The organism is Streptomyces sp. NPDC031225 (genome assembly GCF_055570355.1).
Genome location: NZ_JBVIHJ010000020.1, coordinates 113,377 through 169,072, shown reverse-complemented (window position 1 = coordinate 169,072; position 55,696 = coordinate 113,377). Strand labels below are relative to the sequence as shown.

General features: G+C 71.2%; 55 protein-coding genes (2 of these 55 running past the window's edge). 33 read left to right on the top strand and 22 right to left on the bottom strand.

What is annotated here, in order from left to right; all coding sequences use genetic code 11:
* Positions 1 to 656: the 3' portion of an ABC transporter ATP-binding protein gene (locus tag ACZ48Z_RS30795; protein WP_468739149.1), read on the top strand. Its footprint begins 382 nt before the window's first position; the window shows 656 of its 1,038 coding nt (coding positions 383–1,038); its start codon lies off the left edge, out of view; the stop codon is at positions 654 to 656.
* Between the two features lie 122 nt (positions 657 to 778).
* Here ACZ48Z_RS30795 and ACZ48Z_RS30790 read toward each other — a convergent pair whose 3' ends face one another.
* Positions 779 to 2,899 (bottom strand): S9 family peptidase, encoded by a 2,121-nt coding sequence (locus ACZ48Z_RS30790; protein ID WP_468739148.1) that lies wholly within the window; start codon positions 2,897 to 2,899, stop codon positions 779 to 781.
* A gap of 179 nt (positions 2,900 to 3,078) precedes the next feature.
* Between ACZ48Z_RS30790 and ACZ48Z_RS30785 the strand changes: the two genes are divergently transcribed.
* The 8 genes from ACZ48Z_RS30785 (at position 3,079) to ACZ48Z_RS30750 (ending at position 10,868) form a co-directional block, all read left to right on the top strand.
* Complete coding sequence (locus tag ACZ48Z_RS30785; protein WP_007384493.1) at positions 3,079 to 3,273, top strand: hypothetical protein; 195 nt, start codon at positions 3,079 to 3,081, stop codon at positions 3,271 to 3,273.
* A 65-nt stretch (positions 3,274 to 3,338) separates the two neighbouring features.
* Complete coding sequence (mshB, locus tag ACZ48Z_RS30780; RefSeq protein ID WP_468739147.1) at positions 3,339 to 4,196, top strand: N-acetyl-1-D-myo-inositol-2-amino-2-deoxy-alpha-D-glucopyranoside deacetylase; 858 nt, start codon at positions 3,339 to 3,341, stop codon at positions 4,194 to 4,196.
* The gene (locus ACZ48Z_RS30775) at positions 4,193 to 4,603 is read left to right on the top strand and encodes a DUF6113 family protein (RefSeq protein ID WP_468739146.1); all 411 of its coding nucleotides are present in this window, start codon (positions 4,193 to 4,195) and stop codon (positions 4,601 to 4,603) included. Before mshB ends, ACZ48Z_RS30775 begins: the two co-directional genes overlap by 4 nt.
* A 196-nt stretch (positions 4,604 to 4,799) precedes the next feature.
* A complete protein-coding gene (locus ACZ48Z_RS30770) occupies positions 4,800 to 7,313 on the top strand; it encodes a peptidoglycan binding domain-containing protein (protein WP_468739145.1) in 2,514 nt (837 codons plus the stop codon).
* Between the two features lie 90 nt (positions 7,314 to 7,403).
* The gene (locus tag ACZ48Z_RS30765) at positions 7,404 to 8,315 is read left to right on the top strand and encodes an ABC transporter ATP-binding protein (RefSeq protein WP_468739144.1); all 912 of its coding nucleotides are present in this window, start codon (positions 7,404 to 7,406) and stop codon (positions 8,313 to 8,315) included.
* A complete protein-coding gene (locus ACZ48Z_RS30760; protein ID WP_468739143.1) occupies positions 8,312 to 9,052 on the top strand; it encodes an ABC transporter permease in 741 nt (246 codons plus the stop codon). Before ACZ48Z_RS30765 ends, ACZ48Z_RS30760 begins: the two co-directional genes overlap by 4 nt.
* A complete protein-coding gene (locus ACZ48Z_RS30755) occupies positions 9,049 to 10,254 on the top strand; it encodes a sensor histidine kinase (protein WP_468739142.1) in 1,206 nt (401 codons plus the stop codon). Before ACZ48Z_RS30760 ends, ACZ48Z_RS30755 begins: the two co-directional genes overlap by 4 nt.
* Positions 10,251 to 10,868: a response regulator gene (locus ACZ48Z_RS30750; RefSeq protein WP_468739141.1), complete on the top strand. Its 618-nt coding sequence runs from the start codon at positions 10,251 to 10,253 to the stop codon at positions 10,866 to 10,868. Before ACZ48Z_RS30755 ends, ACZ48Z_RS30750 begins: the two co-directional genes overlap by 4 nt.
* Positions 10,869 to 10,957: 89 nt before the next feature.
* Here ACZ48Z_RS30750 and ACZ48Z_RS30745 read toward each other — a convergent pair whose 3' ends face one another.
* On the bottom strand, positions 10,958 to 11,809 hold the full coding sequence (locus tag ACZ48Z_RS30745) for a transglutaminase-like and tetratricopeptide repeat-containing protein (protein WP_468739140.1): 852 nt from the start codon (positions 11,807 to 11,809) through the stop codon (positions 10,958 to 10,960).
* Positions 11,810 to 11,841: 32 nt separating this feature from the next.
* Entirely contained in the window at positions 11,842 to 12,846 is a 1,005-nt protein-coding gene (locus tag ACZ48Z_RS30740) for a GNAT family N-acetyltransferase (protein ID WP_468739139.1), read from the bottom strand.
* Positions 12,847 to 12,986: 140 nt separating this feature from the next.
* On the opposite strand from ACZ48Z_RS30740, the gene fdxA reads away from it, so the two are divergent.
* Together fdxA and ACZ48Z_RS30730 are read left to right on the top strand one after the other, a co-directional pair.
* The gene (gene fdxA, locus ACZ48Z_RS30735) at positions 12,987 to 13,304 is read left to right on the top strand and encodes a ferredoxin (RefSeq protein WP_007384503.1); all 318 of its coding nucleotides are present in this window, start codon (positions 12,987 to 12,989) and stop codon (positions 13,302 to 13,304) included.
* A 128-nt stretch (positions 13,305 to 13,432) separates the two neighbouring features.
* Entirely contained in the window at positions 13,433 to 14,527 is a 1,095-nt protein-coding gene (locus ACZ48Z_RS30730; RefSeq protein WP_468739138.1) for a bifunctional succinyldiaminopimelate transaminase/glutamate-prephenate aminotransferase, read from the top strand.
* A 66-nt stretch (positions 14,528 to 14,593) separates the two neighbouring features.
* Here ACZ48Z_RS30730 and ACZ48Z_RS30725 read toward each other — a convergent pair whose 3' ends face one another.
* Together ACZ48Z_RS30725 and ACZ48Z_RS30720 are read right to left on the bottom strand one after the other, a co-directional pair.
* Positions 14,594 to 15,049, bottom strand: coding sequence for an ATP-binding protein (locus ACZ48Z_RS30725; RefSeq protein WP_468739137.1), 456 nt, complete (start codon positions 15,047 to 15,049; stop codon positions 14,594 to 14,596).
* A gap of 272 nt (positions 15,050 to 15,321) precedes the next feature.
* Positions 15,322 to 16,284 (bottom strand): heavy metal transporter, encoded by a 963-nt coding sequence (locus ACZ48Z_RS30720; RefSeq protein WP_468739136.1) that lies wholly within the window; start codon positions 16,282 to 16,284, stop codon positions 15,322 to 15,324.
* A gap of 85 nt (positions 16,285 to 16,369) precedes the next feature.
* Here ACZ48Z_RS30720 and dapE point away from each other — a divergent pair, with 85 nt between their 5' ends.
* Positions 16,370 to 17,449: a succinyl-diaminopimelate desuccinylase gene (dapE, locus tag ACZ48Z_RS30715; protein WP_468739135.1), complete on the top strand. Its 1,080-nt coding sequence runs from the start codon at positions 16,370 to 16,372 to the stop codon at positions 17,447 to 17,449.
* A 110-nt stretch (positions 17,450 to 17,559) separates the two neighbouring features.
* Positions 17,560 to 18,318: an LOG family protein gene (locus ACZ48Z_RS30710; RefSeq protein ID WP_468739134.1), complete on the top strand. Its 759-nt coding sequence runs from the start codon at positions 17,560 to 17,562 to the stop codon at positions 18,316 to 18,318.
* A gap of 104 nt (positions 18,319 to 18,422) precedes the next feature.
* Here ACZ48Z_RS30710 and folP read toward each other — a convergent pair whose 3' ends face one another.
* On the bottom strand, positions 18,423 to 19,283 hold the full coding sequence (gene folP / locus ACZ48Z_RS30705) for a dihydropteroate synthase (RefSeq protein ID WP_468739133.1): 861 nt from the start codon (positions 19,281 to 19,283) through the stop codon (positions 18,423 to 18,425).
* Between the two features lie 146 nt (positions 19,284 to 19,429).
* Here folP and ACZ48Z_RS30700 point away from each other — a divergent pair, with 146 nt between their 5' ends.
* Positions 19,430 to 19,843 (top strand): DivIVA domain-containing protein, encoded by a 414-nt coding sequence (locus ACZ48Z_RS30700; RefSeq protein ID WP_468739132.1) that lies wholly within the window; start codon positions 19,430 to 19,432, stop codon positions 19,841 to 19,843.
* Positions 19,840 to 20,418 (top strand): DNA-3-methyladenine glycosylase I, encoded by a 579-nt coding sequence (locus tag ACZ48Z_RS30695; RefSeq protein WP_468739131.1) that lies wholly within the window; start codon positions 19,840 to 19,842, stop codon positions 20,416 to 20,418. The genes ACZ48Z_RS30700 and ACZ48Z_RS30695 overlap by 4 nt, the downstream gene beginning before the upstream one ends.
* Positions 20,419 to 20,458: 40 nt before the next feature.
* Here the strand turns inward: ACZ48Z_RS30695 and chcB are convergent, their stop codons facing one another.
* Entirely contained in the window at positions 20,459 to 21,250 is a 792-nt protein-coding gene (gene chcB / locus ACZ48Z_RS30690; RefSeq protein ID WP_468739130.1) for a 2-cyclohexenylcarbonyl CoA isomerase, read from the bottom strand.
* Between the two features lie 359 nt (positions 21,251 to 21,609).
* On the opposite strand from chcB, the gene ACZ48Z_RS30685 reads away from it, so the two are divergent.
* Positions 21,610 to 21,777 (top strand): DUF3117 domain-containing protein, encoded by a 168-nt coding sequence (locus tag ACZ48Z_RS30685; RefSeq protein WP_003966491.1) that lies wholly within the window; start codon positions 21,610 to 21,612, stop codon positions 21,775 to 21,777.
* A 206-nt stretch (positions 21,778 to 21,983) separates the two neighbouring features.
* Here ACZ48Z_RS30685 and ACZ48Z_RS30680 read toward each other — a convergent pair whose 3' ends face one another.
* Entirely contained in the window at positions 21,984 to 22,682 is a 699-nt protein-coding gene (locus ACZ48Z_RS30680; RefSeq protein ID WP_468739177.1) for an O-methyltransferase, read from the bottom strand.
* Positions 22,683 to 22,917: 235 nt separating this feature from the next.
* Here ACZ48Z_RS30680 and sigE point away from each other — a divergent pair, with 235 nt between their 5' ends.
* The 5 genes from sigE to ACZ48Z_RS30655 all read left to right on the top strand — a co-directional run bounded on the left by sigE (position 22,918) and on the right by ACZ48Z_RS30655 (position 28,565).
* A complete protein-coding gene (sigE, locus tag ACZ48Z_RS30675) occupies positions 22,918 to 23,616 on the top strand; it encodes an RNA polymerase sigma factor SigE (protein ID WP_468739129.1) in 699 nt (232 codons plus the stop codon).
* Positions 23,613 to 24,590: an anti-sigma factor family protein gene (locus ACZ48Z_RS30670; RefSeq protein WP_468739128.1), complete on the top strand. Its 978-nt coding sequence runs from the start codon at positions 23,613 to 23,615 to the stop codon at positions 24,588 to 24,590. Before sigE ends, ACZ48Z_RS30670 begins: the two co-directional genes overlap by 4 nt.
* A 91-nt stretch (positions 24,591 to 24,681) precedes the next feature.
* Complete coding sequence (locus ACZ48Z_RS30665) at positions 24,682 to 26,922, top strand: S1C family serine protease (RefSeq protein WP_468739127.1); 2,241 nt, start codon at positions 24,682 to 24,684, stop codon at positions 26,920 to 26,922.
* A gap of 235 nt (positions 26,923 to 27,157) precedes the next feature.
* Complete coding sequence (locus ACZ48Z_RS30660) at positions 27,158 to 27,595, top strand: sec-independent translocase (RefSeq protein ID WP_468739126.1); 438 nt, start codon at positions 27,158 to 27,160, stop codon at positions 27,593 to 27,595.
* Between the two features lie 304 nt (positions 27,596 to 27,899).
* Positions 27,900 to 28,565 (top strand): hypothetical protein, encoded by a 666-nt coding sequence (locus ACZ48Z_RS30655; RefSeq protein WP_468739125.1) that lies wholly within the window; start codon positions 27,900 to 27,902, stop codon positions 28,563 to 28,565.
* Positions 28,566 to 28,615: 50 nt separating this feature from the next.
* On the opposite strand, the gene ACZ48Z_RS30650 is transcribed toward ACZ48Z_RS30655, so the two are convergent.
* The 4 genes from ACZ48Z_RS30650 to ACZ48Z_RS30635 all read right to left on the bottom strand — a co-directional run bounded on the left by ACZ48Z_RS30650 (position 28,616) and on the right by ACZ48Z_RS30635 (position 33,653).
* On the bottom strand, positions 28,616 to 30,547 hold the full coding sequence (locus ACZ48Z_RS30650; RefSeq protein ID WP_468739124.1) for a glycosyltransferase family 2 protein: 1,932 nt from the start codon (positions 30,545 to 30,547) through the stop codon (positions 28,616 to 28,618).
* Positions 30,548 to 30,609: 62 nt separating this feature from the next.
* The gene (locus ACZ48Z_RS30645) at positions 30,610 to 31,743 is read right to left on the bottom strand and encodes an Mrp/NBP35 family ATP-binding protein (RefSeq protein ID WP_468739123.1); all 1,134 of its coding nucleotides are present in this window, start codon (positions 31,741 to 31,743) and stop codon (positions 30,610 to 30,612) included.
* Between the two features lie 43 nt (positions 31,744 to 31,786).
* On the bottom strand, positions 31,787 to 32,386 hold the full coding sequence (locus tag ACZ48Z_RS30640; RefSeq protein ID WP_468739122.1) for a DUF1003 domain-containing protein: 600 nt from the start codon (positions 32,384 to 32,386) through the stop codon (positions 31,787 to 31,789).
* Positions 32,376 to 33,653 carry a magnesium transporter MgtE N-terminal domain-containing protein gene (locus ACZ48Z_RS30635; protein ID WP_468739121.1) on the bottom strand — a complete coding sequence of 426 codons (1,278 nt, stop codon included), beginning with the start codon at positions 33,651 to 33,653 and terminating at the stop codon, positions 32,376 to 32,378. The genes ACZ48Z_RS30640 and ACZ48Z_RS30635 overlap by 11 nt, the downstream gene beginning before the upstream one ends.
* A gap of 202 nt (positions 33,654 to 33,855) precedes the next feature.
* Here ACZ48Z_RS30635 and ACZ48Z_RS30630 point away from each other — a divergent pair, with 202 nt between their 5' ends.
* Positions 33,856 to 34,608 (top strand): hypothetical protein, encoded by a 753-nt coding sequence (locus ACZ48Z_RS30630; protein ID WP_468739120.1) that lies wholly within the window; start codon positions 33,856 to 33,858, stop codon positions 34,606 to 34,608.
* On the opposite strand, the gene ACZ48Z_RS30625 is transcribed toward ACZ48Z_RS30630, so the two are convergent.
* A complete protein-coding gene (locus ACZ48Z_RS30625; protein ID WP_468739119.1) occupies positions 34,605 to 35,117 on the bottom strand; it encodes a hypothetical protein in 513 nt (170 codons plus the stop codon). The genes ACZ48Z_RS30630 and ACZ48Z_RS30625 overlap by 4 nt on opposite strands.
* 10 nt (positions 35,118 to 35,127) lie before the next feature.
* The gene (locus ACZ48Z_RS30620; protein ID WP_468739118.1) at positions 35,128 to 36,246 is read right to left on the bottom strand and encodes a magnesium and cobalt transport protein CorA; all 1,119 of its coding nucleotides are present in this window, start codon (positions 36,244 to 36,246) and stop codon (positions 35,128 to 35,130) included.
* Positions 36,247 to 36,747: 501 nt separating this feature from the next.
* Here ACZ48Z_RS30620 and ACZ48Z_RS30615 point away from each other — a divergent pair.
* Positions 36,748 to 37,332 (top strand): suppressor of fused domain protein, encoded by a 585-nt coding sequence (locus tag ACZ48Z_RS30615; protein WP_468739117.1) that lies wholly within the window; start codon positions 36,748 to 36,750, stop codon positions 37,330 to 37,332.
* A 41-nt stretch (positions 37,333 to 37,373) separates the two neighbouring features.
* On the opposite strand, the gene ACZ48Z_RS30610 is transcribed toward ACZ48Z_RS30615, so the two are convergent.
* Positions 37,374 to 38,597, bottom strand: a complete 1,224-nt coding sequence (locus tag ACZ48Z_RS30610; protein ID WP_468739116.1) for an MFS transporter — start codon at positions 38,595 to 38,597, stop codon at positions 37,374 to 37,376.
* A 183-nt stretch (positions 38,598 to 38,780) separates the two neighbouring features.
* On the opposite strand from ACZ48Z_RS30610, the gene ACZ48Z_RS30605 reads away from it, so the two are divergent.
* The 3 genes from ACZ48Z_RS30605 (at position 38,781) to ACZ48Z_RS30595 (ending at position 41,169) form a co-directional block, all read left to right on the top strand.
* Positions 38,781 to 39,422 (top strand): DUF6758 family protein, encoded by a 642-nt coding sequence (locus tag ACZ48Z_RS30605; RefSeq protein ID WP_468739115.1) that lies wholly within the window; start codon positions 38,781 to 38,783, stop codon positions 39,420 to 39,422.
* A gap of 232 nt (positions 39,423 to 39,654) precedes the next feature.
* Positions 39,655 to 40,512 carry a PHP domain-containing protein gene (locus ACZ48Z_RS30600; protein WP_468739114.1) on the top strand — a complete coding sequence of 286 codons (858 nt, stop codon included), beginning with the start codon at positions 39,655 to 39,657 and terminating at the stop codon, positions 40,510 to 40,512.
* 51 nt (positions 40,513 to 40,563) lie between these two features.
* The gene (locus tag ACZ48Z_RS30595) at positions 40,564 to 41,169 is read left to right on the top strand and encodes a MarC family protein (protein WP_389095586.1); all 606 of its coding nucleotides are present in this window, start codon (positions 40,564 to 40,566) and stop codon (positions 41,167 to 41,169) included.
* Positions 41,170 to 41,269: 100 nt separating this feature from the next.
* Here ACZ48Z_RS30595 and ACZ48Z_RS30590 read toward each other — a convergent pair whose 3' ends face one another.
* Entirely contained in the window at positions 41,270 to 41,422 is a 153-nt protein-coding gene (locus ACZ48Z_RS30590) for a hypothetical protein (RefSeq protein WP_020136747.1), read from the bottom strand.
* 195 nt (positions 41,423 to 41,617) lie between these two features.
* On the opposite strand from ACZ48Z_RS30590, the gene ACZ48Z_RS30585 reads away from it, so the two are divergent.
* A complete protein-coding gene (locus tag ACZ48Z_RS30585) occupies positions 41,618 to 42,508 on the top strand; it encodes an NYN domain-containing protein (RefSeq protein WP_468739113.1) in 891 nt (296 codons plus the stop codon).
* 51 nt (positions 42,509 to 42,559) lie between these two features.
* Here ACZ48Z_RS30585 and ACZ48Z_RS30580 read toward each other — a convergent pair whose 3' ends face one another.
* Positions 42,560 to 43,447, bottom strand: coding sequence for an alpha/beta fold hydrolase (locus ACZ48Z_RS30580; RefSeq protein ID WP_468739112.1), 888 nt, complete (start codon positions 43,445 to 43,447; stop codon positions 42,560 to 42,562).
* 138 nt (positions 43,448 to 43,585) lie between these two features.
* Complete coding sequence (locus ACZ48Z_RS30575; protein ID WP_468739111.1) at positions 43,586 to 46,252, bottom strand: DEAD/DEAH box helicase; 2,667 nt, start codon at positions 46,250 to 46,252, stop codon at positions 43,586 to 43,588.
* 495 nt (positions 46,253 to 46,747) lie between these two features.
* Between ACZ48Z_RS30575 and ACZ48Z_RS30570 the strand changes: the two genes are divergently transcribed.
* Complete coding sequence (locus tag ACZ48Z_RS30570) at positions 46,748 to 47,494, top strand: ferritin-like fold-containing protein (protein ID WP_468739110.1); 747 nt, start codon at positions 46,748 to 46,750, stop codon at positions 47,492 to 47,494.
* Positions 47,495 to 47,597: 103 nt separating this feature from the next.
* Here ACZ48Z_RS30570 and ACZ48Z_RS30565 read toward each other — a convergent pair whose 3' ends face one another.
* From ACZ48Z_RS30565 to ACZ48Z_RS30550, 4 genes are all read right to left on the bottom strand, one after another.
* Entirely contained in the window at positions 47,598 to 47,870 is a 273-nt protein-coding gene (locus ACZ48Z_RS30565) for a hypothetical protein (RefSeq protein ID WP_468739109.1), read from the bottom strand.
* Positions 47,871 to 48,052: 182 nt separating this feature from the next.
* Positions 48,053 to 48,280: a DUF3107 domain-containing protein gene (locus ACZ48Z_RS30560; RefSeq protein WP_019980336.1), complete on the bottom strand. Its 228-nt coding sequence runs from the start codon at positions 48,278 to 48,280 to the stop codon at positions 48,053 to 48,055.
* A 200-nt stretch (positions 48,281 to 48,480) separates the two neighbouring features.
* Complete coding sequence (locus tag ACZ48Z_RS30555; protein ID WP_468739108.1) at positions 48,481 to 49,122, bottom strand: TetR/AcrR family transcriptional regulator; 642 nt, start codon at positions 49,120 to 49,122, stop codon at positions 48,481 to 48,483.
* A gap of 253 nt (positions 49,123 to 49,375) precedes the next feature.
* Entirely contained in the window at positions 49,376 to 49,594 is a 219-nt protein-coding gene (locus tag ACZ48Z_RS30550) for a hypothetical protein (RefSeq protein WP_468739107.1), read from the bottom strand.
* A gap of 189 nt (positions 49,595 to 49,783) precedes the next feature.
* On the opposite strand from ACZ48Z_RS30550, the gene ACZ48Z_RS30545 reads away from it, so the two are divergent.
* The 5 genes from ACZ48Z_RS30545 to ACZ48Z_RS30525 all read left to right on the top strand — a co-directional run.
* On the top strand, positions 49,784 to 50,938 hold the full coding sequence (locus ACZ48Z_RS30545) for an alpha/beta fold hydrolase (protein ID WP_468739106.1): 1,155 nt from the start codon (positions 49,784 to 49,786) through the stop codon (positions 50,936 to 50,938).
* 8 nt (positions 50,939 to 50,946) lie between these two features.
* Complete coding sequence (locus ACZ48Z_RS30540) at positions 50,947 to 52,647, top strand: DUF3152 domain-containing protein (RefSeq protein WP_468739105.1); 1,701 nt, start codon at positions 50,947 to 50,949, stop codon at positions 52,645 to 52,647.
* Between the two features lie 57 nt (positions 52,648 to 52,704).
* Entirely contained in the window at positions 52,705 to 52,800 is a 96-nt protein-coding gene (locus ACZ48Z_RS30535; RefSeq protein WP_328750345.1) for an Ms4533A family Cys-rich leader peptide, read from the top strand.
* A gap of 151 nt (positions 52,801 to 52,951) precedes the next feature.
* A complete protein-coding gene (locus ACZ48Z_RS30530) occupies positions 52,952 to 54,670 on the top strand; it encodes an ABC transporter substrate-binding protein (protein ID WP_468739104.1) in 1,719 nt (572 codons plus the stop codon).
* Positions 54,671 to 54,674: 4 nt separating this feature from the next.
* On the top strand, positions 54,675 to 55,696 hold the 5' portion of the coding sequence (locus tag ACZ48Z_RS30525) for an ABC transporter permease (RefSeq protein WP_468739103.1). Its footprint extends 22 nt past the window's final position; only the first 1,022 of its 1,044 coding nucleotides appear in the window; its start codon is at positions 54,675 to 54,677; its stop codon lies off the right edge, out of view.

The window sequence follows — 55,696 nt, the reverse complement described above, 5'->3', positions numbered from 1 at the left end:
CCCCCAAGAGCGACCGCCGCAGGAGAGTCCAGGACCTCCTGGACGTCGTCGGGCTCAACCCCGAGTACATCAACCGCTATCCGCACCAGTTCTCCGGCGGCCAGCGCCAGCGCATCGGCATCGCCCGCGGCCTGGCACTGCGCCCGGAGGTCATCGTCGCCGACGAACCGGTCTCCGCCCTCGACGTCTCCGTCCAGGCCCAGGTGATCAACCTCCTCGACCGCCTGCAGAGCGAGTTCGAGCTGGCGTACCTCTTCATCGCGCACGACCTGTCGATCGTCCGGCACATCTCGGACCGGGTCGGGGTGATGTACCTCGGGCGGATCGTCGAGATCGGCAGCGACGCCGAGATCTACGACCATCCGACGCACCCCTACACCCAGGCGCTGCTGTCCGCCGTGCCGGTGCCCGACCCGGAGGCCAGGGAGCACCGGGAGCGGATCATCCTCACGGGCGACGTCCCGTCGCCGACGAACATCCCGTCCGGGTGCCGCTTCCGCACCCGCTGCTGGAAGGCCGAGGAGCGCTGTGCGCTGGAGATCCCGCTGCTGGCGGTACCGGCGGAGTTCCGGTCGGTGAGCGGGCCCGCCGCGCACGACTCGGCCTGTCACTTCGCCGAAGAGAAGCAGGTCGTCCCGGCCGAGGGCCCGGAGTAACACGGAGGCAACTTCGCCGACCCGTTTCCGATATACGGACGCGTCAGGCTGAGGAACGTACGGCCGTGCGGGTGCCGTAAACGGGCCGGAGCGCGCCATGTCGCTCCGGCCCGTTGCCGTGCCTACGCCATCCCCAACGACCGCTTCAGGAAGTCCAGCTGGAGCCGCAGCAGGTTCTCGGCGACCGTCTCCTGCGGGGTCATGTGGGTCACCCCGGACAGCGGGAGCACCTCGTGCGGCCGGCCGGCGGCCAGCAGGGCCGAGGACAGGCGCAGGGAGTGGGCGACGACCACGTTGTCGTCCGCCAGCCCGTGGATGATCATCATCGGGCGGTGCGGCTCGGCCGCGTCGACCAGGCCCTCGTCGCCGACCAGCGAGTTGCGGCGGTAGACCGCCGGCTGCTCCTGCGGGTGGCCGAGGTAGCGCTCCTGGTAGTGGGTGTCGTACAGGCGCAGGTCACTGACCGGGGCGCCGACCACGGCCGCGTGGAACACGTCGGGCCGGCGCAGCACGGCGAGCGCCGCCAGGTAGCCGCCGAAGGACCAGCCGCGGATCGCGACCCGGGAGAGGTCCAGCGGGAAGTCCCCGGCGAGCGCCTTGAGGGCGTCCACCTGGTCCTGGAGGACCACCGCCGCGAGGTCGTCCCGGACCGCCTTCTCCCAGGCGGGGGAGCGCCCCGGAGTGCCCCGGCCGTCGGCCACGACCACCGCGAAACCCTGGTCGGCGAACCACTGCGAGGTCAGGTGCGGGTTGTGTGCGGCGACCACCCGCTGACCGTGCGGACCCCCGTACGGGTCCAGCAAAACCGGAAGCGGGGTGTCTCCGGCGTAGTCCTGCGGCAAAAGCACGGCGCACGGGATCTTCCGTGCGCCCCCCTCCGTGAGGGTCACGCGCGGGGTCAAACCGGGATTTTCCGCATACGACGTGACAGTCGCCGTCTCCTTGCCGCCGCGCAGCACTCGCGCGCGGGTGCCAGGCCGGTCCGGCGTCGCGGACACCAGCACGGTCACGCCCCCCGCGCGCACCGCCGAGTGCACGCCGGGCTCCTGCGACACACGCTCCATTCCGAGCTCGTTCACCCGGTAGACGTGCACCTCGCCCGTCTCCGGGGCTGCGGCCTCCGCGCCGGCCGACGCCGAGACCAGCACGTCGTCCCGGCCCACGTCCAGAACCGCGCGGATGTGCAACTGCGGCCCGGTCAGCAGGCGTTCACCGACCGCGAGCACCCGCGCGCCGCCCTCGTCGGCGATCCGCACGAGCTGCCCGGAGGGGCTCCAGCAGGGCACCCCAGGGAAAAGATCCAGCCAAGTTGGATCTTCGTCCGCGTGCACCATCCGGGTCGCGCCGGTCTCCGGGGCGACCGCGAGAAACAGCTGGCTGCGCTGGTCGCGCGCCTGTACGAGCAGCAGCGGAGCACCCGCCGCTGACCAGTGCACACGAGCCAGATACGGATAGCGCCCGCGGTCCCAGATGACCTCCGTGCGCGTCCCGTCGAGCGCGATCACGAACAGCCGTACGTCCGCGTTGGCGGTGCCCGCCGCCGGGTACGGGACATGATGTGGATCACGCTCAGGGTGGGCCGGATCGGAGATCCACCAGCGCTGCACGGGCGTCTCGTCCACCCGCGCGACCAGCAGCCGGTCCGACTCCGGCGACCACCAGAACCCCCGTGAGCGGCCCATCTCCTCGGCCGCGACGAACTCGGCGAGGCCCCACGTGACCTGGTCCCCGTCCGGTTCGGCGAGGGCCCGGTCGTCCTCGCCCCCGGCGCCCACGACCCTCAGGGCGCCCTTCGCGACGTAGGCGATGTGCCGTCCGTCGGGGGCCGGGCGCGGGTCGATCACCGGCCCGGGGACGGGCAGTTCACGTGTCGTGCCGGCTCGGAGCTCCGCTGCGAAAAGCCGCCCTGACAACGTGAAAGAGGCCAACTCGACGGCGGCGTCGGTGGCATGGCCGACGATGCCGGCGCCGCCCTCGCGGCTGCGCTCGCGCCGGGCCCGCTCCTCGGGCGAGAGCCGCTCCGCCGCGCCGCCCAGGAGGGCGCTCGGGTCGGCCACCACGCGCTCCCCGCCGCCCGCCGTGTCGAGCAGCCACAGCGAACCGGCCTGCTCCGTGCCGGAGTTCGAGCGCAGGAACACGACCCGCGAACCGTCGGGCGCCACGGTGAACGCGCGCGGCGCGCCGAGCGTGAAGCGCTGGGTACGGGCGTGCCGTCGGGGAAAGGAGTCAGGCTCGGTCGTCATGCCCCGACCATATTGGCCATGCGCCCCCTTGTGCGGCCGTGCGCCGACGGATGCGCAGGCCCGGATAGTTATGATCACTACCGCATAGTGGGTATGAACCTGCTGGCTGACGTATGGATTTATCTGCCCCCCTGGTCCGACCCCCCCCGCGTCCCTGGGATCTTTGGAGGTGAACCGCCGTGGCACTCTCGATTTCGGCGGTGGTGCTGCTGGCGATCATCGTCTTCTTGTTGGTCAAGAAGTCGGGACTGAAGGGCGGGCATGCCGTCGTGTGCATCCTGCTCGGCTTCTATCTCGCCGCCTCTTCGATCGCACCGACGATCAGTGAGCTGACGACCAACATCGCGGGCATGATCGGCAGCATCAAGTTCTGACCCGGCCACTCACTGCGGCGACCCGGCTGCGCTGGACTGTCGGTGGCTCCTCGTAGGCTGGGGCCATGACGGAACAGCCCGCCCGGCGTCTTCTCCTGGTGCACGCGCACCCGGACGACGAGTCGATCAACAACGGCGCGACCATGGCCAGGTACGCGGCCGAGGGTGCCCGGGTGACCCTGGTCACCTGCACCCTCGGCGAACTCGGCGAGGTCATCCCGCCCGGGCTGCGGCACCTGACCGGCGCCGCCCTGGGCGAGCACCGGCGGGGCGAGCTCACCGCGGCCCTGCGTGCGCTCGGCGTCGAGGACTTCCGGCTGCTCGGCGGCGCAGGGCGCTACCAGGACTCCGGAATGATGGGTCTCCCGGAGAACGACGACCCGGCCTGCTTCTGGCAGGCCGACGTCGACCGGGCCGCCGCACATCTCGCCGAGGTGATCCTGGAGGTCCGCCCCCAGGTCCTCGTCACCTACGACGACAACGGCGGATACGGCCACCCCGACCACATCCAGGCCCACCGCGTCGCCATGCGCGCGGTCGATCTCGCCGCCGACGGGGGCTGGCGGATCGAGAAGGTCTACTGGAACCGCGTCCCGCGCACGGTCGGCGAGCAGGCCTTCAGCCGGCTCCACACCGACCTGCCCGGCCTTCCCTTCACCAAGGCCGGCGTCCTCGACGACGTACCGGGTGTGGTGGACGACGAGCGGATCACCACGGAGATCGACGGCACGGCGTACGCCGCCGCCAAGAGCGCCGCGATGACCGCGCACGCGACCCAGATCGATGTGTCGGGGGCGTACTTCGCGCTCTCCAACGAACTCGCGCAACCCCTCTTCACCACCGAGTACTACGAATTGGTAAGAGGGGAAGGCGGGAGCATGAGGGAGACCGACCTGTTCTCCGGGATCGAGGGCGCGTCATGAGCGACCGTACGTCGATGCTGGCCCAGCCCCTGCAGCGCCCGTCCGCGGGAAGAGCCGCCGCCTACCTCGGCCTCTTCGTGCTCGGCGCGGTCGTGGGGCTCGCCGGATCGCTGATGCAGGGCAGTTGGTTCCCGGGCGGACTGCTGCTCGCGCTGCTGGGAGAGGCCGGGCTCCTGCTCGGCGGAGCACGCGCCGCCGACAGCCGGGCCGGGGCCGTCGCGCCGGCCGGCGGCTGGATGGTCGCCGTCATCTTCCTCACCGCCAGCCGTCCGGAGGGCGACTTCGTCTTCGCCGCAGGAAGCGGCTCCTATCTCTTCCTGCTCGGCGGCATGGCTGTTGCTGTGATCTGCGCCACCCTTGGACAAGGGCGGCAACCGGACGGCGACGCCGTCCGACTTGGCAAGTGACGTACCACTTCTCCGCATCGCGGGCGTGCGAGTCCCGTGTGGGTTTCCACGGCGGTCGTGGGATACGGGCCAGAAGTGGCCAGTATGGTGGTGCGCGCCGCCGAGCATCCTCCAGCCCCGAAACCAACAGGGCCGGGGGACCCCCACTCGCAGTGAAGGTCGAAACGGGCGGTGGAGCCAACCGGGAGAACCTGCCTTGAGTCGTGAAACTGACAGTCCGTCCTCCGGGCCCAACGGGCGCGGCGGAGCCGCCTACCCCTCGGGTACGCCGCCCTACGGGACGCCCATGGCTTCCGACGGCGGTCCGGACGCGGGCCGTTCGGCCGCGCAGCCGGAGGAGCGCAAGACCGAGACGACGCTGACGACCCGGATCCGGATCAACATCCCCGGATCGCGGCCCATTCCGCCGGTCGTCGTGCGCCAGCCGGTCGCCGAGGCGCCGAACTCCGGTGACAGCGCCCCCGTCGCCGAGGCGGTGGAGAGCCCCTCCTCGACCACGGGCACCGTCGCGCTGCCCGCCGAACCGGGCGGGCCAGGCGCCGACGAGAAGACGAGCGACTGGTTCGCGCCCCGCAAGTCCGGCCCCGCCAAGGGCGGTCCGGGCGCGGATGCCACCAACGGGGCCGGTCTGCCGGGCGGTTCGGGCGCGGGTGCGCCGGGTGGTGCGGGTCCGGGTGCCGGTGCATCCGGTCCCCGTCACGGTGCGCGTCCCGCCACCGGCCGGCCCGGTGGAGTGGTCGGTTCGATGAGCGTGCCGGGCGGCTCTCGCACGAACGGCGCCGGCGGTACGAACGGTGCCGGCATGGCGGGTGCCACCGGCGGCCCCGTGGCCCCCGGGCACGGCGGCGGCACGGGCTCCTTCGACGTCACCGAGGCCCTGAACGCCGGCCCGCGCGGTGCGGAACCGCGCCGCGACGACCTCCCGTACTTCGCGGAGGACGGCACCGTCCCCGGCGGCCCGGCCGAAGAGAACGGCCAGGGCGGCTTCGGGGGCCGGAGCGGCCCCGGCGGCGACAGCCGGAACGGGCAGAGCGGCTTCGGCGCGCAGGGCACGCAGGGCGGCCCCGGGGCCCCCGGCGGACAGAACGGCCAGATCGACTACGGCGGCCAGGGCGGCCGGGTCGACTACGGCGGCGGCTTCGGCGGACCGCAGGGGCCCACGGGCCCGACCGGCGGCCCGGTCACGGGCGACGGCCAGATCGCCCTGCCCCCGGGAGCGGACCCCTTCGCCAGGGCCGAGGCCTTCGGCGGCGAGTCCTTCAACGGTTCCGACGGCTTCGGCACCCAGGGCGGTCAGGGCGGCCCCGGCGCCGGCCCGGGCGGTCGCCCTCGCGGCAACCGCGGCCAGGCCGGCCCCGGCGGCGTCTCCGGCGCCCCTGGCGCCTTCGGCGGCCAGGCCGCTCCCGGAGGCCCCGGCGCCCTCGGTCGCCCGGGAGGCCCCGGCGCACCCACGCCCGGCGGTGTCCCCGGTACCGGTCTCGGCCCCGGCGGCGGTCTGAGCGACGACACCGCGATCCTCACCCCGCAGAAGCCGGCCCCCGGTCCCGGAGGCCCCGGTCCCGGAGGCCCCGGTCCCGGAGGCCCCGGTCCCGGAGCCCCCGGCTACGGCGCCCAGGACAACGTCTCCGGGCACACCGTCACCAGCGGCATCCCCGTCGTGCCCCCCGGCGCGCAGGGACACGTCACCGACGGCCCGCACACGGCACCGAAGCTGCCCGACACCAAGTCCCAGGACGCGCCGGCCGCTTCGTCGAAGAAGAAAAAGAAGAAGGGCCGCAGCAAGCTGGCGCTGGTCGGCGGCACCGTGGTCCTCCTCGGCGTCTGTGCCTACGGCGCGGGCCTGTTGATGAACCGGTCCGACGTCCCCAAGGGCACCACCGTGCTCGGCGTCGACATCGGCGGCGGCACCCGTGACGACGCCGTCAAGAAGCTCGACGACGCCTTCGGCGACCGGGTCAGCGAGGCGCTGAAGCTGTCGGTCGGCGGCGCCACCGTCCCGCTCAAGCCTGACCAGGCGGGACTCCAGCTCGACGACCAGGCCACGGTCGCCGCGGCCGCGAAGAGCGACTACAACCCGGTCTCGGTCATCGGCTCCCTGTTCGGCAACCACCGGATCGTCGACCCGGTCATGCCGGTCGACGAGGAGAAGCTCCAGGCGGCCCTGAAGGACGTCTCCGGCGTCTCCGGCTCGGCCACCGACGGCACGATCAAGTTCCAGAACGGCAAGGCCGTCGCCGTGTACGGCAAGGCGGGCAAGGGCATCGACGTCGCCCGGTCGACCACCGCGGTCGAGGAGGCGTACCGCACCCAGGTGGAGACCGGCACCGCCGGCTCGGTGACGCTGCCGACGACCACCAAGCAGCCGACGATCTCCAACGCCGAGGTCGACCGGATGATGAAGGAGTTCGCGCAGCCCGCGATGTCCGAGCGCGTCACGATCCGGACCGACGCGGCGCACAGCATCGACTTCGGCTCGCTGTCCCTGCCGAAGATCCTCGGCTTCAAGGCGGTCGACGGCAAGCTCGTGGAGACGTACGACCTCGAAGCGCTCAAGGAGGCCTACGGCACGACCTTCGACGGCGTGAAGGTCAACGGCGCGAGCGGCAAGCGCGACGTGCTGCCGCAGGACGTGGCGTCCGCACTGGGCAAGGCGCTGCGCGGCAAGACGGCGGCGGCCCGCATCGTGGTCATCGACACCGACCCGAGCTGATCCGCGCGGAGTGCCGTATGACATCTGTCATGCGGCACTCCGGACGGCCGACACTGCCCGCGGCCACACCCGCGAAGCCATCATGGCCGTATGACAACGACAGCCCCGGTGGTCGCGTTCGACCAGGTGAGCAAGGCATACGGCGACGTACGCGCCGTGGACGGACTGGCCCTGACCCTGCGCCCGGGGGAGACCGTGGCGCTGCTCGGCCCCAACGGCGCCGGCAAGTCGACCACCCTCGACCTGCTGCTCGGCCTCAAGCAGCCCGACAGCGGCACGGTCCGCCTCTTCGGCACCACCCCGCGTGAGGCGATCGTCGCCGGGCACGTGGGCGCGATGCTCCAGAGCGGCGGCCTGATGGACGAGGTCACCGTCGCCGAACTGGTGAAGCTCGCCTGCGCCCTGCACCCGAAGCCGTACCCCGTGAGCGATGTACTCGCCCGGGCCGGAGTCGCCCAGATCGCCGACCGCAAGGTCAACAAGCTCTCCGGCGGCCAGGCCCAGCGCGTCCGCTTCGCCCTCGCCACGGCCGGCGACAGCGACCTGATCGTCCTGGACGAGCCGACGACCGGCATGGACGTCACCACCCGCCAGGCCTTCTGGGCCACCATGCGCGAACAGGCCGACCAGGGCCGTACGGTCCTCTTCGCCACCCACTACCTCGAAGAGGCCGACGCCATCGCCGACCGGGTGCTGGTGCTGCACCGGGGCCGCCTCCTGGCCGACGGCACCGCCGCCGAGATCAAGGCCAAGGCGGGCGCCCGCAGGATCGCCTTCGACCTGGAGGGCGCGATCGACGAGGGGCCCCTGCGCGAGCTCCCGTTCCTCACCTCCATGGACATCTCCGGCCAGACCGTCCGCATCCAGTCCACCGACGCCGACGCGACCGTCCACGCCCTGTACGGCCTCGGCGTCTACCCCCGCAACCTCGAAGTCGCCGGGCTCGGCCTGGAGCAGGCCTTCGTCGCCATCACCGAGGCCGAGGAGGCCAAGCAGTCATGAACAGCCTGATCAAGCTGGAACTCACCCGCGCCCTGCGCAACCGCAAGTTCCTGTTCTTCTCGGTGATGTACCCGTCGCTGCTGTTCCTGATCATCGCGGGCAACTCCGGGACCACCGACAAGGTCGACGGCACCGGCCTGACGGTCGCGACCTACATGATGGTCTCGATGGCCTCCTTCGGCGCCCTGACCGCCGTTCTGATGGGCAACAGCGAGCGCATCGCGAAGGAGCGGGAGGGCGGCTGGGTACGGCAGTTGAGACTGACCACGCTCCCGGGGCGCGGCTATGTCCTCGCCAAGACGGCGAGCGCCGCCGTGGTGAGCCTGCCCTCGATCGTGGTCGTGTTCGTCGTCGCCGCGGTCGTGAAGGACGTACGCCTGGACGCCTGGCAGTGGCTCGCCCTCACCGGCGCGATCTGGGCCGGGAGCCTGGTCTTCGCCGCGCTCGGCGTGGCCATCGGCTACCTCGCGACCGGGGACGCGGTCCGCCCGATCACGATGATCACGTACTTCGGCCTGTCGATACTGGGCGGCCTGTGGATGCCCACGACGACCTTCCCGCAGTGGCTCCAGGACATCGCCAAGTGGCTGCCCACGCACGCGTACGCTGCCCTCGGGCGGGCCATCGAACAGAGCAGCGCCCCGCACGCACAGGACATCGCCATTCTGGCCGTCTACTTCGTCCTGTTCGCGGGCGGCGCGGCCTGGCTGTACCGGAAGGACACGTTGAAGGCGTGAGCGCGATGACGGACGAGCTGGGCGGGGACGAGGAAGCGCGTGCGGGGCGGCTGGTGCGCATCGGCCGGCCGCCCCGCAACCGGGCCGAGGTCATACGCAAACTGGTGTGGATCGTGCCGTGGCTGGTCTTCCTCAGCTCACCGGTGCGCGACCTGGCCTCCGGCCACCACACCGACTCGGCCACCGTGGCGGGCTGGACGGGCCTGACGGTCTTCACCGGCACCTATCTGGCGCTGGTCTTCCGGAACATGGGCCGGGCGTTCCCCGGCCGGACGGTCTGCGCCCTGGTCGGCGTGCTCTGGCTGCTCGCGATCGTCCTGACCCTGAGCCTCGGCGGCTCCTGGCTCGGACTGTTCGTGTACGTCTCCGTGGCCTGCGGTGTCACCTTCCCCCTCCGGGCCGCGTACTGGGCGATCCCGGTGAACACCCTCTCGCTGGTGCTGGTGGGCCTGCGCACCGACCCGGACTCGGCCTGGGGACTGTTCCTCGTCGTGCTGCTCGTCGGCTACTCCATGACCGGCGTCCGCCAACTCGTGCGCACGACGGTGGAGTTGCGCAAGGCCCGCGCGACCGTCGCCCAACTGGCCGCGAACGAGGAGCGGCTGCGCCTCGCCCGTGACCTGCACGACCTCCTCGGCCACTCGCTGTCCCTCATCACCCTGAAGAGCGAACTGGCGGGCCGGATGCTCCCCGCCCACCCCGACAAGGCGGCCCAGCAGGTCGCCGACATCGAACAGGTCAGCCGCCAGGCCCTGGTGGACGTCCGGGAGGCCGTCACCGGCTACCGGCGCGCCCGCCTGGCCTCGGAACTCGCGGGCGCGCAGGTCGCGTTGACGGCCGCCGGAGTCACCGCGTCCCTCCCCTCCGAACCGGATCTCACCGGCGTCCCCGAGGAGAGCGAGTCGGCCCTCGCCTGGGCCCTGCGCGAGGCCGTCACCAACGTCGTGCGGCACAGCGGCGCCCGCGCCTGCACGGTGCAGCTGCTCCGCTGCCAGACCCTCGACGGGGCCCGGCTCGAACTCCGCGTCGAGGACGACGGTTCCGGCGGCTCGGGCGATGGCCCCGGCAACGGCCTCACCGGCCTCACCGAACGCCTGGAGAAGGCCGGCGGCACCCTGGAGGCCACCGGCAACCGCAACGGCTTCCGCCTGGTCGCCCGCGTGCCCGCCGGTTCCGCGGCCGACGTAGGATCCGCCTCATGACGAGCCGCACGATCAAGGTCCTGCTCGCCGAGGACCAGTCGATGGTCCGCGAGGCCCTGGCCGCCCTGCTCGGCCTGGAGGACGACATCGAGGTCGTCGCCCAAGTGGCCCGCGGCGACGAGGTCCTGGCGGCGGCCCGCGCCCACGACATCGACGTGGCCCTCATGGACATCGAGATGCCGGGCGCGACGGGCATAGAGGCCGCGGCCCAGCTCCACAGGGAACTCCCGTCGGTGAAGCTCGTGATCCTCACGACCTTCGGCCGCCCCGGCTACCTGCGCAGCGCGATGGAAGCGGGTGCCGACGCCTTCCTGGTCAAGGACGCCCCGGCGGCCCAACTGGCGGCAGCGGTACGCAAGGTACTGGCGGGGGAGCGGGTCATCGACCCCACCCTGGCGGCAGCGGCCCTCGCCGAGGGCGCGAACCCGCTCACGGACCGGGAGCGGGAGATCCTGCGAGCGGCGGCCGACGGCTCCACGAATGCCGAACTGGCCAGGGCACTTCACCTCTCCCAGGGCACGGTCCGCAACTACCTCTCCACAGCGATCCAGAAACTGGCGGTACGGAACAGGGCGGAGGCAGTCCGCATCGCAAGGGAAAAAGGCTGGCTGTGACCCACTTAGGGGCGCGGGGCTGTATCGATATGCGGCTCCGCCGCGCGGGCGCGACCAGCCACAGCGGACCTGCAGACGCTACGACGGCCTTAGTTCAACCGCGCTCGCGCGGCCCGCGCCTGCTGTCGCAGACGATCCGCCGCCGCCTCGTCCACCGCGGCCACCACCCCCGCGTACGCCTCCAACTCCCCGGCCCCCTCGACGAAGTCACCCCGCTGCACGAGCAACTGCGCCCGCTCGTACCGCAGTCGCGCCGGATGTGAGGGCAGCAACAGGGCCAGCTCCACGGCCCACAGCCCCACATCCGACCGCTCCGGCCGAGCCGCGGCCCACGCGCGGACGTTGTTCAGAATCCGCTGCACCACGTCCAGCGGGTCTGCCGGACCCAGCATCGACGCATCCAGCGAACCCCCCGTCGCCCCGGCGACCAGCAACTCCGCGTCGCCCCCGCTCAAGACCCGCCCCCCGTCGAACGGATCGGCAAGCACCTGCTCCTGCGGCGGCCCGAACCCCACGACGAAATGCCCCGGCAGCGCGACCCCGTACACATGAGCTCCCGCCCGCCGGGCCACCTCCATCCACACCACCGACAACAGGATCGGCAACCCACGCCGCCGCGCCAGCACCTCGTGCAGCAGCGAGGACTCCAGCCGCTGATAGTCCACGGGCGCCCCGTGGAACCCGCACCCGTCCCCGAGCAGCTCCCGCAGGGACACCGCCCACGACCGCGGCCCACCCGGCCGGAACGGCAACTGCCCGGCCAGCCGGTCCAGTTCGACCTGCGCCGCGTCGATGCCGGTCTCGTCGAGCGCCGCGTCCGCCTGCGCCCCCACCAGCAGACACAGTGCGGACAGATCGGGCCGCTCGGACCGCGCCTCTTCGGCGAACCGCCTCCGCAGCGCGGCGGACCGTTCGGGCGGGGGCGGATTCGGGGGACGCATAGCTGGCTCGTGCCCTTTCGCGGAGATCGCTATTACCGCGAGCCGCCGGAGACGTCCGGCTCGCGGTAGTGGTGGTAGGCGTGATGCGCGGCGAACCCCATCCGCTCGTACAGCGCCCGCGCACCGGCGTTGTCGGCCTCGACGTGGAGCCACGCGGCCGACGCCCCCTCGTCCAGCGCCCGCTGGGCCAGCGCGGCCATCACGGTCGAGGCCAGCCCCCGTCGCCGTAGCGAGGGATCCACCTCGACCGCGGCGAACCCGGCCCACCGCCCGTCGACGACGCACCGCCCGATCGCGGCCGGCGCGTCCGCACCGGGGACGGTGGCGAACCACACCGAGGGACCGGCGCCCAGCACCCGCAGCGCCACCTCGCTCACCCCCTTGCGCTGATAGCGCGCCAGCCAGTCCGCGTCGGCCTCCCGGGACAGGACCACGCCGTCACCGGACCGGTCGGCGACCGGCGCCAGCGCCCCGGTCCACAACTCCGCCGTCACCTCCCGCGTCCAGCCCCGCGCCTCCAGTTCCGCGCACAGCACCTCCTGGGTGCCGGCGGCGCCGGTCGCGGTCTGTATGTACGCGGGCAGCCCGCGGTCGCCGTACCAGCGTCGTACGGCGGTCAGGGCCCCGTCGAGCGGCATGCCGGGGTCGCCGACCGGGAGGACGGAGTTGGCGCGGCGGGTGAACCCCGAGGCGGCACGCAGCTCCCACTCGCCGAGCAGCTCGCTCTCCACCGGCTGCCAGCCCCGTGCGGCGATCCGGGCCAGTTCCGGGTACGAGGCGGCAGGTCCCCGGCGACGGGCCGGCTCCGCGGGCACGACCTTGCCCGCCACCAGCGCGGATTCCGGAATGCGGACGCCTCGGCCGTCGCGGCGCGTGATCATCAGCACACCGTCGTCCCATGATGTGAGAACACCCACCGTGTCGGTGAACTTCTCCTGGGTGACGCCGGTTTCGTCCAGACACCGCACGGACACTCGTTTGCCCACGTCAGCTGGGGAGATGCGGACGACGAGACGTCCGCCGGCAGAGATTTCCACAGGTCAGTTCACCCCTCCTGTTCGGATCATGCCCAGGAACGGAGATACTAGGGGCGGGCATCGACGACGCCGCGCTCCCGCGCGCCAGGCGGCGGAGCCTGAGGAGGCCCGCCAGCGCCCTATGGAGGAGGAACGACAGCGTGACCTACGTCATCGCGCAGCCTTGTGTCGACGTGAAGGACAAGGCGTGCATCGAAGAGTGCCCGGTCGACTGCATCTACGAGGGCTCCCGGTCCTTGTACATCCACCCGGACGAATGCGTCGACTGCGGTGCCTGTGAGCCGGTCTGCCCGGTCGAGGCGATCTTCTACGAGGACGACACTCCGGACGAGTGGAAGGACTACTACAAGGCGAACGTCGAGTTCTTCGACGAGCTCGGTTCGCCCGGCGGCGCCAGCAAGCTGGGCCTGATCGAGCGGGACCACCCGTTCATCGCCGCGCTGCCGCCGCAGGCCTGATCAGCCGGCACCTTTCCGTGCCGCCTCGGTCCCGTACGGCCTGATCGTCTCCCCGATCGTGGCCTGCGGGACCGAAGTGTTTCCGTGCGACGGTGTCCTCCGTACGACCCGAAAGCGAGCCGAACGCCGTGTCCGCAGTCTCCGACCGCCTTCCCGCCTTCCCCTGGGACAAGCTGGAGCCGTACAAGAAGACGGCCGCCGCGCACCCCGGAGGCATCGTCGACCTGTCGGTCGGCACCCCCGTCGACCCGGTCCCCGACCTCGTCCAGAAGGCCCTGATCGACGCGGCCGACTCCCCGGGCTACCCGACGGTCTGGGGGACCCCTGCCCTGCGTGACGCGATCACCGGCTGGGTCGAGCGCCGCCTGGGCGCCCGCGGGATCACCCACCGCCACGTCCTGCCGATCGTCGGCTCCAAGGAACTCGTCGCCTGGCTCCCCACCCAGCTGGGCCTCGGCCCCGGCGACCGGGTCGCGTACCCGCGCCTGGCCTACCCGACGTACGAGGTCGGCGCGCGCCTGGCCCGCGCCGAGTACGAGGTGTACGACGACCCGACCGAGCTGGACCCGGCGGGCCTGAAGCTCCTGTGGCTCAACTCCCCGTCCAACCCGACCGGCAAGGTCCTGTCCAAGGACGAGCTCACCCGGATCGTGGCCTGGGCGCGGTCCCACGGCATCCTGATCTTCTCCGACGAGTGCTACCTGGAGCTGGGCTGGGAGGCCGACCCGGTCTCCGTCCTGCACCCGGACGTCAACGGCGGCTCCTACGACGGCCTCGTGGCCGTGCACTCCCTGTCGAAGCGGTCGAACCTCGCGGGCTACCGCGCGGCCTTCCTGGCGGGCGACCCGGCCGTCCTCGCGCCCCTCCTGGAGATCCGCAAGCACGGCGGCATGATGACGCCGGCGCCGACCCAGGCCGCGGTGGTGGCGGCCCTGGGCGACGACACCCACGTCCGTGAGCAGCGGGAGCGGTACACGGCCCGCCGGGCGCTGCTGCGCGAGGCGCTGGTGAAGCACGGCTTCCGCATCGAGCACAGCGAGGCCAGCCTCTACCTGTGGGCCACACGGGACGAGACCTGCTGGTCGACCGTCGCCGACCTGGCCGACCTGGGCATCCTGGTGGCGCCGGGGGACTTCTACGGCGAGGCGGGCGAGAACTTCGTACGCGTGGCCCTGACGGCGACGGACGAGCGCGTGCGTGCGGCCGTGGAGCGTCTGGCGTAGATCCTTTACGTGTATGGCGAAGGGGCCCAGGAATCTCCTGGGCCCCTTCGCCGTGTACGGCAGCTGCTAGCCGAGCGGCAGGCTCTTCACCGGCAGGGTGTCCGCCGCAGGCAGGCCACCGCCCTTGGTGAGGGAGTCGGTCGGCAGGCCGCCCTTCGTCGCGGTGGACGTCGTGTCCCCGAGGAGGCCCCCGGCGGAACCGGCGGCCTCGCCCGCCGTCTTCTGCGCGGCCGGCGCCGCCTTCTTCACGGCCTTGCCGCCGGTCTTGCCCGCGGACGGCACCGCCTTCTCGACCGTCTTTCCACCGGTCTTGCCCGCGGTCCCGGTCAGGTTCTGCGTCGCGCCGTCCACGGTGTTGCCGACGTGCGCCCCGTCCATGGCGGTCAGGCCGCCGAGGTTCGGGGCGGCGGGCAGCGTGGCGGGGGCCGCACTGGCGGAGCCGGCCGCACCGACCCCGGCTGCCGCTCCCGCAGCGACGAGCAGCGCGGCGCGGGCGATCCTGCGGGTCAGGGGGAGGGACATGTTGCTCCTTCGAGGGGAAACGTTGCTAGGACGCCGTGACTACCGCTCGAAGCCGAGGAAGGTTGCGGAGGCGCAACGCAAAGAGTTGGTAATGCGTCGCATTATCACCTGCGGATAAAAACGGGCAAAAAGCTACCGGTCTGAAAGTCCGCCGAATCCACGCAGCCCTTTGTTCGCAAGGGTTTTGGCGGATACGGGGGTGACGTGGCGAAAACCTGCGCACACCCGCTCCGACAGCAGGCGGACGTGACCCTTCCAGGTGATCTTCCGAACTACCGTGCCGTCAGTATCCGTACGGTCGCCGTGGCCGCCTCGCTGCCCGCCGGCCGCCACTGGCTGTCCGTGTTCCCGGCGGTCCACTGCCGCCCGGCGTACGAGACCCGCTCGATGCGCAGCGCGGAGGAGTTGGCGACGGCCCAGTGCGCGAGCTGCCAGCCGCGTTCGGTGAGGGTCCTTCCGGAACCCGGACCGGTGTCCTTCCGCACGGGAAGGGTCACGGTGCGCGGGTCGGTCGTGGTGGGCGTCGGGCTCGGTGCCGCCTTGCCGCCCACCTCCGCGGCGGTCGTCTCCAGCGCGTCCCGCCCGAAGTCCCGTACGAGAGCCGACCGCACCGCGTCCGGGCCGGTGGCGGCGGTCTGGGTGCCGTCCTGGCGGCCGTCACAGGTCAGGGTGGCCGCCGAGGTGCCGGTGAGGGCGGCGGCGAGCAGCCTGGCGTCCGGCTCGTGCTTCGCGTACGCCTCCGGGAAGCCGCTGCGCTGCACGCGCTGCGCGGCCTCGGTCAGCGGCATGGTCCGGTAGCCGTCCACCTTGACCAGGTGCTTGTAGAACTCGCCCGCCGCGTACGTCGGGTCGAGGATCTCCTTCGGCGTGCCCCAGCCCTGCGAGGGGCGCTGCTGGAACAGGCCGAGCGAGTCACGGTCGCCGTGCGAGATGTTGCGCAGCCCCGACTCCTGGATCGCGGTGGCCAGCGCGATGGCCACGGCCCGCTCGGGCAGCCCGCGCCCGGTGCCCACGGCGGTGATCGTCGCCGCGTTCACCGCCTGCTCCGGCGTGAAGTCGTAGGACGGCCCGTCCTCCTTGCCCGAGACGACCGTGCATCCCGGCCCGTGTGAGCCTCCCGTGACGTACTGCACCACGAGGTATCCGGCGACCGCACACAGGACCACGAGGGCCGCCCCGAAACGGAGGAGGCGGCGGCCACGGCGCTTGCGAGTAGGAGGCGACAGCTCTGGCATCCGGACAAGATACTGGAGAGTACTGAGACCTCTGCGCCCGCCGGGGCCAGTGAGCTCCGCCGCAGGGGACGTTAGGGTCGGGAGCATGGCCGACACCCCTCTTGACCTTTCGCTGGACGCAGCTCAGCTCACCGCGCAGCTCGTCGACTTCCCCTCCGAGAGCGGCACCGAGAAGCCCCTCGCGGACGCGATCGAGAGCGCCCTGCGCGCCCTGCCGCACCTGACGGTCGACCGCCACGGCAACAACGTCGTCGCCCGCACGCACCTCGGCCGCGCGGAACGCGTCATCCTCGCCGGCCACATCGACACCGTGCCCATCGCGGGCAACGTCCCCTCCCGCCTCGACGACGAGGGCTACCTCTGGGGCTGCGGCACCTGCGACATGAAGTCCGGGGTCGCGGTCCAGCTGCGCATCGCGGCCACCGTCCCCGAGCCCAACCGCGACCTCACCTTCATCTTCTACGACAACGAAGAGGTCGCTGCCCACCTCAACGGCCTGGGACATGTGGCCGAGGCCCATCCCGAGTGGCTGGAGGGCGACTTCGCGGTCCTCCTGGAGCCCACGGACAACCAGGTCGAGGGCGGCTGCCAGGGAACCCTGCGGGTGCTGCTGACGTTCAAGGGAGAGCGGGCGCACTCCGCGCGCGCGTGGATGGGCTCCAACGCGATCCACAAGGCGGCCCCGGCCCTCGCGAAGCTGGCGGCCTACGAGCCGCGCAAGCCGGTTGTGGACGGGCTGGAGTTCCACGAGGGCCTCAACGCGGTCGGCGTGAAGGGCGGCGTGGCCACGAACGTCATCCCCGACTCCTGCACCCTGACGGTCAACTTCCGTTACGCGCCCGACCGCAGCGAGGCCGAGGCGGAGGCCTTCGTCCGGGACTACTTCGCGGACTGCGGGGTCGACGAGTTCGTCGTCGACGACCACACCGGCGGTGCCCGCCCCGGCCTCACCCACCCCGTCGCGCAGGCCTTCATGACCGCGGTCGGCGGCGTGGCCCGCCCCAAGTTCGGCTGGACGGACGTGTCGCGCTTCAGCGCGCTCGGCGTGCCCGCGGTGAACTACAGCCCTGGTGAACCGCTGCTCGCGCACAAGGTGGACGAGCGGGTCAAGGTGTCGCAGATCCCTGAGGCGGAGTCGCGGCTGCGGGCCTGGCTGACGTCGTAGGACCGCGGTGCGCCGGTGGGCGGTTCATGGCGGACACGCGTACGTCCCCCCTCCGTAACCCGCGTAGATCTACGCTGAGATGGAAAGACAGGCAAGCGGAGGGAGCGCACATGGCTACCGGGAACCCCGAGGGCAAGAAGCAGCCGCCGGAGGAGCAGCGCCTGGGACCTGTCCTCCGCAGGCGGGGACAGGTCACGGCGAGCACGACCGACCAGCGTCTGCTGGACGCGGGCGGCCCCTCGGACTGGGTCCACACCGACCCCTGGCGCGTGCTGCGCATCCAGTCGGAGTTCATCGAGGGCTTCGGCACACTCGCCGAACTCCCGCCCGCCATCAGCGTGTTCGGCTCGGCCCGGACGCCCGCGGACTCCCCGGAGTACGAGGCCGGGGTGCGGCTGGGCCGAGGTCTCGTGGAGGCCGGCTTCGCCGTGATCACCGGCGGCGGCCCGGGTGCCATGGAGGCGGCCAACAAGGGCGCCTGCGAGGCGAAGGGCACCTCCGTCGGCCTCGGCATCGAGCTCCCCTTCGAGCAGGGGCTCAACACCTACGTCGACATCGGGCTCAACTTCCGCTACTTCTTCGTCCGCAAGATGATGTTCGTGAAGTACGCGCAGGGGTTCGTGGTCCTGCCCGGCGGTCTCGGCACCCTCGACGAACTCTTCGAGGCGCTGACCCTCGTCCAGACCCAGAAGGTCACCCGCTTCCCGATCGTCCTCTTCGGCAGCGAGTACTGGGGCGGACTGATCGACTGGATCAAGAACACGCTGGTCGCCCAGGGCAAGGCGTCGGAGAAGGACCTGCTCCTGTTCCACGTGACGGACGACGTGGACGAGGCGGTGGCCCTGGTGTCGAAGGAAGCGGGCCGCTGAAACTCAGCCCCTCCGGCGTTTGAGGAGCGGGGGCCCGGGGGGGGAGCCCCCGGAGGACGGGACGGGTAGGGGCGGCGGGGGCGAGAAAAACCCTACGCCGGCCCCTACGCCAGCCCCCGCCGGGCGACCGCCGGAGGCCGGTGCCCCGCGATCGACGCCACCATGTCCAGCACCTGCCGCGTCTCGGCGACCTCGTGCACCCGGTACACCTGAGCCCCCAGCCAGGCGGACACGGCAGTCGTCGCCAACGTCCCGACCACCCGCTCCTTCACCGGCCTGTCCAGGGTCTCGCCCACGAAGTCCTTGTTGGACAGCGACACCAGCACCGGCCACCCCGTCGAGACCATCTCCCCCAGCCGCCGGGTCGCCTCAAGACTGTGCCGCGTGCTCTTCCCGAAGTCGTGCCCGGGATCGATCATCACGGACTCCCTGGGTACGCCCAGCGCGACCGCCCGCTCCGCCAGCCCCACGGTCACCCGCAGGATGTCGGCCATCACGTCGTCGTACGTCACGCGATGCGGCCGGGTACGCGGCTCCGCGCCCCCGGCGTGCGTGCACACCAGCCCCACCCGGTACCGCGCGGCGACCTCCGCGAGCCCCGGATCGACCCCGCCCCACGCGTCGTTGAGCAGATCCGCGCCCGCCTCGCAGACGGCCTCACCGACAGCGGCCCGCCAGGTGTCGACGCTGATCACGACATCCGGGAAACGCCGCCGCACCTCCGCCACGAAGCCGACGGTCCGCCGGACCTCCTCCGCCGCGGAGACCTCTTCCCCCGGCCCGGCCTTGACGCCGCCGATGTCGATGATCGCGGCCCCTTCGGCCACCGCCTGCTCCACGCGCGCGAGAGCGGGCTCGTCGAGGAAGGTGGCTCCCTGGTCGTAGAAGGAGTCGGGCGTCCTGTTCACGATCGCCATGATCACCGGCTCGTGCGCGTCGAACTCGCGCCTGCCCAGCCTGAGCATCACCTGTGACCTCACTTCGTCCGTCTGTGTGTTCGGCGTCTGCGGCCGCCTGCGACCCTAACTGTCAGACTCGCATGGCACGATCGGACCCTGACACATTCGACGCCGGCGGCCGGCCGCCGGCTGGGACCATGGGGACCTCAGCGATGGTTATGTTCTTGTTCCTGGTCATCGCGCTCGCGGTCGTGGTCGCCGCGGTGACGCTCGCCGTGGTGGGCGGTGGCGAGAGCGACGGCCCGCTGTCGGACGTCGCCCCGGAGCGGCTCCAGGACCCCCTGCCGCCCGACCGTCCTGTGGACCGCGCCGACGTCGAGAACCTGCGCTTCCCGCTCACCGCCCGCGGCTACCGCATGGCCGACGTGGACGACGTGCTGGGCCGCCTCGGCGCGGAGCTCGCCGAGCGGGACGCACGGATCGCCGACCTGGAGTCCGCGCTGGCCGGCGCCCAGGCCGCCACGCACCTCTCCATGCAGAAGCCGGACCACGATCAGAGCCTCGGCCACGATCACGGCAACGGCAACGGCAACGGCCACGGGCTCGGCTTCGGGGAGCAGCAGTGACCTCCGGTGCCGCCCTGGCCGGCCCGGACGGCGCGCTGCGCTGCCCCTGGGCCCTGTCCACGCCGGACTACGTGGCCTACCACGACGAGGAGTGGGGCCGCCCGGTCCACGGCGATGACGCCCTCTTCGAACGGCTGAGCCTGGAGGCGTTCCAGTCCGGCCTGTCCTGGATCACCATCCTCCGCCGCCGCGAAGGCTTCCGCGCCGCCTTCGCGGGCTTCGAGATCGCCAAGGTGGCGACGTTCGGCGAGGCCGACCGGGACCGCCTGCTCCTGGACCCCGGCATCATCCGCAACCGCGCCAAGGTCGACGCGACCATGGCCAACGCACGCGTGCTGGCCGACTGGGCGCCGGGCGAGCTGGACGAGTTGATCTGGAGCCACGTGCCGGTTTCCCCCACGGTCCCCGAGACGCTGGGCGACGTCCAGGCGGTCACCCCGGAGTCGACGGCCCTGTCGAAGTCCCTGAAGAAACGGGGCCTGCGCTTCGTGGGCCCGACGACGGCGTACGCCCTGATGCAGGCCTGCGGCCTGGTCAACGACCACCTGCGGACCTGCGTGTCCAGAGCTTCCTAGGGGGCGGCCGGCCACCACGGACCCGCAGCCCCCACCGAGCTCACCGTCCCGAGAACTCGGGCGTCTCCTTGTTCACGAACGCCCGTACGGCGGTCGCGTGGTCCTCGGAGGCCCCGGCCCGGGACTGCAGCTCGTCCTCCTTCTCCAGCGTCTCCGACAGGGTGTGCGACAGGGCGTACGCGAGCGACTCCTTGATCGCCCCGTACGCCACCGTCGGCCCCGAGGCCAGCGCCCGCGCCACCTTCTCCGCCTCCGCGGGCAGCTCGGTCGACGGCACGAGTCGGTTCACGATCCCCAGCTCGTACGCGTCCTGGGCCGAGACGGTCCGGGGGAAGAGCAGCAGATCCGCGGCCCTTCCCGGCCCCACCACCCGCGGCAGCGTCCAGGAGATCCCGGAGTCCGCGGTCAGCGCGACTCCCGCGAACGACGTGTTGAAGGCGGCCGTGTCCGCGACCACCCGGTAGTCCGCGGCCAGCGCGAGCCCGAATCCGGCCCCGGCCGCGACGCCGTTCACCCCGGCGACCACCGGCTTCGGCATCTCCGTCAGCGCCCGAACGATCGGGTTGTAGTGCTCCTTGACCGTGCTCATGACGACGTCGGACCCCTGGAGCAGCAGCCCGATGTGCTCCTTGAGGTCCTGCCCCACGCAGAACGCCCGCTCCCCGGCCGCGGTGAGCAGCACGGCCCGTACGGCGTCGTCCGAGGCCGCCGACTCCACGGCCTCCCGCAACGCGACCTTCGTGGCGATGTCGAGCGCGTTCATCGCCCCGGGCCGGTTCAGCGTGATGGTCGCGAGTCCGTCGCTCACCTCGTAGAGCACGGTGTCGGCCATGGCGTGTCCCCTCCGGTGTGTCCGTTGCATCCGTTGTCCGAAGGACAGCATGGCGGAGATCGTCGTCCGCGGACCGGACCGGACGTGTGACCTGCGTCAAAGAATCCGGACGCGTATTCGGTCGGCCGGGATCCGTTGCGGCGGCGGAGTATCGCAGCCACATCGCCGAATTGAGTGGTTTTGCTCGCGCGCGTTGCCCAAGCGATGCCGACTGATGTTGGTCATCGGGTCCTGCCATGCGGGATAATGGCCTGGAAGCAATGTGTTCGATGCCGGTGCCACGTGTCCCACTTGGACGCGCGCCCTTTCCCGGGGCCGTCGGCTTTGACGATGAGCTGGTTTCAGGAAGGGGAACGAGCATGGCGGCCATGAAGCCGCGGACGGGCGATGGCCCGCTCGAGGTGACCAAGGAGGGGCGGGGCATTGTCATGCGCGTTCCGCTCGAAGGCGGCGGGCGGCTCGTCGTCGAGCTGACCCCTGACGAGGCCGACGCGCTCGGTGACGCCCTCAAGAAGGTCGTCGGCTGACGCGGGAGCGACCATAGTCTTTCGGCTGCCCCGGCATCGCACATGGTGCCGGGGCAGCCGTCTGCCCGGGCGGCTCCACGGATGGCCGTACGGCCCTCGTCCGGGTTTCCACCGCTCGCAGGCCGGATTCCGCGGGGTTCCCACGGCACTCGCGCCCCGTCCGTTCGAACAGTCCCGGCCGCTCTCGTCCTACCGGCCCGCTGTGCTCAGCGCTTGACCGCGCACAGCAGTCCGTCACCCACCGGCAGCAGTGACGGCACCAGCTCCTGGCTCTCGCGTACGGCCCGCAGCAGCTCCCTGAGGCGGACCACCTCCGTGGGCTGGGGCCCCGAGTCCACGGTGCGGCCGTTGGCGAAGACACCCTCGAAGACGACGAGCCCACCCGGACGCAGCAGGCGCAACGATTCAGCGAGGTAGTCCATGACCTCCTGCCGGTCGCCGTCACAGAAGACGAGGTCGTAGCCGGCGTCGGCGAGGCGGGGCAGGACGTCCAGGGCGCGGCCCGGGATGAAACGGGCCCGGTTGCTGGCGAAACCGGAGGCGCGGAAGGCCTGGCGGGCGAACTGCTGGTGCTCCGGCTCGGGGTCGACGGTGGTCAGCACCCCGTCCGGGCGCATCCCGTGCAGCAGATGAATGCCGGAGACACCGGTGCCGGTACCGATCTCGGCGACGGCCTTGGCGTCCACGGAGGCGGCCAGCAACCGCAGCGCCGCGCCCGCGCCGGGCGACACCGAGCGCAGCCCCGCCTCACGGGCCCGGTCGCGGGCCCAGCGCAGGACTTCGTCCTCGGCGACGTAGGCGTCGGAGAACGCCCAGCTCGTCTGCCGGTTGCCGGTAATAACCCTCTCCTTGCCCCGTGGTTGCCTGGGCGTGACTGTATCCGTTGGCGTCGGGAACCCGCAGATGGGACCGGGCGTTTAGAGGGGTGGAGACGCACCCGGGGGGACACAGTTGGATCACGAAGCCGAGCGGGCCCTCGAGCAACTGCTGACGCAGACGCCCGAGTGGTATCAGCCCAGATCAAATTCTCGTAAAACCGCTTATCCGGAGCTAACGGGCGAGGTGGCTATGGTAGGGGCTCCACTGGAGACAACCAGAGCCGACAGGGGAGGTGTGGCCGCGTCCGGAGATCGTGGGGGAGTGCTGAGGCGCTTCCTCGGATCGGCAGGCAGGCCCAAATCCGTGAACAACACCGCTGACAGCAGCCACGCCGGCGACTACGCCCAGACCGCGACCTTCGCCACCGACGCGGACGGGCAGGCGTGGACTCCGCCCACCTGGGAGGAGATCGTCAGCACGCACAGCGGCCGTGTCTACCGCCTCGCGTACCGCCTCACTGGCAACCAGCACGACGCCGAGGACCTCACGCAGGAGGTTTTCGTCCGCGTCTTCCGCTCGCTGTCCACCTACACCCCGGGCACCTTCGAGGGCTGGCTGCACCGCATCACCACCAACCTCTTCCTGGACATGGTCCGCCGCAAGCAGCGCATCCGCTTCGACGCCCTCGGCGAGGACGCGGCCGAGCGACTGCCCAGCCGCGAGCCGTCGCCCCAGCAGATCTTCAACGACGCCCACTTCGACGCGGACGTCCAGCAGGCCCTCGACACCCTCGCGCCGGAGTTCCGTGCCGCGGTCGTCCTGTGCGACATCGAAGGACTGTCGTACGAGGAGATCGCCGCGACCCTGGGAGTCAAGCTCGGTACGGTCCGCTCACGGATCCACCGCGGCCGTTCCCAGCTGCGCAAGGCCCTTGCGCACCGTTCCCCTGAGGCCCGTGCCGAGCGACGCTCCTTCATGGCCCGGGTTCCCGCGCTGGGAGGAGGGGGCGCGACCGCGTGAGTGGATCACTGCCCAAACCCGGCGAGGGAAGCCTCGCGGACCAGCATCTGGGAGACCGACTCGCCGCCCTGGTGGACGGCGAGCTCGGTCATGCCACGCGTGAGCGTGTCCTCGCGCATCTCGCCACCTGTCCGAGGTGCAAGGCGGAGGCGGACGCCCAGCGCCGCCTGAAGAACGTCTTCGCGGAGGCCGCCCCGCCACCGCCCTCGGAAAGCTTCCTGGCCCGCCTCCAGGGGTTGCCGGGGGGTGGTCCGGAGGACGGCGACAGCTCGCCGTTCGGCGGGGGAGGACTCAACGGAGGACTGTCGGGACGACCCGGCGCCGCCGGAGTCTTCGGCGTGAGACGTGGCGAGCGCTTCGCATTCGACTACGTCCCCTCCCGTCCGCACGCCCCGGTGCTCCCGCCGTCCGCCGGCCGGGGCTTCCGCATCCATGACGTCAGCCGTCACGAGGCCGAGCGTTCGGCCTCGCGCGGTATGAGGTTCGCGTTCGTCGCCGCCGGAGCGGTGTCGCTGGCCGCGATCGCGCTGGGCGGCGTCACCACCGTGGCGCCGGGTGACACCAGCGACGCCCGCGGCGGTACCGGCGCCGGCAGCAATGTGACCCCGGCACGCACCCCGGGCACGGGGGCGGCGGTGCCGGAGAACCAGCGGCGCCGTGGCGTCAGTCCGCAACTCGCGCAGGAAGAGGGACAGCGGGCGTTCGGTGACGCGGCGGTCGCCCCGACCGAGGCGTCCGCGAAGCTGCTGCCGGGGATTCCCGCGCAGGTCCAGGATGCGGTCGTGCACAGCCTCACGGCGCCGGTGGTCGCGGGTGCCGCCGCGATGTCCCCTCTCATACGTCCGCTCAGCGCCACCCCGCCGCTCACCCTGACGTCCTGGTCCGGGACCCCGGACCTCACCACCACCGGTCTCCTCACCGCACCCGTCCCCCGCACCACGTCCGCGCCCACTCCCCCCGCCACCGCCCGCTGACCGGATCCCTGCTCCGCGGCGCGTGAACCTGGTTGAATCCACAGGTAGGTCGACGCGCCGCGAACCGCGGCCGGTCAGCTGTGGGGAGAGCATGGACGAGGGGAAGCCCACGAAGGCGAAATGGTGGAGCCGACCCAGGCCGCAGAGGGAGTCCGGGCCGGCACCGGGGGTGACGGGTCCGGACGGGGACTTCGAACTGAGGGCTCCGGAGGATGCGGCGTCGGGCGTGACGGGCTTCGAGGACGATCGAGACGTCGAGGCGAGAGCTCCCGCGGATGCGCCGACCGGCGCTGAGACGGGGGACTTCGAACTGAGGGCTCCGGAGGATGCGGCGTCGGGCGTGACGGGCTTCGAGGACGATCGAGACGTCGAGGCGAGAGCTCACGCGGATGCGCCGACCGGCGCTGAGACGGGCGAACTCCGGACCCCGCGCGGTGGGACGGCGGACTCGGACGGCGACTACGAGCTCATGGCCCCGCGTGACGTGGACAGTGACCTGGAGCAGCCGCCGGTTGCCCACGGAGCGGACACGGACACGGACTTCCCGCTCCCGGCGCCGGGAGCGAGAGCCATCGGGGAGGGCGACTTCGAGCTCGCGGCCCCTGGACGCTCGGCCCCCGCCCCCGCCCCCGCCCCGGAAGGGCCCGTTCCGCCCGCTGAGGGCCCTCCCGAGCGCCCGCGCGACTCCGAGTCCACCAGCACTCCGCCGTACGGCGTACCGGGCCCCTGGGCCCCCGCCCCGCCCGTCCAACACCCCACAGCCACCCCAGCCCACGACCCGGCGACACCGGCGACACCACCTCGGCCCCCGTGCCCGCCTGCATCGGGGCCCCCGCCTACGGGCACGCCCGATCCGACGGTGCCCGAGGCCCGGCAGGGCGCGGTGAGCCCCGCGTCACTGCTTTGGGCCCCTGAATCCCAGAGCGGACCGTCTGCCCCCGCGTCGCCCCCCGCCCACGACCCGGCGACACCGGCAACACCACCTCGGCCCCCGTGCCCGCCTGCATCGGGGCCCCCGCCCACGGGCACGCCCGATCCGACGGTGCCCGAGCTCCGGCAGGGCGCGGTGAGCCCCGCATCACCACTCCGGGGCCCCGAAGCCCCGAGCGAACCCCCTGCCCCCGCTCCCACGCCCTGGCAGAACTACGACCCCTGGGCCCCCGTTCCCGCCGCTCTCCAACAAACCGGCTCACTCGTCGACACCAGGGACGCACTGCGCCGGCGCGTGCGGCGGAAGCTGCTCGGCTCGGCCGTGGCGCTCGCGCTCGTCGCGGGCAGTGTCGGCGGGGCCGTAGGGGCGTATCTGGAGCGCAACGGTGTCGGCGGCCAGGTGGTGCAGTTGCCGCAGGCCGGGCGGGAGTCCGGCCGGCGGGCTCCCGACAGCGTGGCCGGGATCGCCGCCCGGGCCCTGCCCAGTGTCGTGACCCTGCATGTGAGCGGGGCCTCGGAGTCCGGGACCGGGACCGGGTTCGTGCTGGACGGCCGGGGACACATCCTGACCAACAACCACGTCGTGGAGCCTGCCGGGGCCGACGGCGAGATATCGGTGACCTTCCACAGCGGGGACACCGCCAAGGCGACCGTCGTGGGACGGGACAGCGGGTACGACCTCGCCGTCGTCGAGGTCAGAGGTGTCGGCGGGCTGCAGCCCATGGCCCTCGGCAACTCCGACAACGTCCAGGTCGGCGACCCCGTCGTCGCCATCGGCGCCCCCTTCGACCTGGAGGGCACCGTCACCTCCGGCATCATCAGCGCGAAGGACCGGCCCATCACCGCCGGCGGCGGAAGCGGGGACGGCAGTGACGTGTCGTACGTGGACGCCCTGCAGACCGACGCGCCCATCAACCCCGGCAACTCCGGAGGCCCGCTCCTCGACTCCCGGGCCCGGGTCGTCGGCATCAACTCCGCCATCCGTTCCGCCGACGACGGCTCCGACTCCGGAAGCGGTCAGGCCGGCTCCATAGGCCTCGGATTCGCCATCCCGGTCAACCAGGCCAAGCGGGTCGCGGAGGAACTGATCAACACCGGCAGGGCGACCCACCCCGTCATCGGCGTCACCCTCGACATGGACTACACCGGTGACGGCGCCTGCGTGGGGGCCAGGGGCAACGACGGCGGCCCCGCCGTGACCGAGGGAGGCCCGGGTGACAGGGCCGGGATCGAGGCGGGCGACATCATCACCGCGGTCGACGACCGCCGTGTGCACTCCGCGGACGAACTGATCGTCAGGACCCGCGCTCATCGTCCCGGCGACCGCCTGGAACTCACCGTGAGGCGCGGCGGCAGGGAGAGGACCGTCTCCCTGGTGCTCGGATCCTCGGACGGCGGCTAAGAGAATGGCATGAGAACCGTCAGAGGTCCGATGAACAGAAACCTCACAGATACCGCTCCAAACCCCGCTTCACAAGGCAAACAACCCGGAAAACCGTCCGCCCGCCCACACTCGGAGCCCTCGGGACAGTACCGGTCGTACGGGAACGGCAGGTACCGTGGACCCGGCCCGGACCACGGAAGACCGCGCAGACCACCCGAGGGCCGAGGACCGAGGACATCGCAAGGAGCTTCAGGTGTTCAATGACATAGGACCGCTCGAGCTGGTCACGCTCGTTGTCCTCGCCGTGCTCGTCTTCGGTCCGGACAAGCTCCCGAAGGTCATCCAGGACGTCATGCGGACGGTGCGCAAGATCCGCGAGTTCTCGGAGAGCGCCAAGCAGGACATCCGGTCCGAGCTCGGACCGGAGTTCAAGGACTTCGAGTTCGAGGACCTCAACCCCAAGACGTTCATCCGCAAGCAGTTGGACAACGACGAACTGGGCCTCAAGGAGATCCGCAACGGCTTCGACCTGAAGAAGGAGATGGCCGAGGTCACCGACGCGGTGCACAGCACGGACACGGCGTCGTCGTCCTCCTCCTCGTCGCAGTCCGGTGGCCGGATCGACATGACCAAGAAGGCCGAGGAGCCAGGCGAGCAGGACCGTCCGCCCTTCGACGCGGACGCCACCTGAGCCGTACGCCCCACCGGCAGGCGCCCACTGGCCAGTTCGGCTCGCGGGCGCCTTTTCCGTCGTGAACGACGTCGTCAGCGAGTCGTGGGCGAGGTCGTACGTGACGCGTTTCATATCTCTCCCACCCTCTGTACGGCCTGAACGAGTCCCCCGCACGCCCCGCGCGCCGGGCGGTTTCCCGGCAGCTCGGAGCGGTGTGGCTATGCTGCCGAGTTGTTGTGCGGGCCGTACGTGCACGAGCGACGCCACCCGAAGGGGGCGGCCCGGTCCGGTCCGACCAGAGCTAGTAGGAGGCGTCCGGCACATGGAGACGACGAGTGGGGCAGTCGCGCAGGCGCCGGCCGCGGAGGGCGGCCGGCAGGTTCCCTCCGCCCGGCGCACGGTCGACGGCTACCTTCAGGCGCCCTTCCCCTGGTACGGCCTCGACGAGGCGTTCACGGGGCCGCGCTGGCTGATGCAGGTCGGCACGTCGGCCGACGGGGCCGTCGAGCACGGCTCGATCGGACACGGTGACGAGCCGTCCGTGAAGAACGAGGCGGGTTCCACGGGTGAGCCGAAGGAGAAGTTCGCGGTCGTCGTGACCGTCGCCGCGAACCCGTCCCGCAGAAGCGCCGACGGCACGGGGCTGCTGGAGGCCACGTCCGTCTCCTCCGCCGCCTGGCTGGCCGGGGTGGGGCTGCTGTCGTTCACGTGGCCCGGTCAGATGGACCACTCGCTGCGCGACGACTGGCTGGACCAGCAGACCGAGACGGCCTGGGTGCTGGCGGACGACCTCGACGGCTCCGACTGGTCGACGCTCTCCCTGCCGGTGGACGGGGTGCCCACGCCCTTCCACTACCGGGAGTCGGAGTTCGGCTGGGTGCTCGCGGGCTCCACGCAGGAGGGGGTGCACGTGGGGGCGTACGGGAGAGGCATGAGCGCGTACGGCCTCGGGTTCGCGATGATCAAGGACATCTCCGCGTACGCCTAGGACAGGCGGAGGCACCGCGAGCCGTGCGGTGCCCCACGTGCCGGTCCGTCCTATCGGCCCAGCCGTCGCCGTACCCGCCGGACCTGGCGGTTGTCGGCGACCGCGTCGAGGAGCCGGCGCCCGGTGCCGGTCTCGTGGGCCGGGCCCTCCAGCCGCAGCAGGGTGCCGTCGCGGACGACGGCGTGGGCGACCGGGGCGTCCGACTTCGGCAGGCTGACCGGGTGGCGTCCGGCCGGGAGACCGAGGCGGGCGGGAAGACGCAGGGCCGCCGTCGTTCCGTCCTCGCCGGGGACCAGCTCGGCGGTCACCGTCAGGGCGGACACGGTGACCTTGACGCGAGCCGGGGCGCCGGAGGGCACAGCCGCCACGTACGGCAGCGGGAGCGAACGCTCACCGCGCGCGGTGTTCGCGGCGGCGGCACCGGCCGTGTCGGAACCGAGCCTGCGCTGACGCTGGTCCACGTCGAGGGCGAGCTGCCCGCTCCCCGTCCAGTACGGCAGCGCGAGCCGCCCACCGGTCAGTGCGGCGCCCGCGGCCGGGGCACCCGGGGTGCCGTCACCGGTCAGGCGGACCATCCGGTCGACGCCCAGCAGCTGGACGAACGCCCACACGTCGTGCACCCCGCGCTCCAACGGCCGCCCGCCCGCGAGCCGTTCGGGGGCGAGCAGCAGCCGCCCGGACGCGACGAGCCGAGACCGCCCCTCCCCGCTGGGCTCAAGACGCACCTCCAGGTCGCCCTCCGGGTACCACCAGTCCTCACGGTCCCGGTCCTTGACCACGACCTCGGCGTACGCCAGCCGGAACGGATCGCGGACCTCCCAGCCGTCCTCCGCCCCCGGCACCCCGGCCACCAGCTCCGGGTCCAGCCACTGCTTCCCGTCCCGCTCGACGAGGACCAACGGCTCGCCGTCCCCGCGCAGCAGGTCCAGCGTGACGTCGGCGACCAGCCGGCCGCCCTCCCAGCGCAGTCCGCCGACCGTGCTGCGGGCCTTGACCTCACGGACACGCTCGGCGAGGGCCACGGCTCCGTCGAAGTCACCGCTCTCCAGCAGCTCGGCGCGCAGCCGCGACACGGCGGGCAGGCCCTCTCGCACGGCGGCGGGGAACTCCTCCAGGGCCAGCCGACGGGCCGCCTCGAACCGCTCCCGCTGCTCGGTGGGGTCCTCGCGGAGGATCTCGGGCTCACGGGTCCGGGAGAGAAGCTCGACGTGGTAGATGCGGTGCAGCAGACGGTTCTGGAGGGCGTCGACGTCGTCGGACGGGGGCGTGCCGTCCTTGATCTGCCGGACGATCGTGCGGGAGTTGGACCAGAAGCCGTGGCGCGGATTGAAGCGGTGCTGGGTGTTGTTGCCGCCGTCGTCCCGCTTCATCCAGTAGTAGCAGGGGTAGTCGGCGAGGACCGAGATCCGCTCGGCCTTCAGATAGGCGGCGCTGACGAAGGCCAGGTCCTCCAGGATCCAGGGCCCCTCGGGGAACCGCAGCCCGTGCTCGTCGAGGAAGGCGCGCCGGAACATCTTGTGCGGGGACATGCTCTGCATGAGCTCGTCGTTCTCGATCGTGCAGGCGTCCACCGTGTGCCGGAACAGCCGCCGGGGCCGGACCATCGTGCTGGACATCTTGCCGAGCACCACGTCGGCGTCGTTCCGCTTCGCGTGCTCGTACAGCCGCTCCAGGGCCTCGGGCCCGAGCGTGTCGTCGTGGTCGACGAACTGGATGTACTCGCCCTTCGCGTGCCGCATGCCGAGATTGCGCGGGGCGCCGGGCCAGCCGGAGTTCGGCTGGGTGTGCACCTGGACGTTCGGATGTGCGGCGGCGATCTTCTGGAGCCGGGCCAGCGTGTCGTCGGTCGATCCGTCGTCGACGTAGACGACCTCGTACTCGTCGGCGGGCAGACTCTGCCCGAGCAGCGACGGGGCGCACTCGTCGACGTACTTCCCGGTGTTGTAGACGGGAACGATGACGCTGACTTTGACTCTCGGCATTCCACGGACCCTACCTGTCCCGTGGAATGCCTCTTTTCACGTGTGTCTTACCAAGGTGCGTCTCAGAACTTGTTCTTCGGGGTGATCCCCAAGGACAGCCCCGAAAGCCCCCGCTGCCGCCCCCCGAGCTTCCCCGCGATGCCCCGTAGGGCCGCGCCCGCCGGGGAGTCGGGGTCGGTCAGGACGACCGGCTTGCCCTCGTCGCCGCCCTCGCGGAGGCGGACGTCGATCGGGATGGAGCCGAGGACCGGGACCGCCGCACCGGTCGTGCGGGTCAGGCCGTCGGCGACCGACTGGCCGCCGCCCGTGCCGAAGACGTCGACCATCTCGCCGCAGTGCGGGCAGGGCAGGCCGGCCATGTTCTCGACGACGCCGACGATCTTCTGGTGGGTCTGGACGGCGATGGAGCCCGCGCGCTCGGCGACCTCCGCGGCGGCCTGCTGCGGGGTTGTCACCACCAGGATCTCCGCGTTCGGGACCAGTTGGGCCACCGAGATCGCGATGTCGCCGGTGCCCGGGGGAAGGTCCAGGAGCAGGACGTCCAGGTCACCCCAGTACACGTCCGCCAGGAACTGCTGGAGGGCACGGTGGAGCATCGGGCCACGCCACACCACCGGCGCGTTGCCCGGTGTGAACATGCCGATCGAGATGACCTTCACGCCGTGTGCCGACGGCGGCATGATCATGTTCTCGACCTGCGTCGGACGGCCGTCGGCACCCAGCATGCGCGGCACCGAGTGGCCGTAGATGTCGGCGTCGACCACGCCCACCTTGAGGCCGTCGGCCGCCATCGCCGCCGCCAGGTTGACCGTGACCGACGACTTGCCGACACCGCCCTTGCCGGAGGCGACCGCGTACACGCGCGTGAGCGAGCCCGGCTTGGCGAAGGGGACCTCGCGCTCGGTCTGGCCGCCGCGCAGCGCGGTCGCCAGCTCCTTGCGCTGCTCGTCGCTCATCACGTCAAGCGTGACGTCGACGCGGGTGACGCCCTCGACGGCCGAGACCGCGTCGGTCACGCGTTGCGTGATCGTCTCGCGCATGGGACAGCCGGAAACCGTCAGGTAGACGGCGACCGCGACCGCTCCGTCCGCGCCGATCCCGACCGACTTGACCATCCCGAGTTCCGTGATGGGGCGGTTGATCTCGGGGTCGTTCACCGTCGCCAATGCCGCGCGCACCGCGTCTTCGCTAGCCATACCGACGATGGTACGGGGCTGCGCACCGACCCCTGTACGGCTCTCAACGGTCTTCTACGTCACGTCCCGACGGCCGATTCGGGCGTTCTGCCGGGAATACGACATGCCCGTCGTGCTGCCGCGCCTCCAGCTCCTTCATCAGATCCTGGAGCTCCGAACGCATCCAGTCGCGGGTCGCGACCTCCCCGAGACCGATGCGGAGCGCGGCGATCTCGCGGGTCAGGTACTCGGTGTCCGCGATCGACCGCTCGTTCTGCTTGCGGTCCTGTTCGAGGTTGACCCGGTCCCGGTCGTCCTGCCGGTTCTGCGCGAGCAGGATCAGCGGGGCGGCGTAGGAGGCCTGGAGGGACAGCATCAGCGTGAGGAAGATGAACGGGTAGTGGTCGAAGCGCAGGTCGACGGGCGCGAAGATGTTCCACAGCACCCACACGATGATGACGACCGTCATCCAGACGATGAACCGCCCGGTGCCCAGGAACCGCGCGATGCGCTCCGACAGCCGCCCGAACGCCTCCGGGTCCCACTCGGGCAGCAGCCGGCGGCGCGGCGGGCGGGGCTGGTCGAGGCGGGCACGCGGGCGGGTGGCCGCGGTGGCGCCGGAAGGGGTGCGCTCGCGGTTCGGGGTCTCGCGCTCAGGCGTCATGGTGGGCCACACCCTCCGCGTCGAACTCCGTCTCCCGCCAGTCCTCCGGCAGCATGTGGTCCAGTACGTCGTCCACCGTCACCGCGCCGAGCAGCGACCCCGCCTCGTCGACCACGGGTGCCGCGACCATGTCGTACGTCGCGAAGAACCCGGCGACGACCGGCAGGGCCGCGTCCGGGTCCAGGGCCTGCAGGTCGTCGTCGACGAGTGAGCTGACCAGGGTGTACGGCGGGTCGCGCAGCAGGCGCTGGAAGTGGACGGTGCCGAGGTATTTGCCGGTCGGGGTCTCGTCGGGCGGGCGGCACACGTAGACCTGGGCGGCGAGGGCGGGGGACAGGTCGGCGTTGCGGACGCGGGCGAGCGCCTCGGCGACCGTGGCGTCCGGCCGCAGGACGATCGGCTCCGTCGTCATCAGACCGCCGGCCGTGTGCTCCTCGTAGGCCAGCAGGCGCCGCATGTCGGCCGCGTCGCCGGGCTGCATCAGGCTCAGCAGCCGCTCCTGCTCCTCCGTGGGGAGCTCGGAGAGCAGGTCGGCCGCGTCGTCCGGGTCCATGGCCTCCAGGACGTCGGCGGCCCGATCCGCCTTCAGTTTGCCGAGGATCTCGATCTGGTCGTCCTCGGGGAGCTCCTCCAGTACGTCGGCCAGCCGGTCGTCGTCGAGCGCCGCGGCCACCTCCGCGCGCCGCTTGGGGGAGAGGTGGTGCAGGACGTTGGCGAGGTCGGCGGCGCGCAGCTGCTCGAAGGTGGCCAGGAGGCTCTCGGCGCCCTGTCCCTGCTCCTCCAGGGTGAAGCCGGTGACCGCGGACCACTCGACGGTCAGCGCCTCTCCCTTGCGCCGGAAGGCCCCGCCCTTGCCGCCCTTGCGGACGAAGACGCGGTGGATCTCCCAGTCGCGGCGGGCCGGCAGCTGCTGCACCGCCACGTCGAGGACGGTGACCTGTTCGTCGGTCTCCACGAGGGTGACCCGCCGGTCCAGGAGCTCGCCGAAGACCAGGCGCTCGGTGGGCCGTTGCTCGAAGCGGCGGACGTTGAGCACGCCGGTGCTGATGACCTGGCCGGACTCGATGCTCGTCACCCGGGTCATGGGCAGGAAGATGCGGCGCCGGGTGGACAGTTCGACGACAAGGCCGAGCACGCGCGGGGGCCGGCGCCCGACGCGCAGCACGACGACCAGGTCGCGTACGCGGCCGACCTGGTCGCCGTTGGGGTCGAAGACGGCGACGCCGGCGAGGTGCGAGACGAAGATCCGGGGGGCTCCCGCTGCCATGGCTGTGCTTCCTTTGCGTACGGGGTGTTTCGTTCGTCGGTCGTTGTCCGGATTGCCCGCTCGGGAGGGCTTCAGGCTAGCCCGTACCGATCGGATACGCCCTGGTGGGCGGTCTGGACGGGCTGGCTCCGCCCGGGGTCCCGGGCCCCGGTACGCTGCCGTACGCCGCTGAAGGACCCTCGTCAGAAAGGCAGCCCCCTCTGTGACTGCGATTCCCCAGGGCCGTACCCGCAGGGCCGTGCTGGTGGGCGGGGTGTGCGCCCTGATCGTGACGGGGACGGGGCTGACGGGCTGCAGCGAGGACCCCGACGCCGGCACCAACGGCGTCGGCAAGCTGCCCGCCGCGCAGATCCAGTCCAGGACGCGGGCGGCCGCCGGGTCCGCCGACGCGCTGCGCCTTTCCGGGAACGTGGTGACCAGCGGGCGTACGTACAAGCTCGACATGCGCCTGAAGTCCGACGGCGGCTCCGGATCGGTCACCGCGGAGGGGGACACCTTCCAACTGCTGCGGATCGGTGAGGAGCTGTATCTGAAGGCCGACGCGGGCTTCTGGACGCAGGAGGACGGCAAGGGCGACGGTTCGGACCCGGACGCGGCGGCGGACAAGCTGGACGGCAAGTACGTGAAGGTGCCGTCGGGCGACCCGGCGTACAAGAAGTTCAGCGGTTTCACGGACAAGGACGTTCTCCTCGACGGGCTTCTGACCCTTCACGGCACCCTGGGCACCGACGGTCACCACGAACAGGCGGGTACCCGCACGATCCGGATTACCGGCTCCGAGGGCGACGGGGGCACGCTGGACGTCTCGCTGGAGGGTCAGCCGTACCCCCTGCGCCTGGTACGGGCGGGCGGCGCGGGCACGCTGACCTTCTCGGCCTGGGGCAAGAACTTCGCCCTGACCGAGCCGAAGAAGGACGAGACGGTGGACTACGGCAGGCAACTGCCGACGTCCTAGCCGCGTTTGCGGCGCTTCACCAGCAGTCGCGGAAGACCCGCGGGGACCGGCTCACGCGTGGTCGCCGGTGTCGGCAGCGGCGGTTCGGCCAGGTCACCGTCGGGCAGCGGTGCCGTGACCCCGGTCGGCTCCAGGCGCAGCACCCGGCACTCGCGGGACCAGCGGTCCGTCATCGCCTCGCCGTCGGGGGCGTTGAGCCGCTTCCCCTTGAGTTCGGCGACGGCCGCCTGCCACGCCTCGGAGCCGGGAGCGAGTTCCACGACCCTCGCCGCCCAGGAGACCAGCCGGCCTCCCTTGTCCTTGCTGCGGACGGTCACCTCGGCCGGGCCCGCGTCGGCCAGCCCCGGGAGCGGCTGCTCGCCGGGCCCGTCGCCGACCAGACAGGCCGCGCCGTCGTGCCAGACGTGCCACAGGGCGCGGGCCGGGCCGTCCGGCCCCTTGACCCAGATGAGGCCGGACTTCTTGGTGGCCTCCTCGACGAGGGCCCGGTCCAGCAGCTCGCTTGTCATGGCGGCCACTCTAGAGCCAGCCGTTGCGCTTGAGCGTGCGGTGGATGCCCAGGCAGATGACCCCGGTGATCGCCATGATCACGGGGTAGCCGAGCTTCCAGTGGGTCTCGGGCATGTAGTCGAAGTTCATGCCGTAGACACCGCACACCATCGTCGGTACGGCGACGATCGCGGCCCAGGACGTGATCTTCCGCATGTCCTCGTTCTGCGCGACGGACGCCTGCGCGAGGTTGGCCTGGAGGATCGAGTTGAGCAGCTCGTCGAAGCCCAGGACCTGTTCCTGGACGCGGGCGAGGTGGTCGGCGACGTCCCGGAAGTACTTCTGGATGTCGGGGTCCACGAGCCGCATCGGCCGCTCGCTGAGCAGCTGCATGGGGCGCAGCAGCGGCGCGACGGCCCGCTTGAACTCCAGTACCTCACGCTTGAGTTGGTAGATCCGCGCCGAGTCGACACCGCGTGAGACCTTGCCGCCGCGGCCCGGCGTGAACACCTCGGTCTCCACCTCGTCGATGTCGTCCTGCACCGCGTCGGCGACCGCGACATAGCCGTCGACGACATGGTCGGCGATCGAGTGCAGCACCGCCGAGGGGCCCTTGGCGAGGAGTTCGGGGTCGTCCTGGAGGCGGTGCCTGAGCGCCCTCAGTGAACCCTGGCCGCCGTGCCGGACGGTGATGAAGAAGTCCCGGCCGGTGAAGCACATGACCTCGCCGGTCTCGACGATCTCGCTGTTGGCGGTGAGTTCGTCGTGCTCGACGTAGTGGATGGTCTTGAAGACGGTGAACAGGGAGTCGTCGTAGCGCTCCAGCTTGGGCCGCTGGTGGGCCTGGACGGCGTCCTCGACGGCGAGCGGGTGGAGTCCGAACTCGCCCGCGATACCGGAGAATTCGGCCTCGCTCGGCTCGTGCAGACCGATCCACACGAACCCGCCGTCGCGGCGCACCTGGCGCATCGCCTCGTGCGGACTCAGCGGGGCCGGCGTGACCACGCGACGGCCGTCGCGGTAGACCGCGCAGTCGACGACGGCGGAGGGTGTCGAGGGGTCGCGCGTCGCGTCGTACGCACCGGTGTCCTTGCGCAGCGAGGGACGCGACGGGCGTACTGCGGCACGCAGGTCACGGATCATCGACATGGCAGGCTCCTTCGTGACGGGCGACAAAGGGCACCTGCGACGGGTGGAACTACCCGGAATGGGGACGTCCGCAAATTCGTGTGTTTGGCACGTCCGCAAAGCGGGGAGCACCGCACCATCGCGGTGGCGAACTTCGTCACTGATTCAGGTACTGCTGCAGCTACTGCTTCAGATCAGACAGATCAGGAAAAACGAAACGAAGTGCTCTTCCGCACGAAGACGCGAACGTGAGAGGCGGCGGTTGCCGAACGTCACAGAGGCTGCATCAGCGGCCGGAAGAACGAGTGGTACTACCAGGTCGACTTCGATCCATGACAGCCCCACCTCCTCCGGCCGGTCCCCCGTGAGGGACGATCCATTCCCGTAAGGGAGTCTCACTAGGCGTCGGGACTCGATGCGCGACGTTTCTACGTGCTGCCCCGACGACCGGGCCAGACTAGCAGCAGGCCGAAGTGTCAAGGCGCTGCTTTGCCCGGTGGTGACGAGTTCTATGCTCGCCGCATGGCTGATGTTCTTCCTCTGGTCGAGGCCCGGTTGCGCGGCGCGCTGGGCGAGCCGGACGCGCGCGCGGCGGTCACCTTTCTGGGCACGGACCGCGTCGAGGTGCTCCGCTTCACCGACGGGGACGTCGTCCGCTACGCCACGCTCGGCATGTCCGCCCAGCCGATGGGCGACCCGGCCTCCATGCTCGCCGACCCGGTGCAGGGACCGCGCGCCGAACTGGTCATCTCCGTACGGGCAGGGCGCGCCGACACCGACAAGGTGCTCCGTCCGCTCGCCGTGCTTGCCGCGTCCCCGCAGGTCGAGGGCGTGATCGTGGCCCCCGGTGCCTCGCTCGACGTGGGTGAACCGCTGTGGCCCGGCGCCCCGTTCACCTCGGTCCTGGTCGCCGAGCCGGGCGGACTCGTCGAGGACCTGGAGCTCGACGAGCCCCTCGACCCGGTCCGTTTCCTGCCGCTGCTGCCCATGACGCCCAACGAGGCCGCCTGGAAGCGGGTGCACGGCGCCCAGGCCCTCCAGGAGCGCTGGCTGACGAACGGGACGGACCTCCGGGATCCGTCCCGGAAATCCGTCCCGCTGGAGTGACCGCCGGGTGAGCAAGCTCACCAACCGGTGGCCGGAAGGCGTCAGTTGGCGAAGACGGCGACGCTGTCCTCGGTCGCGTGCCGCGGCTCCAGTTCCTCCGCCTCGTGGGTGAGCGCCTTGCGCCGTACGACGACCACGAGCGCGCCCAGCACCGCGGTCACCGCCGCCACCACGAACGGGATGTGGATGTTGCTCCACTCCTCGATCTTCGGGGCGAAGAAGGGCGCCGCCGCGGCGGCGAACCAGCGCACGAAGTTGTAGCCGGCGCTCGCCACGGGCCGCGGGGCGTCCGAGACGCCGAGCGCCAGCTCCGTGTACACCGTGTTGTTCACGCCGATGAAGGCGCCGGACAGGATCGTGCAGACGATGGCCGTGGTGTGGTTGCCGTAGCCGAGGACGAGCACGTCGGCCGCGAGCAGCACCAGCGAGCCGCCGAGCACCTTCAGCGAACCGAACCGTTCCTGCAGTCGCGGGGCCGCGAACACCGAGAAGACGGCGAGCAGTACACCCCAGGCGAAGAACACGGCACCCGACTTGTACGGGGTCATGTCCAGCACGAACGGGGTGAAGGCCAGCACGGTGAAGAACGTGTAGTTGTAGAAGAACGACGAGGCCGCGGCCGAGGCCAGGCCGCCGTGGCCGAGCGCCTTGATCGGGTCGAGCAGTGACGTCTTGCGGGCCGGCTTCGGCTGCTCCTTCAGGAACACCGTGACGCACAGGAAGCCGATCGCCATCAGGAACGCCGTGCCGAAGAACGGGTAACGCCAGCTGGCGTCACCGAGCAGGGCGCCCAGGAGCGGGCCGCACGCCATGCCGAGGCCGAGGGCGGACTCGTACAGCAGGATCGCCGCCGCGCTGCCGCCGGCCGCCGCGCCGACGATGACGGCGAGGGCGGTGGAGACGAAGAGGGCGTTGCCGAGGCCCCAGCCGGCCCGGAACCCGACCAGCTCGGCGACCGAGCCCGAGGTGCCCGCGAGCCCTGCGAAGAGCACGACGAGGGCGAGGCCCAGCAGCAGGGTCTTCTTGCCGCCGATACGGCTGGAGACGAAGCCGGTGACCAGCATCGCGATCGCGGTGATCAGGAAGTAGGAGGTGAACAGCAGGGAGACCTGGCTGGCCGTGGCGTCCAGGCCCTTCGCGATCGACGGCAGGATCGGGTCCACGAGTCCGATGCCCATGAAGGCGACGACGGAAGCACCCGCCGTCGCCCACACGGCCTTCGGCTGGCGCAGGATGCCGCCGGCTCCCGCATCAAAGGGGTCCATGGTCTTCCTCCACTCCTCACGGAGATAGTTGGTATATGCACATAGTAAGTTAGAGCGGCTAATGAATGCAAGCTACATCTACTTCTGTCCGGTGCGGCCCGCCGGGACCGGGAGTGAACCGCTTCCCTCCGGACGGGTGATCGTCCTTGACGTGGCGCGGTGAGGGTAGGACCGTGGGGCCCTATGAGGGGCGAACCCAGTTGCCCGAAGTGTGGTGGCCGGGTCAGGGCTCCCGGACTCTTCGCCGATTCCTGGCAGTGCGACGTGCACGGGACGGTGCATCCGCTGCAGCCCGCGATCCCGCCCAGCGTCGAGGCCCTCGATGTCGTGGTGCACCGCACCCAGGTGCCGGTGTGGATGCCGTGGCCGCTGCCGGTCGGCTGGCTGTTCACGGGCGTGGTCTGCGCGGGTGACGACCGCAGCGGCGGTCGCGCTACGGCCGTGGCGTGCACGGGACCCGGCCCGCTCGGGGGCGTCGGCGAGCTGATCCTGGTGGCCGAGGAACTCGGGGTCGGGCTCGGGGCGCGGTACGCGGGGATCGACGGGCCGGACCCCGGGCCGTACATGAGTGTCGAGAAGCCGCCGCAGGCGAAGGTGCTGGCCGCGGGCCGGCCGACGCCGTTGTGGCATGTCGCGGGAGCGCCGGACGACCGGGCGGTGTTCGCCGGGGAGGCCCTGGGGCTGTGGCTCTGGGCCGTGGTGTGGCCCGAGCAGTCCGGGCTGCTTATGTACGACGAACTGGTGCTGACGGATCTGCGGGACGCCGGGGCCGAGGTGGAGCTGGTGCCCTGCGGGGCGTTGTCGCCGCGCTTGCTGAAGCCGTAGCGCCCACGGGGTGGCTTTCGGATGGCGGTGGCCGCGGGTTCGTCGGGGCCCGGTCGCGCCCGGCGGTGCAGCCGCTGTCGGATGCGGTTCGGCCCCGCGGCGCGGCCGCTGTCGGATGCGGTTCCGCGTCCCTGAGTAGGGGGTGCTCGCGGGGTTGGGGTGTGACCGGAGTAGTGGGAAAGCCGGTTATCCTTGGGCGTTCCCTTCTGTTCCGTCCCTGTCTGGAGTCCGCGTGCGTATCGATCTGCACACCCACTCCACCGCCTCCGACGGGACCGACACGCCCGCCGAGCTGGTGCGGAACGCCGCCGCTGCCGGGCTGGACGTCGTCGCCCTCACCGATCACGACACGACCCGCGGACACCGCGAGGCTCTGGCCGCGTTGCCCGCGGGACTGACGCTGGTCACCGGGGCCGAGCTGTCCTGCCGTGTCGGCGGGGTGTCCATGCACATGCTGGCCTACCTCTTCGATCCCGAGGAGCCGGCGCTGCTCGCCGAGCGGGAACTGGTGCGGGACGACCGGGTGCCCCGGGCCCGTGGAATGGTCGCCCGGCTCCAGGAGCTGGGCGTTCCGGTCACCTGGGAACAGGTGGCGCGGATCGCCGGGGACGGGTCCGTCGGGCGGCCGCATGTCGCCACCGCGCTCGTCGAACTGGGTGTCGTGCCGACCGTGGACGCCGCGTTCACCACCGACTGGCTGGCCGACGGCGGCCGCGCGCACATGGCGAAGCACGAGACCGACCCCTTCGAGGCGATCCGCCTGGTCAAGGGCGCCGGCGGGGTCACCGTGTTCGCCCACCCGGGCGCGAGCAAGCGCGGCCACACGGTCCCGGAGTCCGCGATCGCCGAGATGGCCGCCGCCGGACTCGACGGCATCGAGATCGACCACATGGACCACGACGAACAGACGCGCGTACGGCTGCGCGGGCTCGCCGCGGACCTGGGGCTGCTGACCACCGGGTCCAGCGACTACCACGGCAGCCGCAAGACGGTCGCCCTCGGCGAGTACACGACGGATCCCGAGGTGTACGGCGAGATCACGCGCCGGGCGACGGGCGCGTTCCCCGTTCCGGGAACCGGCGGAATCTGAGCCTCGCTCCCGCCTCCCGTTCCTTTTCCGCTCCTTTCCGCAAGGCTCCCCATGTTCGACGTCGCCGTCTTCGGCTCGCTCTTCCTCACCCTGTTCGTGATCATGGATCCCCCCGGGATCACCCCGATCTTCCTCGCGCTCACCGCCGGCAGGCCCGGCAAGGTGCAGAAACGGATGGCCTTCCAGGCCGTCTGTGTGGCGGGCGGTGTCATCACCGTGTTCGGGCTCCTCGGCCACCAGATCCTCGACTACCTGCACGTCTCCGTGCCCGCGCTGATGATCGCGGGCGGGCTGCTGCTCCTGCTGATCGCGCTCGACCTGCTCACCGGCAAGACCGACGAGCCGCAGCAGACCAAGGACGTCAACGTGGCGCTCGTACCACTGGGCATGCCGCTGCTGGCCGGTCCCGGAGCGATCGTCTCGGTGATCCTCGCCGTGCAGAAGGCGGACGGCCTCGCCTCGCAGGTGTCGGTGTGGACGGCGATCCTCGCCATCCATGTCGTGCTGTGGCTGGTGATGCGGTACTCGCTGCTGATCATCCGGGTCATCAAGGACGGCGGCGTGGTGCTGGTGACCAGGCTCGCGGGCATGATGCTCTCCGCGATCGCCGTGCAGCAGATCATCAACGGGGTGACCCAGGTGATCCGGGCGAGCTGAGGCCTTCGGGGGGAATCTGCCTGGACATGCGCAGAGCCCCCGCCCGGCGTCGGTGCCTGGGCGGGGGCTCTGAAGCTGTCTGCGGTGATCCGCGTCGGTGTTACGAGGCCGTGGTGTCGGCCGGACGGATCCACAGCCGCTGCCCGATGGCGGCGGCCTGCTGAACGATCCGGTTGACGGAGGCGGCGTCCACGACGGTGCTGTCCACGGGCGTACCGTCGACGTCGTCGAGTCGCATGATTTCGAAGCGCACAGGCTTCTCCCTTCGTCTGGTCATCCTCCTGCGGAGAATTGCTGCGTACGTATGTAGTCAACGGGGTGCGTGTTACAAACATTCCCTACGCTAAAGAAATTTTTCGAACGACTAACTACTGACCGGTAAGTGATCCATCGGAGACTCCTTGGGACCGGTTGTGTTCGCAGCGTGACCGCCGGGACAATGGAGGCGATGAACGACGACCTCGCGCCCCTGAGCGCCCGCATCGACCGCACCAACGAGCTGCTCCAGCGCATGCTCGCCGAGGTGGCGAAGACCCCCTCGACGCATGCGATCTTCGTCGACGCGGGATACCTCTACGCGGCCGCGGGACGACTCGTCGCCGGCACCGAGGACCGGCGCGCCTTCGACCTCGACGCCGAGGGCCTGATCGAGGCCCTCATCGACCGCGCCCGCACCATCTTCGCGGACAGCAGACTGCTGAGGGTCTACTGGTACGACGGCGCGAGACGCCGTATCCACACGTCGGAGCAGCAGTCAATCGCCGAACTCCCGGACGTCAAGGTCCGGTTGGGCAACCTCAACGCCAACAACCAGCAGAAGGGCGTCGATTCGCTGATCCGTAGCGACCTGGAGTCCCTGGCCCGCCACCGTGCCATCAGCGACGCGGCACTCCTCGGCGGCGACGAGGACCTGGTCTCGGCGGTCGAGGCGGCCCAGGGGTACGGCGCCCGCGTCCATCTCTGGGGCATCGAGGCACCCGAGGGGCGTAACCAGGCGGAGCCCCTGCTGTGGGAGGTCGACAGCCAGCGCACCCTCGACCTCGACTTCTTCAAGCCGTACGTCTCACGGCGGGCGACCGCCTTCGAGGCGACGGCCACCCGGCCCACCCGCGAGGGCGTCCGTTTCGTGGGTGCGCAGATCGCCGCGAAGTGGCTTGCGGAGCGGGGAAGGGCGTCCCTTCAGGAACTGCTGCCGGGACATCCGTATCTGCCGGGCTCGGTGGACCAGGACCTGCTCGTGGAGGCGGAGGGGCTTCTCCAGTACTCCCTGCGCGGCCAGTCCGATCTGCGGCGGGCGCTGCGGGACGGGTTCTGGGAGCACTTGCAGGGGCAGTACTGACGGGCGCTCCGCGGGAGCGGTCGGTGTGGTGGGTGCCGCGAGTGCTGACGCTCAGGGGCGGGGGCTGACGCCGTCGACGGTGCTGTCCCAGAAGTCGGCCAGGGCTCGGGCCGTGGGGAGGGGCTGGTCGGCGTTGGGGGAGTGGTCGGCGTCCGGGATCACGGTGCGGCGCGCCCGGAGCCGCAGGGCCATGTCGTCGAGGAGGTTCACCGGCCAGGTGTCGTCCTGGGAACCCGAGAGGACGTGGAACGGCAGCGGGACCGCGGCAAGCTCGGCGACCCGGTCCGGTTCCGTGCACAACTGGCGCCCTGTCGCGAGGAGTTGGGCGGGCTTGTTGCCCAGCCAACGGCGCCGGAGCTGCTCGACGTCCCCGATGCCCTGCGCGGGGCCGCCCACCTCCTCCGGCGGTCCCATCGCCAGGATCGCGGACCACACCTCGGCCATCGTCATCACACCGAGCGCGTCCCGGAGCAGCTTCACGCGCTGCTGCTGGGAGTCGGAGATCTGCGCGGGGCCCGAGGAGACGAGGGTGAAGGACAGAAAGGACGAGTGGTCGAGCAGTACGGCCGCACGCGAGATCTGGCCGCCGAGGGAGTGGCCGACCAGGTGCACGGGGCCGCCGACCGCCGCGACCTGGGCGAGTACGTCCCGCGCCAACTCGCCCCGCTCGTAAGCGGATTCGTCCGTCTCAGGCCCGTCCGACTCGAACTGCCCGCGCCCGTCCACGGCCACGACACGGTACCCGCGTGCCGTCAACGGCCCATGGAGCAGCGTGAAGTCCTCCTTGCTCCCCGTGAACCCGGGCACCATCAACACGGTGCCCTTCCGGGCGACACCGGGCCCCACATCGGAATCCACGACCGCGAACTCACCGCGCGCGGTGCGCAGGGCGTACGCGCGGGCGCCGGGAGGCAGGGCGAAGACGGCTCGGATGCTCACGGGGTGAGGGTATCGGGCGGGGGAGTGAGACGGACGGTGGGCCGGAGGCGGGAGTGACCGCGGGCGGCGGACCGAGCGAGACGGGAATGCCGACGGCCCGGCCCCCCTGAGAGGTGGGCCGGGCCGTCGGGTGTGCGATCAGCTGTCCGCGGGTTCCGCGGCGGCCGTCTTGCGGACCCGGCGGCGCGGTGCGGCGGCCTTCGGCTCCTGGTCGGCCTGTGCCGGGATGCCGGCGGTCACCGCGGGCTCTGCGGCCTTGCGGGTGGCGCGCCTGCGCGGCTTGGCCTCGGTGGCCTCGGCCGTGTCGACGGCGGCTTCGGCTGCCTTGGTGGCCGCGGTCTTGCGGGCGCGGCGCGGCTTGGTCTCCACGGCTTCCGCCGTGTCGACGGTGGCCTCGGTGGTCACGGCGGCGGTCTTGCGAGCGCGGCGCGGCTTGGTGACCGTGCCTTCCGCGGTGTCCACTGCCGTCACTGCCGCCTCGGCTGCCTTGGTGGCCGCGGTCTTGCGAGCGGTACGGCGCGGCTTGGTCTCCGCGACCTCCGGCTCCTGGACCGGCTGAACCGTCTGGACCGGGATCTCGGCGGTCACGGCCGGCTCGGCGACCTTGCGGGCACGGCGGCGCGGCGTGGTCGCCGTGGCGGCCTCGACGGCGGCTTCGGCGACCGGAGTCGCAGCGGCTGCCTTGCGCGTACGGCGCGGCTTGGCCTCGGTGGCCTCGGCCGTGTCGAGGGCGGCTTCGGCTGCCTTGGTGGCCGCGGTCTTGCGGGTGCGGCGGGGCTTGGTCTCCACGGCTTCCGCTGTGTCGACGGTGGCCTCGGTCGTCGCGGCGGCGGTCTTGCGGGTGCGGCGCGGCTTGGCCTCGGTGGCCTCGGCCGTGTCGACGGCCGCCTCGGCTGCCTTGGTGGCCGCGGTCTTGCGCGTACGGCGCGGCTTGCTCTCAGCGACCTCGGCGACCGGGGCCTCCACCGTCTCCACGACCGCCACGGCAGGCTCAGCGGCCTTGCGGGTGCGGCGGCGCGGCGTGGTCTGCGTGGCCTCGACGGTGTCGACTGCGGCCTCGGCGGCCGGAGCCGCGGCGGACGCCTTGCGCGTACGGCGCGGCCTGGCGGCCGGAGCCTCCGGAGCGGCCTCGGTGACCGGAGCGGCCTCGACGGCCGTCTCCACCACGGTCGGCGTCTCCACGGCCGCGGTCTCCGCGGACCTGCGGGTCCGACGACGGCGAGGGTTCGCCGCGACCTCGGTGTCGAGGGACGGGCCCTCCGCCGTCGTGACGGCGGACTCCGCGGCCTTTGACGCGGCCGGCGTCACTGCCGTGGTCGCCGTGACCGGCGCCGAGTCGGCCGCTCCGCTACGGGTGCGGCGACGGCGGCGCGGGGTGCGGGCCGAGGTGGTGTCCTCGGTCGCGGTGTTCTCCGACGGGGCGACCGCCTCGACGGGGGCTGCCCCGTCCAGCACGGTTCCGCTGCGCGAACGGCGGCGACGGCGCGGCGTACGGTCCGGACGCTCGCTCTCGGCGGAGCGGGACTCGTCCCGGCCACCGCGACCCCGGTTCCGGTCACCCCGGTTCCGGTCGTTCCGGTCCCGGTCGCCGCGGCCACGCGCACCGCGGCCGCCCGTCTCGCCCAGGTCCTCCAGCTCCTCCGCGCCGAGGCCCGCGAGCGTGCGTTCGGCCCGCGGCAGGACACCCTTGGTGCCCGCGGGGATGTTCATCTCCTCGTAGAAGTGCGGGGAGGTGGAGTACGTCTCCGGCGGGTTGCTGAAGTCGAGCTCCAGCGCCTTGTTGATGAGCTGCCAGCGCGGGATGTCGTCCCAGTCGACGAGCGTGACCGCGATGCCCTTGGCGCCCGCGCGGCCGGTACGGCCGATGCGGTGCAGGTACGTCTTCTCGTCCTCGGGGGACTGGTAGTTGATGACGTGCGTGACGCCCTCGACGTCGATGCCGCGGGCGGCGACGTCGGTGCAGACGAGCACGTCGACCTTGCCGTTGCGGAACGCGCGCAGGGCCTGCTCGCGGGCGCCCTGGCCGAGGTCGCCGTGGACCGCGCCGGACGCGAAACCGCGCTGCTGGAGCTGGTCGGCGAGGTCGGCCGCCGTGCGCTTGGTACGGCAGAACACCATGACCGGGCCGCGGCCCTCGGCCTGCAGGATGCGCGCGACGATCTCGGGCTTGTCCATGTTGTGCGCGCGGTACACGTGCTGCTTGGTGTTCGCCACGGTCCTGCCCGCGTCGTCCGGCGACGTGGCGTTGATGTGCGTGGGCTGCGACATGTAGCGGCGGGCGAGCCCGATGACCGCACCCGGCATGGTCGCCGAGAACAGCATGGTCTGGCGCTTGGCCGGAAGCATGTTGATGATCTTCTCGACGTCGGGCAGGAAGCCCAGGTCGAGCATCTCGTCGGCCTCGTCGAGGACGAGCGCCTTGATCTTGCTGAGGTCGAGCTTCTTCTGGCCCGCGAGGTCCAGGAGCCGGCCCGGGGTGCCGACGACGAGGTCGATGCCCTTCTTGAGGGCCTCCACCTGGGGCTCGTAGGCGCGGCCGCCGTAGATGGCGAGTACGCGTACGTTGCGCACCTTGCCGGCGGTCAGCAGGTCGTTGGTCACCTGGGTGCACAGTTCGCGCGTGGGGACGACGACGAGCGCCTGGGGCGCGTCGGTGAGGTCCTCGGGCCTGGCGCGGCCGGCCTCGACGTCGGCGGGGACGGTGACGCGCTCGAGGAGCGGGAGGCCGAAGCCCAGCGTCTTGCCGGTGCCGGTCTTGGCCTGGCCGATGACGTCGGAGCCGGAGAGGGCGACCGGGAGCGTCATCTGCTGGATGGGGAACGGGTTGACGATGCCGACGGCCTCAAGGGCCTCGGCCGTCTCGGTGAGAATTCCGAGATCGCGGAAAGTCGTAGTCAGGGTGCTGCCTCTTCTGTGTGCGCGGTGCGAGGCGAGCGCGGGGGTCGTCCTGCCGTGCTGGGGACGTCGGCTGCCTTACGGGCTAGCCGCAATGGCACGGGACCACTGCCGACGCTCTAGCGCTCGAACCGCTGAGGGATCCCCCTCCGAACTCCGCACGCGAAGTGCCGTACGGGTGAGGAGGGCTGTCGGGTCGGAGCCGATCGGGCCACCGACCGGGCATCCTCATACGTGCGGCCTGTCGAGATACGGCGCGGTAATGAAGTGCGGTCGTATCAGCAGGCGCATTACCACCATACCCCGGAATCGCGCACATGCGATGGCCGATTTGGTCACGTAGTCGTCGTCACACTGATTGACCAGGGCCTTCCGCCGTCCGGAGAGCGGGCTATTGTGCGCTTCATGACGACCTCTGACAAGCCCGACCGCGCCGCCGAGACCCCTGCCGAACCGACCGGAGTGGCCGCCCAGGACTGGACGACGGCCGCCGCCGATCCGCAGTACCGAGCCGCGGTCGTCGACCTGCTCGGAGCGCTCGCGTACGGCGAGCTGGCGGCGTTCGAGCGGCTCGCTGAGGACGCCAAGCTGGCGCCGACGCTGTCGGACAAGGCGGAGCTGTCGAAGATGGCGTCGGCCGAGTTCCACCACTACGAGAAGCTGCGCGACCGCCTGGCCGAGATCGGTGAGGAGCCCACGCTCGCCATGGAGCCGTTCGTCGCGGCGCTGGACGGTTTCCACCGGCAGACGGCTCCGTCGGACTGGCTGGAGGGGCTCGTCAAGGCGTACGTCGGTGACTCGATCGCCAGTGACTTCTACCGGGAGGTCGCGGCCCGGCTCGACTCGGACTCCCGCGAGCTGGTGCTGGCCGTGCTCGACGACACCGGGCACGCGGGATTCGCCGTCGAGAAGGTGCGGGGCGCCATCGACGCGGATCCGCGCGTGGGCGGGCGACTCGCCCTGTGGGCACGGCGGTTGATGGGGGAGGCGCTGTCGCAGTCGCAGCGGGTCGTCGCCGACCGGGACGCGCTGTCGACGATGCTCGTGGGCGGGGTCGCCGACGGGTTCGACCTCGCCGAGGTCGGCCGGATGTTCTCCCGGATCACCGAGGCGCACACCAAGCGGATGGCCGCGCTGGGGCTCGCCGCTTAACGGGCGCCCTGGGGGCCGGGTTGCCGGGGCCGGGCGGCTGCGGGTCGTTCGGCGCGCGGTCGCCCGTCCCCTCACCGCCCGGTTTCCCCGCCCTCATGTGTCCTTACGCCGGGGCTGATCGGCGGCGCAGCCTTCCGTCCGGCCGCAGAAGCAGCGACAGGGAGGCCACCGAGACCACTGCCGCGCCGATGAACGTCAGCAGGACGGTGCCCGAATCCAGCGCGGTGTGGGTCAGGAAAGCGCCGAAGAGTGCTCCCGCCGTGCCCGTCGCGAGGACCAGCGAGCGGGCCGGCAGACGGTGCGAGAGGCGGCCTACCGCCACCCCCGCAAGAACGAGACCGAGCAACGCGGAGCCGAGCGCTTCGATCAACATCATGGGGTCCCTCCCACGCGGCCACACTGTCCATCACGGTCGTAGCCCGTCATACCCGTGACCTGCGGAATGCAATCCTCCTCGAAGCACGAGCCGTGCTCCATATGCGGACAGGGAAATCCCGCGGACCACGCGAAGAGGGGCCCGGCGACCTGCGGTTGCCGGACCCCTCTTCGCATGTCTGCCTACAGCGCGCCGAAGCCCACCTTGCGCGGAGCCGGCTCACCGAGCTCGACGTACGCGAGACGTTCGGCCGGGACGAGGACCTTGCGGCCGTGCTCGTCCACCAGGCTCAGCAGCTGAGACTTGCCGGCCAGGGCCTCCGCCACCGCCCGCTCGACCTCTTCGGCGCTCTGACCGCTCTCCAGAACGATCTCGCGGGGCGCGTGCTGCACGCCGATCTTGACCTCCACGGCTATGTCCCTCCGACGGTCAGTGAAGTGCGCGTCCTTCCGCGCCGTACCCAGCACACATTAGCCCGGTGAGGGGACGTACACGTTCCGCGCAAGAACGCCAACAGCGAACAACCGACGGGAACAAACGACCCGCACGCGTGCGTGCGGGTCGAGTGGGCCGGTCGGTCGTGCGTGCCGGGGTCCGGGCGGGGGTGCTGTCAGTGGCTCTCCATGCCGTGCAGCGGGAATCCGGCGATGCCCCGCCACGCCAGGGACGTCAGCAACTGGACGGCCTGGTCGCGCGGGACGCTGCGGTCGCTGTGCAGCCAGGAACGGGCCACGACCTGGGCGAGACCGCCGAGGCCCGAGGCGAGCAGCATCGACTCCGCGCGCGACAGGCCGGTGTCCTCCGCGATGACGTCGCAGATCGCCTCGGCGCACTCGTTGGCGACCTTGTCGACGCGCTCGCGGACCGCGGGCTCGTTCGTCAGGTCCGACTCGAAGACCAGCCGGAAGGCTCCGCCGTCGTCCTCGACGTACGCGAAGTAGGCGTCCATGGTGGCCCGGACGCGCTGCTTGTTGTCGGTCGTCGACGCGAGAGCGGTGCGGACGGACTGGATCAGGGACTCGCAGTGCTGGTCCAGCAGCGCGAGATAGAGGTCGAGCTTGCCAGGGAAGTGCTGGTAGAGCACCGGCTTGCTGACGCCGGCGCGCTCGGCGATGTCGTCCATTGCCGCCGCGTGGTAGCCCTGTGCCACGAAGACTTCCTGCGCGGCGCCCAGCAGCTGGTTCCGTCGGGCACGGCGCGGCAGGCGCGTCCCCCGCGGGCGTGCTGCCTCTGTCTGCTCGATGGCTGTCACGCCGCCTCCCAATGTCGTCCACATGCGGTGTGCGCCGCGCCGCCATCGTACTTTTCGGTAACCCTGCTGTGCGCGGTGCGAACGCAGAATTTCACGGACCGGACGGTGACGAAAGCCACGCAAAGGTTTCACACGGGGATCTGACGGGCATCAGCCGCCCCGTTCCTGGCCGGGAATGCCCTGATGAGTGCTTTGTCAGCTGCTTGCCGGCTGCTTGTCGATTGCTTGTCGACTGCTCAGGGCCGTACCGGCGTCACCGGTAGTCCTCCTCGTCGATCGAGACGACCCTGGCCTGTTCGACGAGGTCGGCCTCGTTGGCCTGGGCGGGGTCCACGCCGGTCAACGGGTCGTCGCGGTCCGGCGCGACGTCGGTGCGCTGCTCGGCCGCGTCGCCCTCGGGCGCCTCGACGTCGAGTTCGGCGGCGTCGTCCGCTTCCGCGAAGGTCTCGGGGTCGGTGGGGTCGTAGGTCATGGCGGGCTCCCTTCCTAGAACGTCCCTGATGTGTTCAGGGGGCCACATGCGGGTGCCCTGTGTACGAGCCTAGGAGACACCCGATCTGGATGCCATGTGATGTGGGTGCCGTGCGGGACATGGGTCGTACATGGGTGCTGTGATGGCGAACACATGAACCAGCGCGTGATCGTCTCGTAACATTGCCGCATGTCTTCGACCGAGCTGCCCTTCGTGCCGCCCGCCACCGCCCTCCCGAGGGTGGCGCCCGTCCGGGTCGGTGAGGGCGAGCGGCTGAGGTCGGTGGGGCTGCCGGGGATCACCCTGACGGTGCGTTCGAGGCCGCCCGCGCGCGAGGGGCTGCCTCCCGCGTTGTTCGTCCACGGCCTCGGCGGTTCCTCGCAGAACTGGTCGGCGCTGATGGAACAGCTGGAGGGCGAGGTCGACGGCGAGGCCGTCGACCTGCCCGGGTTCGGGGACTCCCCGCCGCCGGACGACGGCGACTACTCGGTCACCGGACACGCGCGCGCGGTGATCCGCTTTCTCGACGCGTCCGGCCGCGGGCCCGTCCACCTCTTCGGGAACTCCCTCGGCGGCGCGGTGTCCACGCGCGTCGCCGCGGTCCGGCCCGACCTGGTGAGGACCCTCACCCTCGTGTCGCCGGCGCTCCCGGAGATCCGTGTCCAGCGCACCGCCGTACCCACGGGGCTGCTGGCGGTGCCCGGGGTGGCGGGTCTGTTCACCCGGTACAGCAAGCAGTGGACGGCCGAGCAGCGGGTCCGCGGGGTCACCGCGCTCTGTTACGGCGATCCCGGGCGGGTGACACCCGAAGGCTTCCAGTACGCCGTCGAGGAGATGGAGCGGCGGCTGCAACTGCCCTACTTCTGGGACGCGTTGACGCGTTCCGCGCGCGGGCTGGTGAACGCGTACACGCTGGGCGGCCAGCACGCGCTCTGGCGCCAGGCCGAGCGGGTGCTCGCACCCACGCTCCTCGTCTACGGCGGCCGTGACCAGCTCGTCGGTTTCCGCATGGCCCAGAAGGCGTCCCGTGCCTTCCGTGACTCCCGGCTGCTGACCCTGCCGGAAGCGGGGCACGTGGCGATGATGGAGTACCCGGAGACGGTGGCGGGGGCGTTCCGAGAGTTCGCCGTGAACAAGGTGGATAAGGGGAGCAAGGTGGATAAGGGGGTCGAGGTGGACAACGGGGGCAAGGGTGCCTTCGACGGTGACGGTTCCGCGGAGGCCTCCGGTGGGCCGGACGGCTCGGCGGGTGCGTCCGGTGCGTCCGGTGCGTCCGGTGCGCGCGCTTCGGGCGCCGCGACGGCTTCCGGCGGCGGGGCCGGCGCCACGGCTGTGGGGAGCTGAGGCGGGGCGTGGGACGCCACAGTCGACGCGGGCCCGCTCCCAAGCAGGGGTCCGACAAAGGCGGTTCCGGTGAACGCGGTGCGGACCGGGCGGGCTCCGAGGGCGCGCGGGGCGAAGGGAGCCCCGGTGCGCAGGCGACGGGACGTGCTGCTGGGCTGCCGGGGAGCCGTGGGTCTGGGTACGGAGGTTCCGGGGCCGAGGCCGGGGCCGGGACTGGGACTGGGACTGGCGCCGCGGGGTTTCGGTCGCCCGCGCAGGGTGGTCCGAGGATTGCCGACGGCACGCCGGCGCAAGGGTTTCCCCGGTTGCCCGACGGCACGCCGGCGCACGGGTTTCCCCGGTTGTCCGACGGGACGCCCGCGCGAGGGCTTCCCCGCCTTCCGGACGGCACGCCGGCCCATGGCTTCCCACGGCTCGCCGACGGCACCCCTGCTCACGGGGTCCCGCGGGTGCGTGGCGGGCATCCCGAGCCGCGTGAATCCGGGGGCGGCTGGGGGAAGTTGAGCGGGCAGGGGCAGGGGCAGGGGCAGGGGCAGGGGTCGGGGTCGGGAGTTGCTCTGCCGCGGCAGCGACAGGCGCCGTCGGGGTCCTGGTCGGGGCCCCGGCAGGAGTACCTCGACGCGTTCTCGGGCGGCTCCGGCGGGCCCGACGGCTTCGTTGATTTAGCGCCGGGCGGCCCTCGTGGGCCTCGCGGTCGTGTTCCGGCGCCCGGTCCCGTCAGAGGGGCCGGGCCGACCCTTGCCGCGCACGCCTCTGACTCCTACGGCTCCGACCCGCACGGATCAGACCCGCACGGTTCCGTCACCGACTGGCCGGACGACACGGATGCCGACACGCGTCCGGGCCCCGGCACGCGTTCCGGCTCCGGCGACGTACCGCCCCTCGACGCCCCGCCGACGGCCAAGGGCGGCAAGGGCCGGACGTTCACCGGCATCGCGGCCGCCGCCGTCGTCACCGTGCTCGCCGTGGTCGTGGCCGGACAGGTCGCGGACGGGCGCGGCACCGCCGCGGGCGCGCAGTCCGCAACCGACCAGGCGCGGGACGCCCGGGACGCCGTCACGGATGCGGCTGGCAAGCCGACGTCGTCGGCTTCGGCCGGCGTGGCGACACTGACGTACGAGCAGAAGATGGGCACGAAGTACCCGCTCAGCGCCAAGCTCGACGGCTCGGGGAAGTTCGACGCGGTCCAGGGGATCGCCAAGGCGTCCGGCAAGGGACAGAAGTACACCTACCGCGTGGACGTGGAGCAGGGGCTCGGACTCGACGGCGGACTCTTCGCGGAGGCCGTGCAGAAGACGCTCAACGACGACCGGAGCTGGGCGCACGACGGCGCGAGGACCTTCGAGCGCATCTACTCCGGCAAGCCCGACTTCGTGATCACGCTCGCCAGCCCCGGCACCACCGCCGAGTGGTGCGCCAAATCCGGCCTGGACACCACGGAGGACAACGTCTCGTGCGACTCGGCCGCCACCGAGCGCGTGATGATCAACGCGTACCGATGGGCGCAGGGATCAACCACATACGGTGATCGGATCCATGCGTACCGTCAGATGTTGATCAATCATGAGGTCGGTCACCGCCTCGGCTACTCCCACGTGACATGCGACAAGAACGGCGAGCTCGCGCCGGTGATGCAGCAGCAGACCAAGTTCCTCGACCACGACGGGATCCACTGCAGGGCCAACCCGTGGCCGTATCCCGGGAGTTGACGGATGGCGTGGATGTCACATTGACATGTGTTGATCCGGTCGTACATATTGCTGCGCATGTGGTCTAGTCATGTCGTCGAGAGCAGCGCCGCCATAGAGCTGGCGCTCATCGGCGTGACCCCACTGTGCGTGGCCGACATCCTCTGTCGCTGACGCCCGCCCTCTGGCGTGCGCGTCGCGAATCCCGCAGTTTCTCCGTGACCTGGATCACGGCCTTCTCGACGACTCGACGCCGGGGCAGACGTCCGTCCACTTTCGTCTCACCCTTCGTCAATTCGTCTCGCCATTCGAGAGGTCGTCTCCGATGCGTCAACCGTCCTTCACAACGCGCCGTGTGGCCGCGGTGTCCGTAAGCCTGGTTCTGGCAGCGGGCGCCGCCGCCTGTGGCCCTGAGGACAACGATGCCAAGAGCGCCGGCGGCGACTCCGCGCCCCACAAGGGCGGCACCCTCACGGTCCTGAACGCGGAGCCGCAGACGGACTTCGACCCGGCCCGTCTGTACACCTCCGGCGGCGGCAACGTGCCCTCCCTCGTCTTCCGGACCCTCACCACCCGCAACCGCGAGAGCGGCGCCGCCGGAGCCAAGGTCGTCCCCGACCTCGCCACCGACACCGGGCGCCCCAACAAGGACGCGACGGTGTGGACGTACACCCTGAAGAAGGGCCTCAAGTACGAGGACGGCAGCGCGATCACGTCGGCCGACATCAAGTACGGCATCGAGCGTTCCTTCGCGCCCGAGCTGTCCGGCGGCGCCCCCTACCTGCGGGACTGGCTGGTCGGCGCGGCCGACTACCAGGGGCCGTACAAGGACAAGAAGGGCCTCGCGGCCATCGGGACGCCGGACGACCGCACGATCGTCTTCCATCTGAACAAGCCCGAGGGCGAGTTCCCGTACCTGGCCACGCAGACGCAGTTCGCGCCCGTCCCGAAGGCCAAGGACACCGGTACGAAGTACGAGGAGCACCCGGTCTCGTCCGGCCCCTACAAGGTCGTCACGAATGCGAACGACGGCGAGACCGTCGTCCTGGAGCGCAACAAGTACTGGTCCTCCTCGACGGACGCCGAGCGCAAGGCGTACCCGGACAGGATCGACGTCAAGTCCGGTCTCGACTCGTCGGTGATCAACCAGCGGCTGTCGGCGTCCCAGGGTGCCGACGCGGCGGCGGTCACCACGGACACCAACCTCGGCCCGGCCGAGCTCGCCAAGGTGACGGGCGACAAGGAGCTCGCCTCCCGCGTCGGCACCGGACACTTCGGCTACACCAACTACATAGCGTTCAACCCGAAGGTCAAGCCGTTCGACAACGTCAAGGTGCGGCAGGCGATCTCGTACGCCATCGACCGCTCCTCCGTCGTCAACGCGGCCGGCGGCTCCGCCCTCGCGGAGGCCGCCACGACCTTCCTGCCGAACCAGAAGTCCTTCGGCTACGAGCCGCACGACCTCTTCCCGGCGGGCGCGACGGGCGACGCGGCGAAGGCCAAGGAGCTGCTGAAGGAGGCCGGTCACCCCAACGGGCTCACCGTCACGCTGACCCACAACAACGCCCAGAACTTCAAGACCAGCCCCGAGATCGCGACCGCCGTCCAGGACGCGCTCAAGAAGGCCGGCATCACGGTCAAGCTGCAGGGCCTGGAGGACAACAACTACTCCGACACGATCCACAGCGTGAAGACCGAGCCGGGCTTCTTCCTCTCCGCGTGGGGCGCCGACTGGCCCTCCGGCGGTCCCTTCCTCGCCCCGATCTTCGACGGCCGTCAGATCGTCAAGGACGGCGCGAACTTCAACACGGGTCTGCTCGACGACAAGACGGTCAACGCGGAGATCGACTCGATCAACAAGTTGACCGACCTCGACGCCGCCGCCGCGCGCTGGGGTGCGCTGGACAAGAAGATCGGCGAGCAGGCCCTGACCGTGCCGCTGTTCCACCCGGTCTACAAGCGGCTGGTCGGCAAGGACATCAAGAACGTCGTGATCAGCGACTGGACCGGTGTTCTGGACATCTCGCAGGTCGCGGTCAAGTAACCCGATGAGTGAGGCACTTGTCGCCACCGAGATCCCCGGGACGGCCGTCCCGGGGATCTCGGTGGCACGTCAGTTCTGGCGGCGGCTGCGGGCGCAGCGCGCCGCCATGGTCGCGGCGGCCGTCGTCGCCCTGCTCGTCCTGGTGGCGCTCGCCGCGCCGCTCCTCACGGCCGTCGAGGGCCAGGACCCCACCACCTATCACCCGTCGCTCATCGACTCCGCGCGCGGCGGCGTCCCCATCGGCTCCTTCGGGGGCATAAGCGGGGACCACTGGCTGGGCGTCGAACCGCAGACAGGACGGGATCTGTTCGCGCGTCTGGTGTACGGGGCCCAGGTCTCGCTGGGAGTCGCGCTGGCCGCGACCGCCGTGCAGGTCCTTCTCGGCGTCGTCGTGGGTGTCGCGGCCGCGCTGGGCAACCGATGGGTTGATCAACTGTTGAGCCGGATCACCGACATCATCGTGGCGATGCCGTTGATGATCATGGCGTTGGCGCTGCTGGCCGTCGTACCGGGCAGCTTCCCGAGGCCGGTCCTGGTCGCGCTCATCATCGGCTTCGTCGCCTGGGGCACGATCGGCAAGATCGCCCGCGCCCAGACGCTCACCCTCAAGGAACTCGACTACGTCGCCGCTGCCAGGCTCAGCGGCTGGGGGACCGTGCGCATCGCCCGCCGGGAACTGCTGCCCGGCCTCGCCGCGCCCGTCATCACCTACGCCGCGCTGATGGTCCCGGCGAACATCAGCATCGAGGCGTCGCTGTCCTTCCTCGGCATCGGCGTGAAGCCCCCCACCCCGTCCTGGGGACAGATGCTCTCCTCGGCCGACGTCTGGTACCAGGCGGCCCCGCAGTACCTGCTGTTGCCCGCGTCCGCGCTCTTCGTGACCGTGCTCGCCCTCACCGTCCTCGGCGACGGCGTGCGCACCGCCCTGGACCCGCGCGCGGCCTCACGACTGCGCGTCGGGACGGGCCGCAAGCACGAGGCAGGGGCGGGCGGTTCGAAGGCCGGACCGTCGACAAAGGCCCAGGA

Bases quoted from the DNA above. Each gene is read 5' to 3' on its own strand.
- ACZ48Z_RS30625 (WP_468739119.1), bottom strand. From the start codon at position 35,117: ATGACAAGCGAGCTGCTGGACCGGGCCCTCGTCGAGGAGGCCACCAAG.
- ACZ48Z_RS30565 (WP_468739109.1), bottom strand. From the start codon at position 47,870: ATGATGTTGATCGAAGCGCTCGGCTCCGCGTTGCTCGGTCTCGTTCTT.
- ACZ48Z_RS30570 (WP_468739110.1), top strand. From the start codon at position 46,748: ATGACGACCTCTGACAAGCCCGACCGCGCCGCCGAGACCCCTGCCGAA.
- ACZ48Z_RS30620 (WP_468739118.1), bottom strand. From the start codon at position 36,246: ATGTCGATGATCCGTGACCTGCGTGCCGCAGTACGCCCGTCGCGTCCC.
- mshB (WP_468739147.1), top strand. From the start codon at position 3,339: ATGACGGAACAGCCCGCCCGGCGTCTTCTCCTGGTGCACGCGCACCCG.
- ACZ48Z_RS30545 (WP_468739106.1), top strand. From the start codon at position 49,784: ATGTCTTCGACCGAGCTGCCCTTCGTGCCGCCCGCCACCGCCCTCCCG.
- ACZ48Z_RS30530 (WP_468739104.1), top strand. From the start codon at position 52,952: ATGCGTCAACCGTCCTTCACAACGCGCCGTGTGGCCGCGGTGTCCGTA.
- ACZ48Z_RS30615 (WP_468739117.1), top strand. From the start codon at position 36,748: ATGGCTGATGTTCTTCCTCTGGTCGAGGCCCGGTTGCGCGGCGCGCTG.
- ACZ48Z_RS30710 (WP_468739134.1), top strand. From the start codon at position 17,560: ATGGCTACCGGGAACCCCGAGGGCAAGAAGCAGCCGCCGGAGGAGCAG.
- ACZ48Z_RS30605 (WP_468739115.1), top strand. From the start codon at position 38,781: ATGAGGGGCGAACCCAGTTGCCCGAAGTGTGGTGGCCGGGTCAGGGCT.
- ACZ48Z_RS30700 (WP_468739132.1), top strand. From the start codon at position 19,430: ATGGTTATGTTCTTGTTCCTGGTCATCGCGCTCGCGGTCGTGGTCGCC.
- ACZ48Z_RS30765 (WP_468739144.1), top strand. From the start codon at position 7,404: ATGACAACGACAGCCCCGGTGGTCGCGTTCGACCAGGTGAGCAAGGCA.
- folP (WP_468739133.1), bottom strand. From the start codon at position 19,283: ATGCTCAGGCTGGGCAGGCGCGAGTTCGACGCGCACGAGCCGGTGATC.
- ACZ48Z_RS30550 (WP_468739107.1), bottom strand. From the start codon at position 49,594: ATGACCTACGACCCCACCGACCCCGAGACCTTCGCGGAAGCGGACGAC.
- ACZ48Z_RS30750 (WP_468739141.1), top strand. From the start codon at position 10,251: ATGACGAGCCGCACGATCAAGGTCCTGCTCGCCGAGGACCAGTCGATG.
- ACZ48Z_RS30645 (WP_468739123.1), bottom strand. From the start codon at position 31,743: ATGGCTAGCGAAGACGCGGTGCGCGCGGCATTGGCGACGGTGAACGAC.
- ACZ48Z_RS30725 (WP_468739137.1), bottom strand. From the start codon at position 15,049: ATGTCCCTCCCCCTGACCCGCAGGATCGCCCGCGCCGCGCTGCTCGTC.
- ACZ48Z_RS30790 (WP_468739148.1), bottom strand. From the start codon at position 2,899: ATGACGACCGAGCCTGACTCCTTTCCCCGACGGCACGCCCGTACCCAG.
- ACZ48Z_RS30535 (WP_328750345.1), top strand. From the start codon at position 52,705: ATGTGGTCTAGTCATGTCGTCGAGAGCAGCGCCGCCATAGAGCTGGCG.
- ACZ48Z_RS30595 (WP_389095586.1), top strand. From the start codon at position 40,564: ATGTTCGACGTCGCCGTCTTCGGCTCGCTCTTCCTCACCCTGTTCGTG.
- dapE (WP_468739135.1), top strand. From the start codon at position 16,370: ATGGCCGACACCCCTCTTGACCTTTCGCTGGACGCAGCTCAGCTCACC.
- ACZ48Z_RS30635 (WP_468739121.1), bottom strand. From the start codon at position 33,653: ATGGCAGCGGGAGCCCCCCGGATCTTCGTCTCGCACCTCGCCGGCGTC.
- ACZ48Z_RS30760 (WP_468739143.1), top strand. From the start codon at position 8,312: ATGAACAGCCTGATCAAGCTGGAACTCACCCGCGCCCTGCGCAACCGC.
- ACZ48Z_RS30745 (WP_468739140.1), bottom strand. From the start codon at position 11,809: ATGCGTCCCCCGAATCCGCCCCCGCCCGAACGGTCCGCCGCGCTGCGG.
- ACZ48Z_RS30655 (WP_468739125.1), top strand. From the start codon at position 27,900: ATGGAGACGACGAGTGGGGCAGTCGCGCAGGCGCCGGCCGCGGAGGGC.
- ACZ48Z_RS30775 (WP_468739146.1), top strand. From the start codon at position 4,193: ATGAGCGACCGTACGTCGATGCTGGCCCAGCCCCTGCAGCGCCCGTCC.
- chcB (WP_468739130.1), bottom strand. From the start codon at position 21,250: ATGGCCGACACCGTGCTCTACGAGGTGAGCGACGGACTCGCGACCATC.
- ACZ48Z_RS30640 (WP_468739122.1), bottom strand. From the start codon at position 32,386: ATGACGCCTGAGCGCGAGACCCCGAACCGCGAGCGCACCCCTTCCGGC.
- ACZ48Z_RS30585 (WP_468739113.1), top strand. From the start codon at position 41,618: ATGAACGACGACCTCGCGCCCCTGAGCGCCCGCATCGACCGCACCAAC.
- ACZ48Z_RS30685 (WP_003966491.1), top strand. From the start codon at position 21,610: ATGGCGGCCATGAAGCCGCGGACGGGCGATGGCCCGCTCGAGGTGACC.
- ACZ48Z_RS30720 (WP_468739136.1), bottom strand. From the start codon at position 16,284: ATGCCAGAGCTGTCGCCTCCTACTCGCAAGCGCCGTGGCCGCCGCCTC.
- ACZ48Z_RS30665 (WP_468739127.1), top strand. From the start codon at position 24,682: ATGGACGAGGGGAAGCCCACGAAGGCGAAATGGTGGAGCCGACCCAGG.
- ACZ48Z_RS30650 (WP_468739124.1), bottom strand. From the start codon at position 30,547: ATGCCGAGAGTCAAAGTCAGCGTCATCGTTCCCGTCTACAACACCGGG.
- ACZ48Z_RS30610 (WP_468739116.1), bottom strand. From the start codon at position 38,597: ATGGACCCCTTTGATGCGGGAGCCGGCGGCATCCTGCGCCAGCCGAAG.
- ACZ48Z_RS30575 (WP_468739111.1), bottom strand. From the start codon at position 46,252: ATGACGCTCCCGGTCGCCCTCTCCGGCTCCGACGTCATCGGCCAGGCC.